The following is a 57671-nucleotide window of genomic DNA, read 5'->3' as shown; positions in this document are numbered from 1 at the left end:
TAAGGTTCTGAGTTCTTTTTCTAAAGACTCAAAACTTTTAATTTCTAATTTATTTTATATTGAACACAAATATGAACGCGGATGAAACAGATTTGCTAAAGCAAAAACGCAGATTAAAACAGATTTTTTATCGCAATAACTTACTACGTAAAACTTATTATTAATAATTCATAACTAATAATTCATAATTGACTAAAGTCCCTGCGCCTGAATGGCTGTAATTACTACGGTGTTTATAATATCATCTACCGTACAACCACGGCTTAAATCGTTTACAGGCTTGTTTAATCCCTGCAACATTGGTCCAATGGCTAATGCTCCGGTTTCTCTTTGTACTGCTTTATAGGTGTTATTTCCGGTATTTAAATCCGGAAAGATAAGCACACTTGCTTGTCCTGCTACTTCAGAATCCGGCATTTTACTTTTTCCTACAGCACGATCGACAGCTGCATCGTATTGTATTGGTCCTTCAATTTTTAAATCAGGACGTTTTCGTTTTACAATTTCTGTTGCAGTTCGAACCTTATCCACTTCATCTCCTTTTCCTGATGCTCCCGAAGAATACGATAACATTGCAATTTTGGGTTCTATGCCAAAAGCGGAGCTTGATTCAGCCGATGAAATTGCAATTTCGGCCAATTGTTCTGCGGTTGGATTTGGATTAATAGCACAGTCTCCAAAAACAGAAACTCTGTCTTCTAAACACATGAAGAATACCGATGAAACTACAGACGAATTTGGTTTTGTTTTAATGAATTGTAAGGCAGGCAAAATAGTATGCTGAGTCGTGTGTGCTGCGCCGGAAACCATTCCGTCAGCATGACCTTTATAAACCATCATGGTACCAAAATACGAAACATCTTCCATCAAATCTCTCGCCATTGTAATGCTTACATTCTTCTCTTTTCGAAGTTCATAATAAGTATTGGCGTAATCCTCATAAAGTTTAGATTCTTTTGGATTGATGATATTTACTTTCGAAAAATCGAATGTAATTCCCAGCTCAGTAACTTTATTTTCGATTTGTTTTTTGTCCCCAATAATCGAAATATCAACTACATCCATATCCAATAATCTCGAAGCAGCAATGATAATTCGATCATCATTTCCTTCCGGCAAAACAATATGTTTGCGATGTTGTTTGGCTCTTTTTACCATATTGTACTGAAACATTTTTGGTGTCATGCCTTCCGGTACAAAAGTGATTAATCTTTCGGACAAAGTCTCAACTTCGACATATTTTTCAAAAGTCGTTATCGAGGTTTCTATTTTATGGGTATTGTTTGCGTAAATTTCTGATCTTATAGAACCAATTTTGTTGGTAATGTGGTATGTTCCTCCATCAACAGCAATAATTGGAACAATTGCCGAAAGTCCTTCAATAAGCTTTAAAATGCTTTCTTCCGGAACTATATTTCCGGTTAGAATAATTCCTGAGATAGTAGGATAATTAGCCGATTCATTAGCCTGCAGAGCTCCTAAAATAATATCCGAACGGTCTCCCGGTGTAATCACCAAGGCATTATCGTGCAAGTGAACCAGGTAATTATGCAATTGCATGGCTCCAACACTAAAATGACCAATTTCATTATTTAAATAGGCATGCCCAAACAATACTTTTGCATCCAGCTGATTGACGATTTCCTGCATCGTTGGATTATTCAAACTGGAAATTAAAGGAATAGTATTGATCAAAACATTAGCCGGTAAACTTTTTTGTAGTCCCTGAGTAACCAATTCTATATTTTCGAATTGAACTTTATTTGCAACAACAGATAAAACCTCAACTTCTTTTACTTTAAAAGAATCGTAAACTAAATACAGGCTGTCTACTAATTCTTCTAACGTTTTGCCAACTCCAGAACCTATGATTATAGTAGGAATACCAAGGTTTTTTGCTATTAAAACATTCAAATCCAGTTCTATCGAAGTTCCTTCTCCTGTAAAACTTGTTCCTTCGACCAAAACGAAATCAAAACGTTCTTCAAGCTTTTTATATTTTTCGATAATTAAATCTAAAACCTCCCCTATTTTGCCTTTATTCTTTTTCTTGATTAGTTTGCTTTTGGTAATTGCATACGCATCTTCAAACTTAATATCAAGATCAAAATACGAAAGAACTGTCTCGATATGATTGTCTTGTTCTCCATCAATAAAATCCTCTACAATTGGTCTAAAATACCCCACTTTGGCCGTTTTACCAATCAAAATGCTCATTAAACCGAGGGTAACAATCGATTTTCCGCTATTTTGGTCGCTTGTGGCTATATATACTGCTTTACTCATAATTTATATTTTGAAACTTATAGTGTTTAAAATTGTATCCTGAACATTAAAACCAACGTCTTCTTTTAAAGTAAATTATCAAAGCGATAACGAGAAAAAACATCGCAACCATCACGCTTTGATATCCATACTTATAGCGTAGTTCAGGCATATTCTCGAAGTTCATACCGTAAACTCCCACAATAAAAGTAAGCGGAATAAATATGGCAGAAATGATCGTTAATGTTTTCATTATCTCATTCATTTTCCGGCTTTGTTCAGAAAAATAAAAGTTCGAAGCACTTTCCAGTGAACTCATATCAGACTCGATCTGTTCTAAAAGTTCTAAACTTTTTTGATGCAGACGAATGAAAAAACTAAAAGTTTCTTTTTCAATTCCATTATAGGTATCATCGTCTTTAATCGTTTTAAGATAATACAATGAATCCCGAAGCGGAATTATGGAACGCTTTAAAAAATTAAAGTTATCACGATGATTTTCAATCTTTTCCAGAATAACAGGATCAGCTCCTTTTTTAGTTAAATTGATCAATTCTTCGATCTTGTCTTCTTCATCTTCAATCGTAATGTAAAAATTTTCCATTACGGCATCCAATAGCAAATAAAGTAGATAATCAACCTTTTTTGTCCGTACGATCCCTGCATGTGTTCGAAGACGTTCGCGAATATGAGCAAAAAAATCACTTCGCTTTTCCTGAAACGAAATCAAAATTCCGTCTTTTAAGATAAAACTAATCTGCTCAACGCTTATATTGTCGGAATATTCAGAAGGTAAAAGCGATTTTATATTAAAAAATAAAATATCCCTTTGCTCCTCTAGCTTTGTTCTTTTGGTAGTGTTTAAAATATCTGCCAATAAAAAATCATCCAGCTTAAAATGCGCACCAATTGTTTTAATTAAATTAATATCATTTAAGCCATGAATATTAAGCCAGTTATTTTTGGTATAATCAATACAGGTATTTAGAGCCAATACCGTAAATTTCTCATATTCAACCACATCTGCATCATCATAAACAAAAAGCTGCATCTCTGTCTGATGCTCTTTTTGCGTGCCTGTATATTCTAAAGTTATATGCTGAAGCTTTCGCCCTTTCTTGTATTTTATCTTTCTCATTCAAAAATGATTTACATAGTAATATTACGAAAAAGAATCTGAATGGGAAATGACAATTGTCATTTTGATAAAAAATTCGTGTAACAGAATTATTTATTTTGTAATCTTTATACTACTTTTTTTAACCCTGACAGGTTTTAAAAACCTGTCGGGGTTAATCCACAACGATAACATAATTCCATAAAAAAACCGAGTCATTTCTGACTCGGTTTTTCCTTATTTATGATCTTCAAAAGATCCCGATAAAAATCGGGATAAGCGATTCACATTCCGATAAATCGGAAGTTCTCTGCTTATTTTACTTCTTCAAATTCAACATCTTCAACATTGTCACCTTGCGATTGCTCTTGTTGTGGAGCTGCTTGTTGACCTTGTTCGCCACCTTGAGCGTACATTGCTTCTGTAGCTGTTTTCCAAGCTGCATTTACATTGTCTAATCCTTTTTGGATTGCTTCAAGATCTTGAGATTGGTGAGCAAATCTTAATTCAGTCAAAGCAAATTCGATAGCTGTTTTTTGATCGTCTGTTAATTTACTTCCCAATTCTTTCAATTGAGTTTCAGTTTGGAAAATAGTACTATCAGCTTCGTTTAATTTCTCAGCTCTTTCTTTAGCTATTTTATCAGATTCAGCGTTAGCTTCAGCATCTTGTTTCATTTTTTCGATTTCTTCAGAAGTTAATCCAGAAGAAGCTTCGATACGGATATCGTGAGATTTTCCAGTTCCTTTATCAGTAGCAGTTACCTTGATGATACCATTAGCATCAATATCAAAAGTAACCTCGATTTGAGGAACTCCTCTTGGTGCTGGTGGAATACCATCTAAGTGGAAACGACCAATAGTTTTGTTATCAGCAGCCATTGCTCTAGCTCCTTGCAATACGTGAAGCTCAACAGATGGTTGAGAATCAGAAGCAGTAGAGAATACTTGTGATTTTTTAGTTGGAATAGTTGTGTTAGACTCAATTAATGTAGTCATAACACCACCCATAGTTTCGATACCTAAAGATAAAGGTGTAACGTCAAGTAACAATACATCTTTTACATCTCCAGATAAAACTCCACCTTGAATAGCTGCTCCAATAGCAACAACTTCATCAGGGTTAACACCTTTAGAGGCTTTTTTACCAAAGAATTTTTCAACTTCGTCAGCAATTCTTGGCATACGAGTAGAACCTCCAACAAGAATAACTTCGTCAATATCAGATGTAGTCAAACCTGCATCTTTTAATGCTTTAGCAACTGGCTCCATAGAACGTTTAACTAATGCATCAGTTAATTGCTCAAATTTAGCTCTTGATAATTTTTTTACTAAGTGTTTTGGTCCAGAAGCAGTAGCTGTAACGTATGGCAAGTTGATTTCAGTTTCTGAAGAAGAAGACAATTCAATTTTTGCTTTCTCTGCAGCTTCTTTCAAACGTTGCAATGACATTGGGTCAAGACGTAAGTCAATACCTTCTTCAGCTAAAAATTCATTAGCCAACCAGTCAATGATTTCATGGTCAAAATCATCTCCACCTAAGTGAGTATCACCATTTGTAGATAATACTTCAAATACACCGTCTCCTAATTCAAGAACAGAGATATCAAAAGTACCTCCACCTAAATCGTAAACAGCAATTTTTTGATCAGTTCCTTTTTTATCTAATCCGTAAGCAAGTGCAGCAGCAGTTGGCTCATTGATGATACGCATAACTTTAAGACCTGCAATTTCTCCAGCTTCTTTCGTAGCTTGACGTTGTGCATCATTAAAGTAAGCAGGAACAGTAATAACCGCTTCAGTTACAGTTTGACCTAAATAGTCTTCAGCAGTTTTTTTCATTTTTTGAAGAGTCATTGCTGACAATTCCTGAGCAGTATATAAACGACCATCAATATCCACACGTGGTGTATTGTTGTCCCCTTTTACTACTTTGTATGAAACTCTTTTTGCTTCGTTTGTTGTCTCAGCAAAAGTGTGTCCCATAAAACGTTTAATAGAAGCAATCGTTTTTGTAGGATTCGTTACCGCTTGTCTTTTTGCAGGATCACCTACTTTAATTTCTCCACCTTCAACAAAAGCGATGATAGATGGCGTTGTTCTTTTTCCTTCTGCGTTAGGAATAACAACTGCTTCGTTACCTTCCATTACAGAAACACAAGAGTTCGTCGTACCTAAGTCAATTCCGATTATTTTACCCATTTTTTATATATTTAATTTTTGATATACATTTTATAACTCAGGTGGCATAAGTCAATCTTTGTGCCAATATAAAAAACCAAAGTAAATTGTCAGTTTTACTGTCGACACATTAAAAACTATCTGACAACATGACATTTTAGAAACCTGACATTCGTGGCATATCAGCACTTTACGTGTCATTATTAGGAGCTGTTTCCTGCTATCCACTATATCTTTTATGTCTGCCGCGGCCGACATAAAAGGATGTCGCTTCTATCAGGGCCAGGGAAATTATTTCCATAAAAAAATCATCTTATTTTGATGCTTTAATGACTTTCAATGCTTTCAACTAAAACCCAAATACTTATATTAGCTTCTTCAAAATTTATTTTAATGGAAAACTACAGTATTATTATTTTTATTCTTGCCATCGTAATTGGTCTTTCCGCATTTGCTGATAAAGTAAAATTACCATACCCAATTCTTTTGGTAATTGTTGGTATTGCCATAGGTTTTATTCCGTCTATGGGCGAAATCGAAATAAATCCTGAAATTATTTTTCTGATATTTCTTCCTCCTTTATTATATGATGCCTCTTTTAATATCTCTCCTAAAGATTTCAAAACCAACATTAATACTATTGGTACTTTGGCCATATCACTGGTTTTTTTAACCACAATTGGTATTGCCGTTGTAGCGCGTTATATAATTCCAGGAATGACCTGGCCATTATCATTTGTACTGGGGTCTATCCTTTCGGCAACTGATGCTGTTGCAGCAATAAGCATTACAAAAGGATTAAAATTATCCCATAAAACCTTAACAATCCTCGAAGGCGAAAGTCTTATCAACGATGCGTCTGCACTTGTTGCCTATCGTTTTGCAGTAGCTGCCGTAATGGGATCTGCTTTTATAATCTGGAAAGCAACCCTGCAATTTGTATTATTACTTGGAGGCGGATTTCTGGTAGGCTTTGTAATGGCAAAAATTTTGTCATTTATACTAACCAGAGTTCATAAAAACATAAATGTAACTATTAGCTTCATGCTATTGATGCCTTTTGTAACCTACCTTATTGCAGAAAATCTACACGTTTCAGGAGTAATTGCAGTTGTTATTTTAGGACTGGCGATTGCGCGTTTCAGCAAAAAAATATTTCCCGAAAGTTTAAAAAATCAATCCAGAAGTCTTTGGGATATTATCATCTTTTTGCTAAACGGATTGATCTTTATCTTAATTGGACTCAACTTTCGTTATATCTTAAAAGATATTGACAACGATATGATCCTGCCTTATATTGGTTACGCAGCCATTATTACCGTTGTGGCTTTATTAATTAGGATGGCAAGGATATTTCTTCAGAAAATAAATCTTCAAAAAGCTTTTCAGAATACCAAAAGAAAACGAAAAGTAAGCGAACACGCTCTTCTTGATTTTAACAATAGTATCATTTTAAGCTGGTCCGGAATGCGCGGAATCGTATCTCTGGCAATTGCTCTTGGATTACCCAAATTGCTTCAGGACGGAACCCCGTTTCCGGAACGAACCGTTATTATTTTTATCTCTGTAGCTGTTGTACTTTTAACTCTTATTGGACAAGGGCTTACATTGCCTTTTATTGTCAAAAAATTGAACACTAAAAAAGTAGAGACAACCCCACTTTTCAAGTGATAAAAAAAGAGCTATACACGACATTATCAGCGGCACTGTAATGATAAAAGTTTAATAAAATAATGTAGAAATAAATATTTCTGAAATTAAAAAATTTATTATGCACGAATAATACTTTATAAATTTGTAACAATCTTTTTGCTTTTTTATTTGTAATTTCGGTTTTCTGAAAAGGATTATTTTTCCGAAAAATAATCCGTGTAAAAAATTCAGAATAAAATTAAAATTACAATACAAAATGGCTTCATTTATTAAAGAATTATCTTTTCGCTGGTCTGATCTTGACCCAAATTTTCACGTTCGTCATAGTGCTTATTACGATTTTGGTGCACAACACCGTATCGAAATTCTCGAAGAACTGGGTTTAACCCTAAAAGTAATGCAAACCCAAAGTTTTGGTCCTGTTTTGTTTAGAGAAGAATGTATTTTCAGAAAAGAATTAAAACTTTCTGATAAAATATTCCTCCATACCAAAACATCAAAAATGAAAGCCGATGCATCGCGTTGGTCAATCATTCATGAGTTTAGAAAAGAAGATGATACCCTTTGTGCTGTTATTACTGTTGATGGTGCCTGGATGGATACAAAATTGCGTAAATTAGCCTCTCCAACTCCTGAAATTGCAATTGAGGCTTTGAGCATTTTCCCAAAAAGTGATGACTTTGTTGGTCTTTAAAATAAAAGCTGATTTTTTATAAATTACGAAATCCAAAAAACACCTATTACAATTGTTGTTATTTGGATTTTTTGTTAAAAATTATGACTTATGATCGATTACTTAAAAGACTTCAGAATTGCTTTTTTTATTGCTATAATTGCCATTGTCACCATTATTCTTGGTGCAATTACAGACAAAGTATTGCGCTATTTTTTGTATCGTAAACTAAGCAATAAAGAATATGATGCAACAGGTTTTAGGTTTCTAAAACATTTGATTATAACCGTAATTTACATTTTAGGCTTTGCTTTTGCCTTAATACAAATTCCTGAATTTAAAATCATTGGACATTCCTTCTTAGCAGGTGCAGGAGTTATATCTCTAGTCGCAGGTTTAGCTTCGCAACAAGCTTTGAGTAATATTGTAAGCGGAATTTTTCTGGTAATTTTTAAGCCTTTCCGAATCAATGATAAAATTACTATCAACAATTTTGTTGGGACAGTCGAAGATATTAATTTGAGACAAGTAGTCCTTAAAGATGCCGAAAACAATAGAATTATAATTCCAAACTCCGTAATTAGCAATCAGATTATTGTCAACACCAATATGCACGATACCAAATGTTGCAAAATAATCGAGATTGGTATTGGTTACAAATCCAATATCGAAAATGCATTAACAATCATGCAAGACGAAATCGCTAAACATCCTTTATTTGTAGATACCAGAACAGCAGAAGATAAAAAGCAAAAAAAGCAATTAGTAACAGCTCGTGTGGTTGCACTTGCAGACTCATCTGTAACTATAAAAGCATGGGCATGGGCAAAAAACTCTACTGATGGTTTTGTAATGTATTGCGACTTATTGCAAAGTATCAAAAAACGTTTTGATGAAGCCAATATCGATATTCCGTATCCACAAAGAGTAGTAACGTTTAAAAACAACAAGAAGGAGTAATAATTTGTCTGTTTTTATTTTCTGATAACTTTAAGATTTTAATTTTTGATTTTAAAATCATTAACTTTAATTTTATAAATGCTCCAAACGAAATTAATTTATTTGTTTTGCCACGAATTTCACAAATTAGCATGAATTAATAGTTAAAAGCATTACGAATAAAAAATTTATGGCAACCTTTTTTTAATAATCTAAAACTGAAATAGTATGTTTACACTCGAACAAATAAAAGAAGCACATGCCAAAGTACAAAGTGGTGCAGATTTTCCAAATTATATACAAGACCTGATTATTTTGGGTGTAAAAGGCTATGACACCTTTGTCAATAATGGTAACGTCGAATATTATGGCGTGAATAATTACACTGTTTCGGCAGACGAAAAATATCCTGAAATTCAGGTTGCCCCTGTTGCCAATAAAGAACGTTTTATCGAATTTTTAGTAATGCATCAGGATGGTCAAACAGATTATTTAACCTTTTGCAGTCATGCCGCTCAATCCGGAATTGCAAAATGGCGTGTTGATATCATCGAAATGACCTGCACCTACTTCGACAAATCGAATAACGAAATACTGATCGAAAAAATCCCGGGTTAATCCAATAAAAAAGTGATGCTGTTTCCCAATAAAAAAAGAAATTTTGTTTTGGTAAAGTTATTTTAATCCCTTTATTTTCTATTTGCTTTTTGGGATTTGCTCAAAGCAAAAAAGGAATTCAAAATTTAAAGTAATTGCTTTTTACACCGCCAAAAAACGATCAGGCGCACATCAGTTTTGTGCATGAAGTCAATTAGTACTGAATGCATTGCTTTGGTTAGGGAATTCTAAAAAACAAAATCAATACGATGCCAAACAAACTATCTCCGATATTAAATCCTGAGGAACTTTTAAAAATAAAAGATTCATCAGAAATTGTTTTAGTCGATGCCAGAGCCGGAATTGATGCCTTCGAAAATTACAAAAACGAACATCTCAAAGGTGCTCGTTATGTCGATTTGAATCGGGATTTGGCAACAGTCGAAACCAATCCTGCAAACGGTGGAAGACATCCCTTACCCTCTTTAGAAAAATTTTCCGGAGTGCTTTCAAAAACAGGAATCTCTCCTTCTGATCACATCATAATTTATGATGATAAAAACGGATCAAATGCCGCAGCGAGGTTTTGGTGGATGTTACGCGCAATTGGTCATGAAAAAGTTCAGGTTTTAAACGGAGGTTTACAAGCAGCAATAAAAGCTGGTTTTCCGGTAAGCTCGGCACCCGAAATTTACGACCCAACGCAGGACTATCCAATTTTAAAATGGTATTTGGGTTTAGCCGATATTAACGAAGTCGAAAAAGCCCGAAACAACGACGAAAATATCGTAATTGATGTACGGGATAAAAATCGTTTTGATGGTCTTACAGAACCCCTGGATTTAATTGCAGGACATATTCCCGGTGCGATAAATGTTCCGTTTAGCGAAAACTTAAATGAAGATGGACGCTACAAATCAGCCGAAGCTTTAAATAAAAAGTACAAAGACATTTTAGCCAATAAAAATTCAGAAAATGTAATTGTACATTGTGGTTCCGGAGTTACCGCTTGCCACACATTACTAGCGATGGATTATGCCGGACTTCCAATTCCAAAACTTTATGTAGGTTCCTGGAGCGAATGGTCCAGAAACGATCGCGAAATGGCAACAAAAGAAATTAAGTAACCTTGGCAAAACAGCTTAAAGCTGTGATTCCTTTAATTTTTTTTGCCACAGATTTCACAGATTAGAATGATTAATCCTTTTTAATCTTTTAATCAGTGGCAGAAAAAAAACAACTAAATACATTTTAAAATGCAGCATTGGGATATACTTTTATCAAATCAGGTCAATAAAAAAGCCTTTATAGAAACTTTGATTTCTGGCGAAGCCCAAGGAGAACTAGCCGTTTTTAACAGCCAAAAAGGAATTCTTTTCTCTGACATTGCCATTGAAAAATTTATCGAAAAAGAATATCAATATGATATTGTAGAAGCTTCTCCTGAATCGCACAGGCAATTAAGAACCTTTTCATCCGGCGAGCGTAAAAAAGAATTTCTGAAATATTGCATCAATCAAAAACCTGACTTTATAATTTTTGATAATCCGTTTGATCATTTAGATCAGGCTTCGCGCGTAATTCTAGCCGAATCATTAAAAGATCTAACAGCTCAAATCGCCATTATCCAAATCGTAAATCGGGTTACCGATGTACTCTATTTTGTACCTAACAAAGCACAAATAAAAGACAACACTTTTGAATTACATCCTATTTCAAAAACCGGAAATCATTTTAAAACCCTAAATGCAGCAGCAATTCCTAAAGCTATCGAGCAGCATTCGTTTCACGAAAGTATAGTAATAAAAATGGAAAATGTATCTGTAAGTTATGAGGATCGCAAAATTGTAGACCGTATTTCCTGGACAATCAAACAAGGAGAATTTTGGCAATTAATTGGTCCCAATGGTTCCGGAAAAAGCACTATTTTATCATTGATAACCGGAGATAATCCAAAAGGATTTGGACAAAATTTATTTTTATTCGGAAGAAAAAAAGGAACCGGAGAAAGCGTTTGGGATATCAAAAAACAAATCGGAATTTTTACAACTTCCATGACAGATCTGTTTCAGAAAGGACATACTTTAGAAGAAATGATTCTGTCCGGTTTTTTCGATTCTATCGGATTATATACAGAACCCACCACTTTGCAAAAACAAACCGTAGCACAATGGCTTGAAGTTATTGAAATGACAAGTCTAAGAAAAAAACGTTTTATCGATCTCTCTATTGGTCAGCAAAGAGTAGCACTTATTGTTCGTGCCGTTTTAAAACATCCGCCCTTATTAATTCTGGACGAACCTGTAGAAGGTCTGGACGACGAAAATGTCGATTTGGTCATACAGCTGATCAATACCATAAGACAAGAAACAAATGTTACTATATTATACGTTTCTCACCGCATAGAAACAGGTCTCGCGCCTACTTCGGTCTTTGAACTTTTGCCTAATCCAACAGGATCAGTCGGCAAAATAAAATACCATTCAGAGCGCAATTAAAAAGACAAAAATGAAAATTAAATATCTCGCATTATTAGCATTCCCACTACTCGTAGTTTCCTGTTGTGGTACAATCTCTACAACAAAAACAGCATACAAAATAAATGAAACCACTACATTAAAATCAGAATGGAAATCAAATCCTAAAGAATGGTTTCTGGAAAAAGATACCTTAAAAGGTCTGGGCGGTCCAATGCATTGGGGCGTAATTGAATCTAAGAAAAACCTCCCTGAGAATTATGAAATTAATTTTAAGGTAAACATGACCAAAGAATCTCTTTTTGAAGTAATGTTGAACATCGACAAAGAAAATTACATCAGGACATACCTGTACCAAATCGATCAGAATATCGTGATCGGGAGAGGTGTATACAATAAAAACAGTGACGAATATGGTAAACGTGGCGGACCAACATTGTTTAAAAAAGAAATGAAACTAGAAAACAACAAATGGTATATCGTAAAAATTAAAATTCTAAACGATCAATTGTTCTTCTCGGTAGATAATCAAACTTTCTTAGAATGTTCTATCGGGAAAGCCAAATTAAGCGACCAAGGCAAATTAGGTTTCTTAACCAACGGCGAAGCAAAAGTTATTGATTTAACCATTAAAACTCTTCAATAAAAATTTATTCCAATTAGAAAAAACATTGCTAATGGTTTCAACCATTCGACGTCATAATCTATCCTGATATGAATCCCGATACGTACCCAAGGTTGAAACCTCGGGCTATAATTGAAATATGTAAAACAAAAAAGCTCCCAAAGGAGCTTTTTTTGTTTATACCAGAAAATCTTTTCTCTATTTTCTTTATTCTTTATTCTATAATCTAAAATCTAATTTCTAAAATTAATTCTCATCATCTTCCATATTATGCGTCTTACCGTAGTTACGCCATTTATCGATACAATCCTGAAAATCCTGAGGAAGTTCAGTATCAAAACGCATCATTTGGCCAGTCGTAGGATGTACAAAACCAAGTGTCTTAGCATGCAAAGCCTGACGTGGCAAAGCTTTAAAACAATTATCAATAAACTGTTTGTATTTTGTAAACGTAGTTCCTTTCAGGATCAAATGCCCACCGTAACGTTCGTCATTAAATAACGGATGCCCAATATGTTTCATGTGCGCACGAATCTGGTGAGTTCTACCCGTTTCTAATCGACACGAAATCAAAGTAACATAACCAAAACGTTCCAAAACTTTGTAATGAGTAACTGCTGGTTTCCCTATTTCAGGATCTGCAAAAACAGCCATTTGCATGCGGTCTTTCAAATGTCTTGCAAGATTTCCTTCGATCGTTCCCTCCTCTTCGGCAACATTTCCCCAAACAAGAGCAATATACTCCCGTTCAGAAGTCTTAGCTTCAAACTGTTTCGCCAAATGCGTCATTGCCGCCTCTGTTTTTGCCACAACCAAAAGTCCAGACGTATCCTTATCGATTCTATGAACCAATCCCGGACGTTCGCTACTGTTCATTGGCAAATTATCAAAATGATGCGCCAAAGCATTCACCAAAGTCCCGGTATAATTACCATGACCCGGATGCACAACCATTCCCGGTTCTTTGTTAATCAACAACAAAGCATCATCCTCGTACACAATATTCAGCGGAAGATCTTCCGGAAGAATATGGTTTTCGTATGGCGGATGCGTTAACATAACCGTTACCACATCAAGTGGTTTTACTTTATAATTTGATTTTACAGGAATATCATTTACAAAAATGTTTCCTTCAGTAGCAGCGTTCTGAATTTTGTTACGCGTGGCATTCTGAATCAAATTCATTAAATACTTGTCAATACGCAAAAACGCCTGACCTTTAGGGACTTCAAATCTAAAATGCTCGAATAATTCGTCTTCCAGATCTAAATTTTCATTATTATTGTTCATCTTTTGGGGTTTCAGTAGTTGGCGCAGCTAAACTGTCTGTCGCCTGACTTTCATCTACATAAGTTGCTTTTCCGTCTCCTAAAACCAAGTCGATTTTAGAAGCTTTAAGCACACGGTCACCTACTTTTAAGTTTCTACCTTTATAACGCATCTCCAAAACCATATCTTTTCCAAGGTTAGGAATATAGGTAATCGTTCCCTGTTCAAGCCCTAGAGCCTTTAGAGTAGGAACCGCTTCACGATACGTTTTCTCAATTAAATCAGGAATTTTAACAGACGAAAATCCTGATGCATTAATTTTAATATATATTTTTCTTCCCACTTTTACTTTCGTTCCCGGCAACGGATCTTGCTCAACAACACTGTATTTAGGGAATTCACTTCGGTAATCAACACTATCCAAAAGCACATAATCTAAGTCTAATTCGTCTAATTTTGCCTCCACCTGCTCTTCAGTCAGTTTAGCCAAATTAGGAACTGCAATTTCATGTCCGTGATCAGTTGTAAAAGTCAGCCAATGCATAAACAAATAACCTAAAACCGCAATGATAGCAGCCGCAATTAAGATTTGTACAAAAAATACCCGGCTTGTTAAATACTTACGTAAACTCATAAATTTATTTTTAGTTGTGGCAAAGATAAAGCTATTTCGTTTCAAAAAAAATGATAATTTTGTTTTAAGTAATATTAGTAATACTCGTAATATTAGTAATACTTATAATACTAGTAATATTACGTTACTAACATTGAAAAAATTTGAAATTTCGATTTTTAGAAGCTGTTTCCTGCTGTCTGCTGTATCTTTTGTTTTTTAAAGAAAAAAACAAAAGGATGCCGCTCCCATCAGGGCTAGTCTTTAGGTTTCATAAGAGTGTCTTCGAACCTATTCTTGGTAAAAACCTAAAATAAAACCAACCTAAAACAAATAAAAACTTTAAAAAAAAATATATAATGAAAAACATAGCCATCATTATGGGCGGATATTCAAGCGAATACAAAATTTCGCTTATCAGCGGAAACGTAGTACACCAATATCTTGACAAAACAAAATACAACGGATTTCGTATTCATATTTTTAAAGAAAAATGGGTTTATGTTGACGAGAATAATGCCGAATTTTCAATTGATAAAAACGATTTTTCTGTAACCGTAAACGATCAAAAAATTACTTTCGACTGTGTTTTCAATGCCATTCACGGAACTCCCGGCGAAGATGGGTTAATGCAGGCTTATTTTCAATTATTAGGAATCCCGCAATCGTCCTGCGATTATTATCAGGCAGCACTTACCTTTAATAAACGTGATTTATTATCGGTTTTAAAACCATACGGAATCAAAACTGCAATCTCCTATTACCTAAACAAAGGCGATGTTATCAATACAGCCGAAATCGTTAAAAAAGTAGGTTTACCCTGTTTTGTAAAACCAAATAAAGCAGGTTCCAGTTTTGGAATCTCTAAAGTAAAGTCTGAAGCCGAATTGCCAATCGCAATTGAAGTGGCTTACAAAGAAGATAACGAAATCATCATAGAAAGTTTCCTTGACGGAACCGAAGTTTCTGTTGGAGTAATAAACTATCAGGGAGAAATCAAGGTTTTGCCAATTACCGAAATTGTATCAGACAATGATTTCTTTGACTACGAAGCCAAATACGAAGGAAAGTCACAAGAAATTACACCCGCAAGAATTTCAGACGAACTAACACAAAAAGTAGGAGAAACGGCTAAGCGTGCTTACGAAGTCCTAAAAATGAAAGGTTTTTCAAGAAGCGAATTCATCATCGTAGACAACGAGCCCTACATGCTCGAGATGAATACAATCCCGGGATTAACAACAGAAAGTTTGATTCCGCAACAAGCACAAGCAGCAGGAATATCTCTTGAAGATTTATTCACTAATGCAATTGAGTTAGCTCTAGCTTAACAAAAAAAAGGTTCTAAGATACTAAGTTGCCAAGGCACTAAGATTTTAGAACCTTCTTTTTTATATAACAATAATTTGTCAGACTGAGCGAAGTCAAAGTATAAAAACCTTTGTTCCTTTGCCACTCTGAACCTCTGAACCTCAATAAAAAAAGATGCGAAAAGCCATATTCCCGGGATCATTTGATCCTATAACACTAGGACACGAAGATATTATCAAAAGAGGAATTTCATTATTTGATGAAATTGTAATCGCCATTGGCGTCAACGCCGAAAAAAAATACATGTTTTCACTCGAAGAAAGAAAACGTTTCATCGAAGAAACCTTCAAAGACGAACCAAAAGTTTCAGTTATTACCTATGAGGGATTAACAATCGATTTGGCAAAAAAACAAAAAGCACATTTTATTTTAAGAGGTTTGCGCAATCCGGCCGATTTCGAATTCGAAAAAGCCATCGCCCACACCAACAGAAAACTGTCTAAAATCGAAACTGTATTTCTATTAACAGCAGCAAGTACTTCATTTATTAGTTCAAGCATTGTTCGTGATGTACTGCGTCATGACGGTGAATATGAAATGCTGGTTCCGGATGCAGTTAGAGTTCAAAAGCCATAGGCTTGAAACATATTGTAAGGATGGATTTTAATCCATTCCGAGTTACGATAAACACCAAAAACATAAACTTGCAAGCGAAACAAATTATAAGTAATTTCGCATTTTTAAATAAACACCAAATAATGAGCATCGAAAGAGAATTAAACAAACGTAGCGGATCTAAATGCGAACTTTGTGGAGCCGAAGAAAACCTAAAAGTATATCAAGTATTACCAACTCAAAAAGGCGGTCTTGACGAAAGTATTTTAGCCTGTAATACGTGTATTGACCAAATTGAAAACCCGGATAATGTAGATTTAAATCACTGGAGATGTCTTAATGACAGCATGTGGAATGAAAACGTGGCGGTACAGGTTGTAGCCTGGAGAATGTTAAGCCGTTTGCGTGCTTCGGGATGGCCACAGGAATTGCTTGATATGATGTACTTAGACGAAGATACTCTGGCATGGGCACAAGCAACCGGCGAAGGCGAAGAAGACGAAAACAAAATTATTCACCGTGACAGCAATGGAGTAATCTTAGAACACGGAGATTCTGTCGTTTTAATCAAAGATCTAAAAGTAAAAGGATCAAGCATGGTTGCCAAACAAGGAACTGCAGTTCGCAATATCCGTTTAGACCATGAAAATGCCGAATATATTGAAGGAAAAGTCGATGGTCAGCAAATTGTAATTATTACACAGTATGTGAAGAAAATATAAGTTTGAGTCACAATTTTCAATTCGTAAAACAGCTGAAAACTGTCATCGAAAACTGTAAACTAAAAAAAGGCTATTCAATATCTTGAATAGCCTTTTTTAATGCTGTATTTTAAACTAATTATTTTTGAAATAATTTGTTGATCTGATCTTTTACAAATGGCTCAGACACGCTGCTTGTAGCAGAAGAAGCTTCTTTAGAAGAAACCATAAACTGAACTGTTGCTTTTTCAGGAATAACACTTCCTGTGTAGTGCAACCAAATATAATTATTAGGTAATTCTAATTTAATATCATATAAAGGATTTGCACTAAAACCATTTACAATAATACTATAAAGACTTGCGTAATCATTATTAACATTTTTAAATGTAAATTTTCTTAAGCTTGAAGATTCATCATCGTTTTGAATACTTGTGTAATAAACAGTATATTCATCTCCAATTTTTTGAATATAATTGTTATTTACTTTTCCTAATTTTTCAACAGGAACAGTTTCAAGAACTTTAATTTGTGCAAAAGAGACAAAACTAAACAACAAAATGGCAATCGTAAAAATTCTTTTCATAATTAATTTGGGGTTTATTATTTACGGGCACAAGAAACGCAGAAAATATGATAAATTAAAGCGTTAGCCGTTAATTTATTAACAATAAATTAAGATCGTTATTTGCAATTATTCCTAACGCTTAAAGAGCAGTAATTAAAATACTGAAATTCAATATTTTAAACTTATCATACCCAAAAAATCAGACCTAAAACTAGCCATTTTCAGCAGTTTTTAAGGCTTAAAAAAGAGCAAAATAACAACTATTTTACTCTAATTTATGTTTCTAAAGCTTGCAAAACGATCAACAAAAGCGAACATTCGACTCAAACAACCTGAAACTTGAAACCTGAATCAAAAAAAATCTACTTCTCCTCCTCTTTCTTTACCACTTTTCGCGCAACTTCAATCTTAAATTTCTTGCCTTTCATTTTCTCCTCTTTAATAAGATGCAACAAGTCTTTTACCTTATTAAACTTTACAGCTGCAAACGAAATAAAATCTTTTACTTCAATCAAGCCTAAATCCCCTTTTTCAAGTTTCCCTTTTTGCGAAAAGAAACCAACAATATCAATTTTATTTAATTTTGTTTTCTTTCCACCACTAATATAAATAGTTTGAAATTCCGGTGGTTTTGGTAAAGTCGTTGCATTTTCGACTTTTAAAACATCCATTCCATAATCGATATAATCGAGTTGTTTTTCGCTTTCATGAACAAGGATATACGCCGTTCCGGAAGCTTGCATACGGGCTGTACGACCATTACGGTGTGTAAATTCATCTTCTTTTAGAGGCAAATGATAATGAATTACGTGTTTCATCTCAGGAATATCCAATCCACGAGCTGCTAAATCAGTTGTGATTAAGTAACTCATACTTCCGTTTCTAAACTGAATCAAAGCACGTTCGCGCTCCTCCTGATCCATTCCGCCATGATAGTAAGTTGAATAAATTCCTTTTTCATTAAGTGTATCACTAATACGTTCTGCCGCATCACGATGGTTACAAAAAATAATAGCCGATTGTGATTTCAAAGAACAAATCAAGTTGAATAAACTCCCTAATTTATCCTTGGCAGGCGAAACAATCATTTTCATCGAAAGATTCGTTTTTTCTTCCTGCTCCGGAATAAAATCTAAAATTGTTGGATTTATTACGCGTGTATATCTTGGAATTTCAATATCTGAGGTTGCAGAAACTAAAACCCGTTTGTTCAATTTTGTCAATTTTCCAATGATATAAGACATTTGCTCATGAAAACCCAATTGCAATGACTTATCAAATTCATCCAGAATTAAAGTCTGAATTTTATCAGTTCTAAAAGTATCCCTGTCAATATGATCTGCAATTCTTCCCGGAGTTCCTATTAAAACAGCTGGCGGATTACTTAAGTTTTTGATTTCAGTATCAATAGAGTGACCTCCGTAACAAATATTTACTTTGTACTGAGTTCCCATTTTTTTCCAAACCTGCTCAATTTGTAAACCTAATTCGCGCGAAGGCACTAAAATTAAACATTGAACCGAAAGAATTTCAGGTTGTAATAATTCTAAAACAGGTAACAAAAAAGCCAATGTTTTTCCTGATCCAGTTGGAGAAAGCAGCAAAACATTATTATCATTTAAAATAGCATCCTGCGCTACTTCTTGCATTTCGTTTAGGCTTTCAATTCCTAAGTTCGAAAGTATGTTATTGGAATGGTGATTTTTATTCATTTTGCAAAAGTAGTCAAAAAAAGTTGTTTCAGGTTTTTCTTGTTTCAGGTTTCAAGTTTATTAACCGCACAAAGAATAGCGCAAAGTTCGCAAAGATTTTGTTTCACGCAGATTTTGCAGATTAAGCAGATTTTTTTATTGAAATTTAATCTGCAAAATCTGCGTGAAACCAATAACCACAAAGTTCATCAACATGAAACCTCAAACCTGAAACTTGAAACAAATAAAAAACTATATTTGATTTCTGTTAAAACCCAAACCATGAAACTTTTTACGCTTTCTATTTTACTTTTTACAATCACACTTTTCGCTCAAAACAATAAAAAATACGATACTTTTTTTGAGAAAGGAAACGGAAATCAATCGGCTTCCTATGAAGAAACTATCAAGTATTATAAACTTTTAGCCAATGATTTTCAAACAATTCAAATTAAGGAAATGGGTTTAACAGATTCGGGAGAACCTTTGCACATGGTGGTTTATAACCCTGACAAGGAATTTGATTTTGAAAAAATACAAAAAAACAAAGCAGTTCTTTTTATCAATAACGGAATCCATGCCGGAGAGCCTGACGGAATCGACGCAACAATGCAGTTCTACAGAGATTTGGCAACAGGAAAGCTAAAAGCACCTAAAAATACCGTTTTGGTTACTATTCCGGTTTATAATATTGGTGGCGCTTTAAACCGAAATTCAACTACGAGAGCCAATCAGGATGGGCCTGAAATTTACGGTTTTAGAGGAAACGCCAGAAACTATGATCTTAATCGTGATCTGATGAAATCTGACACTCGAAATACAAAGAGTTTTATCGAGATTTTCCAGAAAATAAATCCCGATGTTTTTATTGATAATCATGTTAGCAACGGATCAGATTATCAATATAAGCTAACCTACATCATGACGCAACACAACAAACTAGGAACTGTTTTGGGCGATTTTATGAACACCGAAATGATGCCGGCGCTGGTAAAAGATTTACAAAAAAAGAAAATCGAAACCACTCCTTATGTAGATTCTTTTAAGGATACTCCGGACAAAGGTTTTGGGCAGTTTGTAGATAGCCCAAGATATACAACAGGTTATACGTCACTGTTTAACACCATTGGGTTTGTAGTCGAAACACACATGCTTAAAAAGTATGCAGAACGTGTAAAAATGACTTATGAATACACCAGGTCAACACTGGATTTTACAGATGCAAATTACCAGAAAATTAAAGATCTTCGAATAAAAAATCTGGAACAATATCAGCCCAAAAAATCATATACTTTAAAATGGGAACTGGACAGCACCAAAGCGACTACATTTTCGTTTTTAGGATACGAGGCAGGTTATAAAAAAAGTGAAGCCACAACCGGAAATCGCTTGTATTATGACCGAAGCAAACCGTACAAAAAAGACGTTCCGTATATCAAAGAATTCAAATCGACCAAAGAAGTTGTGATTCCGAGTGGTTATGTTATTCCACGTGGTTATTGGAATATTGTTGATCTCTTGAAGAACAACAATATCAGTTATTCGCAACTTAAAAAAGATACGATTATAGAAGTCGAAAGTTATAAAATTGCCAATTTCAAAACGGTCCAAAATCCTTACGAAGGACATTATTTGCACTACAACACCACTATAAATTCTAAAATTGTAAAAATGGCTTTTGCCAAAGGTGATTACTTAGTTTCGACAAACCAAAAAGGGGTAAAATATTTGCTTGAAGCATTTGAGCCCGAAGGTGTAGATTCTTTCTTTAATTGGAATTTTTTCGATCCTGTTTTACAACAAAAAGAACATTACTCTGAATATATTTTTGAAGATACAGCTGCCAAACTGCTAAAAGATAATCCGGATTTAAAAGCCGAATTAGAAAACAAAAAACAAACCGATCCTGAGTTTGCCAAAAATGCCGAAGCGCAGCTCGAATGGATTTACAAACATTCCGTTTATTACGAAAAGGCACATTTGCAATACCCTGTATATCGTGTTTTGTGATTCTAAACAATTAATAAAAGAGTTTACAAAGTTTTTTGATCTTGATTGATTTAAAAAACGATACGATTGCAAAGCTTTACATTTAAGCCTTTGCCAAAGATGACAAGTAAGTAAATAATTTATTTTTAAATACATACACAATAAATGGATACCTCTTTTTATCTTCAGGAATTCCGGAAAGTAGTCGATCAGCTAGATTCAAAATTATTGAACGAAAAATCAATTGAAGTTTCTGTTGGCATTTATTTAGATTCCGTTTTTATAAAATTGTACAAAAAATCCTGGGCAAGTAATTCCGAAGAACCATTAACTGCCCAATCGAGAATCTTCTTTTCAGTTTGGATCCATGATTCTACAATACAAAAACAAAAAATAATGTATAATATTCATGCTTTAAAATTGCGAAACCTAAAAGGGTATTCGATTCAAAGCAGAAAATTTGCTGAAATTTTTAGAGACCATTTCAAAGAATACAAACACAAATGGGAGAACGTAACTGTTAATCACGGTCCGTTAACGTTAATGGAAGGCTGGATAAAACTGGATTTAGAAAATTTGCAAGAAGAAGTTTTAAAACTTGCCATTAACTTTTTGGCCATTGAACATTTGGTCGATGATACGCTTAATCTCTTTAAATTAGAAATATGATAATGAAATACAAACTTTTTCTTGACGATATCAGAGATGTAAATATGGTTTATAAAAAACTAACTAATGATGATTTTGTTATAGTTCGAAATTTTGATGATTTTAAAAAAGTAATAAGTAAAAACGGACTTCCTGAATTGATTAGTTTTGACAATGATTTGGGATTAGATGAAAATGATAATATTGCCGAAGATGGTTATGCTGCTGCGAAATGGTTAGTTTATGAATCCGGGTTTGATCTAGAAAATCTAAAATTTAATGTTCATTCGGCCAATCCTGTTGCATCTCAACAAATTCAAAGCTTACTGGATAATTATATTAGACATTTGAAAAATTTAAACGAATAATTTTTAAACCTAAACGATAAAAATAACCAATATTATGAAGAAATTTTTATTAACTTTTTTGATTTTACTTTTTGCAAATTTATCATTTGGACAAAAAATAATCTCGGGCGAATATGATTTCGGGATGAAACTTTCGTACGATGCATCATCTAATATGCTAACCGGATATTTTGAAGGTTACACCGGTTTAGACGAAGAAACACAAAACCCAAAATTTTCCTGTATTTTTTATATTGAAGGAAAAGTTACTGGCAAAAAATTTGCGATTAAAACCTACTATCCAGAAGATAAAACTAAAGATCTAATTGTAGGAACCATTCAAATCATAGACAACAAAACAATAAAAATAAGCCTTCCTCAAGAGCATGGAGGCTGTTGGAATGTGCAGCATTTTGCCGATAAACCCGAAGAGTTTAGTCTGGACCATAAATCAAACTGGACACAAATTCGCTACATCAACAAAGAAAAAGCATACTTTTATAAAGACCAATCAAATGCCAATCAAACAAAAATATATTTAGTAAAAGGCGACTTTGTTTGTATCGATAAAATTGAAAACGGAAAAGCTTTTTGTACTTATTTTGGAAAGAAAACGACAAAAGGATGGATTAATGTAAGTGAGCTAAATTAAACCTGAAAAACATTCGAGGAGCCAAAACAATAATCGTATTCATAGTACTTTTACCATGCTATGTCAGGAAGGATGTCCTAACAGCTATTAAAAAAGACCTAATTAGGTCTTTTTAATTGTTGGCACACCCAAAATAAGCTCTAAGTACTAAGTTCAGAAAACATCAATTTGTATACACTTTATTCTATACTCTATTCTCTTTCTTCTATACTCTTTCTTCTACACTCTCTAATTCTCTTCTAAGAAACTGTACTCTCCTCTTCAAACAACAATTTAATGTTTTCGTAAGAGTTTTTCAGTGCTTCTTTTATTTGTTCAGGATTCAGCCAGACTACTTTTTCGATTCCTTCTTCGATTTGACCTTGTGGTGTACCTTCAAAATCAGATTGCATTTCGAACCAATGTGTGATTTTAAGTTTATATTTTCCGTTTCTTTTAAAAACGTGATAGGTTTTTTCGAGTTTATTGGTGATTCGGAGCTGACCTACGCCTGTTTCTTCCTCTACTTCGCGCATGGCGGTGTCTTCAATTTCTTCGCCTTTTTCTATTCCGCCCTTTGGTAAGTCCCATTTTCCGTTTCTGAAAATAAATAAAACTTCCCCTTTTTTATTGTATACAAGGCCTCCACCCGCTTTGTTAACAGGAATTTTGGCCTTAAGAGTTTTCATAATCTCCTTTTCATCAGGATAATACAAATAAGCCTTTTGAATTTTATTTTGAAACATTTTGACTATAAGATGCTCAATATCAATACTCTCTAACAAGAATAATTGAAAATCAGTCTCTCTTGAGATTTCATTTGTCAAAAAAAGTGGTTTGTCGTTCACAAAAACTTTATACATTTGTACTATGATTTTTAATAAAGATACTGCCGAAAAAACAGCCGAATTGCTTTTGCAAATAAATGCAATTAAATTGAATCCAGAAAATCCTTTTACATGGGCCTCTGGATGGAAATCTCCTATTTATTGCGATAACAGGTTAATTCTTTCATTTCCAAGCATCCGAAATTATGTTCGTGATGAGTTTACGAAGAATATTGAAAAACAATTTGGAAAACCAGATGTTATTGCCGGTGTTGCCACTGGAGCCATTGGAATTGGGATTCTGGTTGCCGAAAGCCTTGGATTACCATTTGTATATGTGCGTCCGGAAGCTAAAAAACACGGAAGACAAAATCAAGTAGAAGGTTTTTTGCAAAAAGGACAAAATGTTGTTGTCGTAGAAGATTTAATTAGTACCGGAAACAGCAGTTTGATGGCTGTAGAAGCTTTGCGTAACGAAGGGGCTAACATAAAAGGAATGGCAGCAATTTTTACGTATGGTTTTAATGTTGCCGAAGACAACTTTAAAAATGCTAATATCGATTTGTACACGTTAAGTAATTACGAAAACTTATTAGACTTAGCTGTTCAAAAACAATACATTACCGAAGAGCAACAATCGACCCTGCTAGAATGGAACGAAAGTCCATCGACCTGGGGACAGGAGTAATTTTAGATTTTAGATTTTGTAAAAAATCGCTTTGCTCTTTTTTGGAATTTATTCTAATTTTACGGTAAAAAAAACAATAAAAAATAAAAAAATATATGAACTTAGAAAGTCCAAAAGTTACTGTTCAGAAATCAGCTCAAGATTTATTTGATTTATTGACTGATGTTAAGAATTATGAAAAATTAATGCCGGATAATATCGCTAAATTTGAAGTTACTGGCGAGGATGCTTTTATTTTTGGATTAAAAGGTATGCCGGAAATAAAACTAAAAATGAAGGACAAAATTGCACCAAACAAAATTGTTTTGGGAGCTGCAAGTGATAAACTTCCCTTTACTTTAGTTTCAAATATAGATAGTGTTTCTGATACTGAAAGTGCTGTACAATTGCAATTTGAAGGAGAATTTAATGCAATGATGGCAATGATGATCAAAGGACCAATAAGCAAGTTTATTGAAACTTTGGCAACAAATATGACGAAATTATAATTATCAGTGCTAAATTGTTAATTGTTACCTATAAGCTTATAGCCTGATTTTACGATCAGGCTTTTTTTTTGCTTTTCGCCACGAAGGCACCAAGCTACAAAGATCTTTCTAGCATTCTTATAACCATAAATTATGTAATACTGAAGAACGAAGTATTGTATACGCAGTACTAGAAAGTAAATAGCCAGTCTTTATCGAGTTTCCAGCGAAGATTTCTCGTACTTAGAAATAACAAGATTGGGTAAAAATGTCTTCGAGGCAAAACCTTAGAACCTTAGCAACTCAGAACCTCAGAACCTTCCTTCTAATAAAGCATCTGAACCTCTTTGATATCAAATTCTGAAACTGAGTCATCTTCCAGAAGAATCTGTATTTTACCAACCGAAGAAACTCCCTGAATGATTCCCATAAAATTTTGTCCGAAACTTAAGGAATTTAGATTTTTAAAAGGCATCGGAATTCCTTTTCTAAACAATGAATTAAAATACCTGTTCCAAAACGGCGCCGAATTGGTTTCCCAAAACTGTATTTTTTGTTTTATTTCATCAACAATCAAATAGGGCAAAGAATTTTTATCAAATTGAGCATTACAAATCACTGCCAAGGAAGAAGCATTTGGCAAATGTTCAAAATTAGTTTGATTTACATTGAGGCCTATTCCAACAACTGACACAATCCTGCCATCACTTTTTAGGGTATTTTCGATAAGTATGCCACCAACCTTTTTATTGTATGACATAATGTCGTTTGGCCATTTTATACATAAATCAGGAATATTCAACGATTTTAAGGCATCAATTACGCTTAATGAAACTATAACACTGAGATTAAAAACCTGTTCATTACTATATAAAAAATCCTTCACCAAGACACTCATAATTAAGTTTTTACCTGATTCTGACTGCCATTTAGATCCCATTTGCCCCTTGCCTTTTGTCTGATTTTCAGCAGTTACTACAGTAAAATTATCTGGTTCATCCTGACTTGCTAATGATTTAAGGAAATCATTTGTAGAATCTATGGCATCGAGTTTGATTAGTTTCATTAAAGGAATTTAATTAACTTAATTTAATATTTTGTTAAGGTTCAAAAATAATCACAAAATTTGGTAACTTTACAAAATCATATAAAATAATTCATGGCGAAAAAGACAATTAACAATGATGTTCTATTGGCGAACATAATAAAAGGGATTGAAGAAGTAAAAGGAAATGATATCGATATTCTTGACTTAAGAGATATAGACACGGCAGTTTGTGACTATTTTGTCATTTGCAACGGAAACTCAAATACCCAGGTTAACGCCATTGTAAACTCAATTCAAAAAACTGTATCTAAAGATCTAAAAGATAAACCGTGGCACGTAGAAGGAACCGATAATGCAGAATGGGTTCTGATGGATTATGTGCACATTGTTGTACATGTTTTCCAGAAACACATTCGTGAATACTATAATATCGAGAGCCTTTGGGGTGACGCCAAAATAACTACAATCGAAAACAAATACTAAAAGAAACTTTCTCTAATGGCTAAAGATAATAATCCAAACCCGAGTAAATTTAAAATAAGTCCTTGGTTAATATACACCGCAATACTTCTAGTTTTTTTATTTATAAGTTTTGCAACCGGAGGATCTAACTTAAGCGAACCAGCTCAATTAACCTCTTCTAAGTTCAATGTTTTATTAGAAAAAGGCCAGATTGAAAAAGTTATTGTATACAATAAAGCTGAAGCCGAAGTATATTTAAATGCTGCTGCTCTAAAAGACGCAGCAAATAAAAAAGTAGCCAAAGATATTTTTGAAAGACCAAACAAAGGTCCTCACTATACTTTGGAAATTGGTAACGACCAGATTTTTCAAACTAAATTAGAAAAAGCAGTTGGCGAAGGCAAACTGAAAGATTTTAATTTCCTGCAAAAAAACAACTGGAGCGATATTTTAATCAGCTTACTTCCTATCATGATCATTATAGGTGTTTGGATTTTTATTATGCGTAAAATGTCAGGTGGCGCAGGTGGCGGTGGCGGACAAATCTTTAACATTGGAAAATCGAAAGCAAAATTATTTGATGAGAAAACCGATATTAAAACTACTTTTAAAGATGTTGCAGGTTTAGAAGGTGCTAAAGAAGAAATACAAGAAATTGTAGAATTCCTTAAGAACCCTGAAAAGTATACAAATCTGGGAGGTAAAATTCCTAAAGGAGCCTTGTTGGTAGGACCTCCGGGAACTGGTAAAACCTTATTGGCTAAAGCAGTTGCAGGAGAAGCTCAGGTACCTTTCTTCTCTTTATCAGGTTCTGATTTTGTAGAGATGTTTGTAGGTGTTGGTGCATCACGTGTTCGTGACTTATTTAAACAAGCCAAAGAAAAATCTCCTGCTATTATTTTCATCGACGAAATTGATGCTGTTGGTAGAGCAAGAGGAAAAAGCAATATGTCAGGCGGAAACGACGAAAGAGAAAATACACTGAACCAATTACTAACAGAAATGGATGGTTTTGGTACAAACTCTAACGTAATCGTTCTTGCTGCAACAAACAGAGCTGATGTTCTTGATAAAGCTTTAATGCGTGCAGGACGTTTTGACAGACAAATTTTTGTTGACTTACCGGATATTCGCGAAAGAGCTGAGATATTTGCAGTGCACTTAGCGCCTATTAAAAAAGTGGAAGGTCTTGACCTTGATTTCTTAGCAAAACAAACTCCAGGGTTCTCTGGTGCTGATATTGCCAATGTTTGTAACGAAGCTGCTTTAATAGCTGCCCGTAATAACAAAACTGCAGTAGACAGACAAGATTTCTTAGATGCTGTAGACAGAATTATTGGTGGTCTCGAAAAGAAAAATAAAATTATTACTCCAGAAGAGAAAAGAGCAATCGCTATTCACGAAGCTGGTCACGCTACTGTAAGCTGGATGTTAGAACATGCTGCACCACTTATTAAAGTAACTATTGTTCCGCGCGGACAAAGTTTAGGAGCTGCATGGTACTTACCAGAAGAAAGACAAATCGTAAGAACAGATCAAATGTTAGACGAAATGTGTGCTACTATGGGCGGAAGAGCTGCTGAAAAAGTAACTTTTGACAGAATTTCGACTGGTGCATTAAGCGATTTAGAAAAAGTTACACGTCAGGCTCGTGCCATGGTAACAATTTATGGATTGAATGAAAAAATAGGAAATGTTACTTATTATGATTCAACAGGGCAAAGCGAATATAATTTCTCTAAACCATATTCTGATGAAACTGCCAAAGTAATTGACAAAGAAATTTCAGAATTAATTGAAGGTCAATATAAAAGAGCCATTCATATTCTTGAAGAAAACAAAGACAAGCTAAACCAATTAGCGGATATATTAATTGAAAAAGAAGTTATTTTTAAAGATGACTTAGAAACTATTTTCGGAAAACGTACTTTTGATAAAAATTTAGAAGAAGTGGTTTCGTAAATAATTCAATAAATACGTAATATTTTTTAAAATCTTAATTCAAAATAGCCTTTTGAATTAAGATTTTTTTATCTTTGAACGTTTTCAATTAACATGTAAAGTATTTCATATAAAATGAATTTTTTCAAAAAAATATTTGGTTCCAGCGATACCTCTTCTGATGAAGAAAATGAAAGCGAGTACGGAGGAAATCATTCTCCGGACAATCATTTATCTATAGATGAAAGATTCATTTTTAATTTCAAAAAGAACGGTGGTAAATTTTTGTATTGTGAAAACAAGCAAGAAGTAGCAGAACAATTTGAAAACATTTTAGAAGAAAATGACTGGTTCGAAAATGAAGTTTTATGTTACGAGCCTGCTCTTTTCAGTTTATTAGAAGAAAATAAATTAACATACATTTCTCCAAGAAATCCAAAGTTTTTATTGGCGACTTGCGAAAATTTAATTGCAGACGAAGGTTCTATCTTATTTTCATCAAAACAAATCAGACAAGATAAACCAAACGAATTACCTGCAAACATTGTGATTATTGCAACAACAAGTCAATTGCAATTGATTAAAAGTGATGGTTTAAGTGCTATCAAAAGAAAATACGAAAGAGACTACCCTACTAATATTACTACCATAAAATATTTCGAAAAAGCAAAAGAAGAAGATTTTACCCAATACGGAAGTGTTGCCAAGAATTTGTATTTATTGCTCTTAGAAGATCTTTAAGATGAATGAAACACTCAAGAGAACCATTTCTGGTGCTGTTTATATCGCTTTACTACTAACTTCAATTCTGTTTTCTACCGAAAGCTTTATTATCCTTTTTGGTATTTTCCTAATTATTGCGACCTACGAGTTTTCTAACTTAGCAGGAATCAATAAAATATTTTCTATTTTATTCGTTTCCCTTTTTTATTCGACGGTATCTTTGGTTAGCTTCTATAGAAGTGAAACGGAAAACTATATCAATAAATTTTTAAAAGAGAAGATTCAAATTACCATAGACACAGATCAATTATTTACTGTATTACTTGTAATCACTTTAATTGTATCCATAAAATGTATCATTTTTTTATTTGATGATACCCAAATCATAAGCAGATTATCCAAATACATCTATTTGGTTGGATATATCATGTTACCATTTCTTTTTATCACCAAGATCTCTTTTGGAATAAAAGATTATAATCCTAAAATTATTATTGGCTTATTTGTTTTAATCTGGACCAATGATACTTTTGCTTATTTAGTTGGAAAATCTATTGGTAAACATAAACTGTTTGAACGCATTTCTCCTAAAAAAACCATTGAAGGATTTCTTGGCGGAGTTGTTTTTGCTGCTTTTGCAGGTTTTCTTATATCCAAATTGTACATTCAGCCTAATCCGGACTTCAGTAATAAATCTATTTTAATCTGGACGATAATTGCTTTGATTGTAAGCATTTTTGGAACGATTGGAGACTTGATTGAATCAAAGTTTAAACGAATTGCCGGAGTAAAAGACAGCGGAGCCATAATGCCGGGTCATGGAGGTGTATTAGATCGATTAGATAGTGTTATATTTGTAGCACCAATTATATTTTTATTTTATCAAATTTTATATTATGTTTCATAAAGAAGGAGGTCCATCCATTTTACTAGGTACTGCTTTTGCAGTTGCTGTACTTTTAATTGCTGAGAGATTCATTGATATTACCTGGCTAAGAATGCTTGTTCAGATTGCTGGTGTAGTAGTTTTGATTATTATTTTACAATTTTTTAGAAACCCTACAAGAATTGCGATCAGAAACAGCGATCAGATCCTTGCTCCGGTTGATGGGAAAGTAGTAGTTATTGAAGAAGTTTATGAAGGAGAATTTTTTAAGGATAAACGTTTGCAAGTTTCTATCTTTATGTCACCAATAAACGTACACGTAACTCGTTATGCTATGGACGGAATTATAAAATTCAGTAAATACCACCCGGGAAAATTTTTGGTAGCGTGGCATCCAAAAGCAAGTGAAGAAAACGAAAGAACAACTGTTGTAATCGAAAATGAAACTTTTGGACAAATATTATACAGACAAATTGCAGGTGCATTGGCACGCAGAATTGTAAATTATGCTCAGGAAGGTATGCAAGTTGTACAAGGTACTGATGCCGGTTTTATAAAATTTGGTTCAAGAGTAGATTTATTTTTACCTTTAGGTACACCTATTAATGTGGTATTAAACCAAAAAGCAATTGGTGGAAAAACCATCATCGCTACAAAAGCTTAATGATCGAAAAAGATTTAGATACTCGTTTTTTAGAGGCTGTCGAAACTGCTTTAAAAATGACTCAAGCCTCACTGCCGCAAGATGTGCAGCTAAGACTTTATGCCTATTACAAACAGGCAACTTTTGGAACAGCAGTTTATAATCAATCTGAAAATTTTGATTTAAGAGATGCATTCAAAACAAATGCCTGGATGCAAATTAGTCATATATCGATAGATGAAGCTAAACAAAATTATATCGACATCATTAATTCACTAACATTAAAATAACTTACATTATGAAGAAAAACATTGTTCGTTTCAGCATTTTAGCTTCATTTTATCTATTATTTTCTTGTAATGATAACAAGCTAACCGAAGTTGTAGAAGTTCCTTTGCCAACAAAAGAAGAAAAAATAACCATAGGATCGCCAAATGATGTAAAAGCAGATCCCGGTTCTTTTGAAATGACAAAGCTACCTTTTGCATACGATGGTTTAGCCCCTGCAATAAGAACACTTACTTTAGAAACACATTATTCGAAACATTATCTAACATACACGAATAATTTTAATAAAGAAATTGTAAATACGGATTTAGAAAATTTACCTATTGAAGATATTCTGAAAAAATTGGATCTCAACAATGCTAAACTTCGTCAAAATGCTGGCGGATATTATAATCATACACTGTATTTTAATATTCTGACTCCAAAAGAAGTAACTCCAAAAGATACTCTGGCTGGATCTATCAATAAGGAATTTGGTTCTTTCGACAATCTTACAAACCAGTTTAAAGGTCAGGCAACAAAACAATTTGGATCCGGTTGGGTTTGGTTAGTAGTTGACAGATACGGAAAATTACAAGTAACCACTACTGATAATCAGGATAATCCTCTAATGAAAAATGCTTTGATTCCCGGAACACCAATTTTAGGAATCGATTTATGGGAACATGCCTATTACCTCGATTATCAAAACAGAAAAGGAAGCTATATCGATGCTTTTTATCAACACATCAATTGGGAAAAAGTAAACGAAAACTATATTGAAGCATTAAAGAAAGTCAAAAAAGTATAAAATATAAAGAGGCTGTCCGAAAATAATTTTTCTGACAGCCTCTTTGCTTATTTAAAACAATCTTAATTTCAATTGCTCAAATATCTACAACGTTTGCTATAAATATAATGCTCCGCTGGAGCAATTATCTATCCTGTTATCTAAAACTGTCTAATAACAGTAAAAAAGGCTGTCTAAAAACTACTTATCGGATAGCTTCTTTTTTGTCTATACTTTCCGATACCACTCAAATACTCTTCTAAAGTAATCGGAAGCCTTTTGAATATCTTCATTCAGTTATTTGAATCTAAAGCTGCATCGGCACCTATCAAAACGAGAACTGATAAAAATCATTTATTATCAATCTCAATTTCCATACCTTACACGCTGTATAACAGTATTTTAATTTTTATCATAAAGATAAATTCTATTTAGTTTTTTGCGCCAATACAATTCTAAATAAAATAGCTGACGCAATAAAATGGGAGAAATACTCCCGTAGATTTTAAGAATTACTAAAAGAATTATCCTTTGAAAATTACAACCACAATTCGGTATTTTATATTTATAATCATATTCTCTTGTAATAATAAAGAGAATCAAAACTCTTTAAGTACAAGTAATCAGTTTGACAAAACCGAGCAATCAAAAATTAATAATCCCGATTTAAAATCAGTTTGCAATCCTTCTCCATCATCAGATCTAAAATATTCTTTAGAACAATTAGACAATAGCAAAGGATTATCAAACAGCTCGATTAATACCCTATTTCAGGATTCTGAAAACTTACTATGGATTGGATCATGGGATGGACTCAATCGATACGATGGCAATACTTTTAAAATCTTCAGACCTGAGCTTAACAATAAAAACAGTCTGAGCAATCAGGTTATCCTAAAAATCGATGAAGACAATACGGGTCAGATCTGGATTCGAACCATACATGGAATTAACCGTTATGATAAAAAAACAGGTCATTTTGAGCGTTTTTATTTTTCCAGAGAAAATATACCCCCATTATCCGAGTCTGAATTTAATATGGCTCTGGATACTTCAAAAAAAGTTTTTTGCGCCGTAAAAGACTGGGGAATTGGCTATTTTGACGGGATTAATTTTCGATTGTTAAACACCAATAAAGTTTCTAAAAAAGCGGTTAAAAAAATGGAGTTTACCGCAAGTGGCGATTTAATTGTACTATTTGACGATGATAAACTTTACTCTTTATCAATTGAAAAGAAGCAGGATGGTAAACCGTTTATTTCTAAAGTAGCATTAATTTCGGATACTATTCGAACATTTGGAATCGTTTCGAAAGAAAAAATAGGCATAATATCAGTAACCGGAAGCAGCTATTTACATTCTTTGGCAAAGAAAGAAAATATAGCACTCTTAAAAAAAGGCATCGAAAACATTATTGGCAATATTCCGGAAGGTCTTGTTGTTTCAGGCAAATCAGGTTATTCGATTATTGATGCCACAGGTAACACGATCAATCCTAACTGGTTGAAATATTTGAACAACCAAAAAACAACAACCTTAATTCGGGGAAATGAAAATATTCTTTGGGCAGGAACTGATGGTGACGGAATTATTAAAATTTATCCGCTTAAAAAATCGTTTAACCTTATCTCTAAATCTCAGGTTCCGGAACTCGACGGGGCTATTGTAAGATCATTTTTAGAAATCGATAAAAACTCGTTTTGGGTAGGTACAAAAGGAAAAGGTTTGTTTCGTTTCTCCTCTGATTTTTTTATCAACCTCAACAAACCTTTAGAATATAAAAACTATAACGAAAGCAATAGCGCCATTAATAATGCTGTATTCTCCTTATGCAAGGGAAAAGATAACTTAATTTTTATTGGTACAGATGGTGAAGGCATTACCGTTTTTGATTTAAAAAATTCAAAATTAATTAGTTGGGCAAACATTACAGGCAATAAAGATTGTGACTATTTTAAATCAATTTACACTATACATCAGGACGAAGACGGCTATATTTGGTTGGGAACTAATGGTTACGGAATGATTCGTTGTAAGATTGAACGCTCCGGCGAAAAATTACTGCTTACAGATTTTAAAAAATATCTCGCCGGTAATACTAACAAAAATGCTTTGAGCAGTAATATTGTTTTTTCTATACTTCCAAAAAATAAAAATCAGCTCTGGATTGGAACCCGTTTGGGGGGCTTGAATTTATTTGATAAAAAATCCGAACACTTTAGTGTTTATAAAAACAACCCGAATGATTCCAAAAGTTTGTCTAATAATGATATTCTGTGCTTGCAGACTGATGCTAAAAACAGACTCTGGATTGGCACCAGCTTTGGACTTAATTTATTAGAAGATAGTAAAAATAATGGTAATGCTGAATTTAAAAACTTCACGGTTGCAGATGGACTTCCTAATAATACGATTCACGGAATAATTGCTGATAAAAAAAATAACCTCTGGTTGAGTACCAATTTTGGATTATCGAATTTTAACATTCAGGATTTAAAATTCACCAACTATACAAAAAATGAAGGATTGCAAAATAATGAATTTGCTGATGGGGCCTCTTATCAGGATTCAAATTCTGAATTTATTTTTATGGGGGGAATTAAAGGCTTTAACTACTTTCTCCCTCAAAAAATAAAAGAATCTACAACTATTCCAGACCTTTTTATTGATAAAATTAGCGGGCAAAATCAGCCAATTCCATATTATCAGGCATTAGTAATAAAATCAGATACGAACAGTTATCCCTCGATAGTTTTAAATCATAATCAGAACTTCTTTGATATTGAACTCACTGCTTTGACGTATATCAATACTGAAAAATGTCAATATGCATACCAATTAATGAATTTTGATAAAGGGTGGAATGCGATTAATAACCGTCGAATTATTTCTTTTACCAATGTTCCTAAAGGAAACTACTCTTTATGGATAAAATGGTCTAATAGTGATGGCGTATGGAGTAAACCGGTACACGCCATTGATATCAGGATTGAACCCGTATTCTGGCAATCCAGCCTTGCTATGATACTTTATTGCTTATTATTGGCAGCTTTTGTGTTATTTGTGCTCAGCTATTATAAAAAGCGACAATCCCTCTCCCAAAATATTCTTTTTCGACAAAGAGAAAAAGAACTTCATGAAAACAGGCTTACTTTTTTTACAGACATCGCGCATGAATTTCAAACTCCTTTAACGCTAATTGTGGGTCCGGTTCAAAAACTGTCTGAAGCAACAAACCTCAACGATAGAAATCAGAAGTTCATACAAATGATTCAGCGAAACTCTTCGAGATTATTGTTTTTAACGCAGCAATTACTTGAATTTAGAAAAGCAGAATATGATTATCTTGAAGTAAACGTGAAAAAATTTGATTTGGTCAATTTAGTCGAACAAATTGCCGAATTGTTTGATGAATGGGCTTTGGATAAAAATATTGAATATAAACTTAGCATACCTCCTACCTTATCCGGATGGTTTGATAAAGACAAAATTGAAAAAATAGTATTCAATCTAATGTCTAATGCTTTTAAATATACCCTCGTAAACGGAAAAATAAACCTTAAACTTTATATTCAGGAAGATTCAAAAAAATTAAATATAAGTATCACAAATACCGGAAAAGGGATTCCAAAAGAAGAATTAGACTCGTTATTTAATCAATTTTTTTTAGGAAACACAAGTACTAAAGAAACCGATAATAATATGTTCAGAACCGGAATTGGTCTGGCATACGTCAAAAAATTGGTTACTGTTCTAAAAGGCGAAATACAGGTTTTAAGTATTTTAAACAAGGAAACAACCTTTACAATATCCTTACCTTGTAGCAAGGAAGCTTTTAGCGAGAAAGAATTAGATACAGCAACAAGTTCTATTTTAATTTCTCATCATTTAAAGAATATTCTCGAAGAAAGTCCTGTTAAAACCTACGAGATTCCAGATAAAATCGTGTCGCTGGAAGAACTTGCAGACAATAGAAAAGTAATCCTGATCGTCGAGGACGAAAAAGATATTCATGTGCTCCTTAACGAATTGCTTAGCGAAAAATACAAACTTATTCTCGCTTATAATGGTCTGGAAGCTCTAAAAATCATTGATGATATACTCCCCGATATTATTATCAGCGATGTCATGATGCCTTTTATGGATGGTGTTGAACTTTGCAAAAAAATCAAAACTAACCTTAAAACCTGTCATATTCCGTTTATTATGCTAACGGCAAAAGACTCTGTTTTGCATCGAATAGAAGGAATCGAAAGCGGTGCAAACTCTTATATCCCAAAACCTTTTTATCCCGATCATTTATTAATAAGAATACAAAAGTTACTGGAAGAAAAAGAATTGATTTCAAAACATTTTAAACAAGATACTCTGGTCGAAAACCTGCCTGATCTCCCGATAAATAGTGAAGAAAAAGATTTTATAAAAAAGGTAATCGAGCTAATTCGTGTCAATATCGATAATGAAAATCTTCAAAGTTTATTTATCGAAAAAGAATTAGGCATCAGCAACTCACAATTATACAGAAAAACCAAGGAACTATTTGGTTTTACTCCCGGTGACTTAATACGCACCATTCGATTAAAATATGCTGCCGAATTGTTAAGAAAAAATAAATTAACAGTTTCAGAAGTCTGTTATCAATCCGGCTTTAACAACCGCTCCTACTTTTATCGTGAGTTTAAGAAACTTTACGATTTAACCCCCAAAAACTATCAGCTCAAATACAAAACAAAGAGCTAGAAAATCCACAAAATACTGATTACCAACAAACAAAATACAAGTGTACACTTTTGAAGAAATAGTGTACAGGTTTTCGTATACCCACAAGTTAATTTTATAAACGATAATTAATTCAAACGTTATCGTAAAACCACGACATCTGATAAACCTTAAAAATCATGAAAAAAAGCAATCAAATCAATAATTCATTTAACACTCTCTTATGATGAAAAAATATATTTATAAAGTATTCCTACTTGGAGTTATTTTATCAGGAAGCATCTTGCATGCTCAAACTATTAAAGGTCTCGTTCAGGATATTGACGGACCAATGCCGCAAGTTAATATTGCTGTGAAAGGAACTAATAATTATGCCATAACAGATTTTGACGGAAACTATACTATAAACAGTGTAGAATCAAACGCTGTTTTGATCTTTAGCTACATAGGATATCAAACTCAGGAAGTAGCAATAACCGGAAGAAAAGATGTAAATGTTACTTTGATAAGCGACGTAAATACCTTAAACGAAGTTGTTATTGTTGGGTATACAAGCGAAAAAAAATCAGCAATTACAAGTGCCGTCACAACGGTTGATATGACCGAGTTGTCTAAAACAAAAGTGGCAGATGTTGGTCAGGCACTGCAAGGACAAGTTGCCGGTGTATCTGTGAGTTCCAGTTCAGGACAACCAGGCGATGCAATGGAAATTCGTATTAGAGGTGTGGGAACTTTAGGAAACAACGATGTACTTTATGTAATCGACGGTGTCCCAACCCGTGATATCAACTTTCTAAATCAATCTGATGTAAAATCAATGACCGTATTAAAAGATGCTGCGGCAACTGCTATTTATGGCTCGCGCGCTGCTGGTGGAGTTATCCTGATTACGACTAAAAACAGATCAAAAGGCAAAACTAGTATCAATGCCGAATATTATACGGGAGTAAATTATGCTACAAACATTCCTAAGGTATTAAATAGTGATCAATATCTAACCGTTTTAGACAAAGCCTGGCATAATAGTACCGGTAATGATGCAAATGCAACAAGCCCGTACCAAAAAGCAAAAAATGACGGCTCTGTAAACGGAATTCCTTTGGCAAATACGGATTGGTTGGATCAATTATTTACTACAGGACAAACTAAAAATTTTCAACTTTCGGCTAGTGGCGGAAACGAAACTACTCAATACTTAATTTCCGGCGGTTATTTTGCCCAAAAAGGAATCATTGTTGGAGATAATAACAAATACGAGCGTATTAATTTTAGAACTAATGTAAACTCTACTCTTTCAGAACGTTTAAAAGTAGGAACGAATATCCAAATTACAAATAGCGTCAAAGATAAATTATCATCCAGTGGTGATGAAATGGGTGTAATTCGTTTTGCCATGTTCAGACCTTCCATTTTTGGAGTGTATAAAGATGTAAATGACCCAACCTATTCTGCCGCAAACCCTTATACAGACTTGCCTTTTTACCTGAATAATGATCGTGCTAAAGGATGGAGTCATGATTATGACACCGCTATGAATCCAATTGCAATCGCCAACCTTATCGATAACAAACAAAGTGCTTTTAGAGTTTTTGGAAATCTATATGGTGAATATGCCCTTTTGAGCGATAAATCATTAAAATTCAGAAGTAGTTTTGGAGCTGACATGATTTTTACCCATGATAAAAAATTCAGTCAGAATTTTGGTGATGATGACGGAGGATCTCCTCTTGATGCTAATAATGTGCCTCTATATCCCGGACAAGGAAGGATAAACAGACCTTCGACACTTACTGATGATATGGCTCAGGAAACAACTTTTACTTTTAGTAACACTTTAAATTATGTAAAAACACTTAACGAAAAACATAGTATTAATGCGTTATTAGGGACTGAAAACATTATGAATAATCGTGATAATGTAGGAGGTTCCAGAAACAATTACGATAATACTACAGATGCTTTCCGTTATTTAGATTACGGAGGATTAAATGTAAACAACAATTCCAGCGGTACTAACACCAGTTGGTCTTTAGTCTCTTTCTTTGCCTCAGGTAACTATGGTTATGACAATAAATATTATGCTTCAGGAACTATTAGAGCCGATGGTTCTTCTCGTTTTGGACCCAGTAATAAATGGGGATATTTTCCATCAGTTTCCGGAGGATGGGTTATATCTAAAGAGAAATTCATGGAAAAAGCAGATTGGATTTCTAACTTAAAATTAAGAGCGAGCTGGGGACAATCAGGTAATCAGGAAATACCCAATAATACGTATCAAACACTTGTTTCACAGGCAAATGACAATGTAAAAATTATCCGTTACGGAAATCCTGATATTAAATGGGAAACTACCACTCAAACAGATTTTGGTCTGGATTTAAGTATCTTAAAAAATAAATTATCCATTACCACTGATTATTTTGATAAAAGAACCAAAGACATTCTATTGACTGTAGGTTTGCCTGCTACAACTGTAGGAGTTATCGAATCTACCTATGTGAATGCGGGAGTGGTTAGTAATAAAGGATTTGAATTTGGCGCTAATTTCCAAAATAATGACAATGCTTTTAAATATGGCATAAGCGGAAATTTTACCACACTAACCAACAGAGTTGAAGCTTTGCAACAATATATTAAGAATATTGAAGACTTAAAAATGGGTACCAGAACCGTTGTTGGGCAACCTATAAATTCTTATTATGGTTATGTATTTGACGGAATTTATCAAAATTCAGCCGAAATTAATTCTCAATTGTACAGCAATACAAATGGTGCCGTTCCTGGTGATATGAAGTTTAAGGACTTAAATGGTGACGGACAAATAGATGCCAATGATAAAACTTTTATAGGAAATCCTATTCCAAAATTTACTTATGGCCTGGCTTTCAATGGTAGTTATAAAAACTTTGATATATCACTACTTTTTCAAGGTGTAGAGGGTATCGATCGTTATAATAATTCAAGACAAGTTACGACTTACAGTACTAAAATGCCTCTTAACTCTAATACCGAAATACTAAATGCGTGGGACGGCGAAGGAAGTTCGAATACAATACCAAGAGTAACTTTTAATCCTAATGGGGGCGGACAAATGTCAAGTGCTTTTATAGAAGATGCCTCTTATTTAAGATTAAAAAATATTGAGATTGGATATACTTTCAATCCGGAAATAATGGGAAATGCCAACATTCGTATTTATATGTCAGGGCAAAACATATTTACTGTTACTAAATACACCGGTTTTGATCCGGAATCTACTTCTTTGATTGACATGGGAACTTACCCGCAAACTAAATCTTTTATTCTTGGGTTAAAATTAAACTTATAAAAAGACGATCATGAAATATATAAAAATAGCAACCCTTTTAGTAGGGCTTGCAACTATAACAAGTTGTAGCGACGAGTTAACGATAGATCCTGTGGGATTACAAACAGAGGAACAAATAAATGCAACTCCTACTACCAAAGCCGTAGAAAACTCTGTTAGTTCTTCTTATTTAATATTATCCAATACATTGAATATAATGGGAAATTGGGATTGGATCAACGGACTTGTTACTAATAATGATATTATTTTGCAAGATGTAGCATCTGATGATATGTAAAAAACATGGACTTCTAATGCTGATCAGCCTTGGATGGATGAATTGGATAATTTTACGTATACCTCTAGTAATGGTGGATTAAATGGTGCGTGGAAATACAATTATGAAGGGATAAAAAGAGTAAATATCGCTCTGGATTTTCTATTAAATCCAAATATTGAAACTATTACAGGAATAAGTACCGAGAGAAAAAACCAATTATTAGGTGAGGCTTATTTTTTGCGTTCCTTTTACTATTTCACATTAGTGAATAATTTTGGTGATGTACCTTTAATTTTAGTCACTGTAAAAACATATCAGGAAGCATTTGATAAAGCGGTAAGAGCTCCCAAAGCAGAAGTATGGAATCAAATTAATACTGATTTAGCATTAGCAAAAGACTTGTTACCAAATTCAAAATTTATTCCGGATTCTGAAAAATGGAGAGTTACAAAAGGAGCCGTTATTGCCTTACAGGCAAAAGCAGCATTGTACAACCAGAAATGGGCAGAAGTAATTGCAAGTGTAAATGAACTGCAAGGACTTGGATTTTACAGTCTAAACGCAAATTACTTTGACAATTTCAGTACCGAAACAGAATTTAAAGACAATGAAGTTATTTTTTCTTTTGACCATCAAAGCAATGTAATCCCCGCAAGAGGAAATGGTTATTGTGCACTGCTAAATTGGGGATTTTTTGCTCCAACAACCAATTTCTTAAACTCATTTGAACCTAATGATCCCAGAAAAGACTACACGGTAAACGTAGATCAAAAATGGGCAAACAAAATATTAGGAACCATCAATGGGGATAATAAAGGAAACGATCAATCTCCCAGTAATACCGTATTCTTTCGTATGGCTGATGTTTTACTCTGGAAAGCCGAAGCACTAAATGAAACCAGCGACTATCCCGGAGCGATCGCAATAATCAATCAAATACGAACAAGAGCAAGAACTACAATTACAGTATCAGGTACAATCGCTCCAGAGGGAACGTTACCAAACCGACCATCGTCATCAGATAAAAACACCATAAAAGAATGGCTAATATCTGAACGAAGAGCCGAATTAGGTTTCGAGAACCAAAGAATGCTTGACTTAAAAAGATGGGGAATTGCCAAACAAGTAATGACAGCAACAGGCAAAAACTTTCAGGATAAAAATATGTTATATCCCATTCCACAATCAGAAATCGATAAAACCGCAGGTAAACTAACACAGAATCCCGGATATTAATTTAAATAAAAGTTAACTTCTTTTCTTACAAAAGAAAATTGTGTTACCTTTTATTTACAACAACTTAGCACTAAAAAAACATGAAAGATATAGCAAAACGTTTTACAGATAATCCCTTATTATCACCTACAGATATTCCAGCAAGCAGAGAAGGACTTGAAATTACCTGCCTTTTGAATCCGGGCGTATTTCAATACCAAAATAAAACCTGGCTGGTGGTACGCGTTGCAGAACGCCCTAAACAAAAAGACAATATAATTTCTTTTCCAATCTTAACAGAAACCGGTGCTATTAAAATCATTGAGATTCCAAAAAATGATCCTGAATTAATAGCAACAGATGCAAGAGTAATAAACTATAAAGGCGTTGATTATTTAACCACATTATCGCACCTGCGCTTATTGTGCAGCGAAGACGGACACAAGTTTTACGAGCCTGAAAATTATCCCTCTCTGGTTGGCGAGGGTATGCTGGAAACCTTTGGTATAGAAGATTGTCGTGTTGCCCTGATTGCCGGAACCTATTACCTAACCTTTACATCAGTATCTGATAATGGTGTTGGAGTTGGCTTACGTACAACGACCAATTGGAAATATTTTACAAAACACGGTATGATATTACCGGCACACAATAAAGACTGCGCCATTTTTGAAGAAAAGATCAATGGTTTATTCTATGCTTTACATCGACCAAGTAGTGTAGATATTGGCGGTAATTATATCTGGTTGGCCTCTTCTCCGGATGGTATTCATTGGGGAAATCACCACTGTATTATTAAAACCAGAAAAGGACTTTGGGACAGTAAAAGAGTGGGTGCCGGAGCTGCTCCTATAAAAACAGATAAAGGCTGGCTTGAAATCTATCATGGTGCCAATGAACATCATCAGTATTGTTTAGGGGCTTTTTTAATGGACCTGAACGATCCCTCAAAAGTAATCGCAAGAACAGAGCAGCCCATCATGGTTCCTGCCACAAGCTACGAACTAAGTGGTTTTTTTGGAAACGTAGTATTTACAAACGGTCATATCGTTGAACCGGACGGAGACACGCTGACGATTTATTACGGAGCTTCGGATGAATTTGTTTGTGGTGCTCAATTTTCAATTAAAGAGATTCTTTTACTTTTAAAAAATAACTAATGTTTAAAAAACTTATATCAGAAATTGATCATTTTAAAAGTCAAACCCATAATTTTCGCATCCTTATTTTTACAAACCTTGTTTATGCACTTGTATTACCGGTGATCGACATTTTTGTCGCGGCATACATTATGAGAAACTCCAATGATACCTCTAAAGTTGTTATTTACCAATTGGCTATTTATACCGGGATTCCGCTTACTTTTTTATTAAACGGTTTTTTGTTGAAACACTTCAATATCCGAAAACTATATTCTATCGGCATGATGCTTAGCGGTGTTTCGATGATTATCATGATGTCATTAAAAACCTTGGATTTAACCGGAATTGGTATTGCCGGGATCACCATGGGGCTTTCGTTTGGTTTGTATTGGTCGAATAGAGATTATCTTGCTTTGGCAATTACTAATGATGATAATCGTAATTATTATTACGGATTAGAGACTTTTATCTATACCATAATTGCCATTGCAATACCGGCAACTATTGGCTGGTTTATTCAATCCAAAACTGGCGATGACCAAAAACATGAAGCATACGTGATTATTACCGGGATTGTTTTTCTGATTACAATTATCGCTTCGATAGTTTGTTTTAGAGGCAAATTCGAAAACCCTGTTCAAAAACAGTATATCTTTTTCAAATTTCATCCGCTTTGGTACAAACTATTATCATTGGCAACCTTTAAGGGTTTAGCACAAGGGTTTCTGGTAACAGCTCCGGCAATGCTTATTTTTAAAATACTGGGACAAGAAGGTGCCTTAGGACAAGCCCAATCGATAGGAGCAATTTTGGCTGCCATTATCATTTATTTTATAGGTCGATTTTCTAAACCTTCAGACAGAATCAAAACCTTCTCTGTTGGCTTAATTTTGTTTGCTCTGGGAGCCTGCCTAAACGGATTATTGTTTGACAAAACTGGCGTAATACTCTTTTTGTTATTACTGCTTATCGCAAAACCTTTAATGGATCTTGCCTACTTCCCCATTCAGCTTAAAGTAATAGATATTGTATCCCGTATCGAAAAAAGAGGCGAGTTTGCTTATATCCTAAATCATGAAGCAGGACTTTATATTGGCAGACTTTTGGGAGCCGGAACTTTCTTAACATTATACTATGCCGTTTCTGAAGATTTTGCTTTAAGATACGCCATTGGCATCATTGCCTTGCTACAACTATGTTCCATTTTTATCAGCAAAAAAATCATCAGGCAAGGACTGGAACTTTCTCCGGAAATAGAAATCGATCCAAAAGTTTTGGACGAAGTGGCAGTAAAATTACTTTAACACATTGCAAAAATCTATGTCTCTATGTGTTAAAATTAGTTACGTTCAGCGGTTACCTAAAAATAAAAATTCAATAACTATGAATACGTTTATAAAAATTACAACTTCGTTCCTGTTCCTGTTTAGTTTAAATGCAACAGCACAAGTAAAACAACAAAACATTCTTCGTGTAGACCAAATGCCCAATCTGCCGCAACCTTTAAAAATTATCGATTATAAAAAACTGGCAATAGACTTTGATAAAACCGTTTATGATTTTAATGCCAAAGGCAAATACTGGCCAATGGTATGGATGGATGATACTAAAAAGAATTTCCCAGAGACCGTAGTCGGATTATATACAGCTGTAGGCGATGTTCGACAAGGTCCTGATCATAATAGCGGAATGTTTCATGAAGCGCTTGCCACAATGGGAGCTACGTTAGGAGCTACATTGGTAGGTATTGACAAAAACCAACCCAAGCTGAACTATGTAGGAATGCTTAAAAATTACTTCAACAAAGAAACGAACTGGAATATTATGATGAATAATACCTGTCCGGAAGTAGCTTTATTAGGCGGTGGTTATGGACGTGATTGGTGGTATGATGTATATCCTAATCTGCTGTTTTATGCTGTTTATGATAAATACCCTAATGAACCCGGATTTACAGAAATTGCCAGAAGCATTGCCGATAAATTTTATGAAGCCGATGTGATCTTAAACGGAAATTATGAATATTCTTATTTCGATTATAATAAAATGACACCCATGACCAACCATATCTGTGCGCAACCTGATGCAGCAGCGGGACATGCCTGGGTATTGTATATGGCGTATAAAAAATTTGGAGACGCTAAGTATTTAAAAGGAGCAAAAAGTGCATTAGCTGCATTAGAATCACAATCAAAAAATCCTACTTATGAAGTTTTAATGCCGTTTGGGGCCTATTTAGCGGCAAGAATCAATGCCGAAGAAAGCGCTAAATACAACACAAACAAAATGCTCGACTGGACATTTGACGGCACACCTATTTGTCGTGAAGGCTGGGGTGCATTAGTGGGTAACTGGAACGGTATAGATATATCAGGAACATTTGGCAGTACAGTAGATCATGGTGGTTACGGCTTTCTGATGAATACCTATGATGCCGCCTGGCCATTAGTACCAATGGTAAGATACGATCAGTCGTATGCAACCGCAATTGGAAAATGGATGCTGAATGCAGCAAATGCTTCTCGTTTTTTCTATCCTCAATATATGCCGAATGAGCATGAAACCATTCCTGAACTTGCCCAAGTGACAAAAGGAGTAATCGCTTACGAAGGTATCATTAAACAATCCAGTTATAAAGAATATGAACACTTAAAAGGTCCTGTAGCACAAGGCGACGGTCCGCTTTGGGTATTGGGAGAAAATCCTAAAGAATCACAGTTTAGTGTTTACGGAAGTGGACACGTAGGCATTTTTGGTAGTATCATCCGTGCGACAAATGTTATCGGAATATTGCAACTGGATTTATTGGCAACCGATTTTTTTAGTGACAAAGCCTATCCATCATACCTGTATTATAACCCTTATACAACAAATAAAACGGTTACTATAAAAACTGAAAAAGGTAAAAAAGTCGATTTATACAATACTGTTTCCGGAACTTTTGTAGCAAGAAATGTTACTTCATCTGCTAAAATAAATATTGGTGCTTTAAACTCAGCTGTAATTGTTTGTGTCCCTTCTAATGGAAAAGTGACTTATGAAGGTCAAAAAATGCTAGTCGATGGTGTTGTGGTTGATTATAAATCGTCAGAGAAAAAATAGTTTATTGTTAATTCTCGCGCAAAGACGTAGAGCCGCTAAGTCAAGTTTTACAAGCTATTTTCTTTGCGGCTCTGCGTCTTTGCACGAATAATCAATGTCATTTCTAAGTAAAATAACTTAACCCGAAAATAATGTTATGAAGCCCTATATATTAAATTGTATATTTTTTTTTCTAGTAATACTAAACGCAAACCCAACTTTTGCTCAAAAAACAGCAATTGATCAAAAATGGTGGAAAGAATCTGTTTTTTATCAAATCTATATGCCCAGTTATGCAGATAGCAACGGCGATGGATATGGCGATTTTAAAGGAATGACTCAAAAATTAGAGTATCTCAAAGAGCTGGGTATAAAAGGTATTTGGCTTACTCCTTTTCTCAAATCTCCGAAAGTAGATAACGGTTACGATGTTGCCGATTATTATGAAGTTGATCCTACGTACGGAAATAAAGCTGACTTTGATACTTTCCTGAATGAAGCACACAAACGAGACATTAAAATCATAATAGATATGGTTTTTAATCATACTTCTACAGATAGCAAATGGTTTCAGGAATCCAGAAAATCAAAAGACAATCCGTATCGCGATTATTATATATGGAAAGATAAACCTAACAATTGGGAATCTTTTTTTGGAGGGACTGCCTGGGAAAAAGACAATCTAACCAATCAATATTACTATCATAAGTTTGATAAAAGAATGGCCGATCTTAATTGGTCGAATCCAAAAGTAGTTGCAGAGATCCAGAATGTATTGCGTTTTTGGCTTGATGCCGGAGTGGATGGTTTTAGATTGGATGTAATCAATTTTTTGAATACAAACGGAATCACAAAAGATAATCCAACAAAAAACGGGGAGCAAGATCACATAAACGATATTGATCAGGAAGGTGTAAAAAATGCCATGCGCATTATAAAATCTACTGTAAGCGAATATGATAATCGTTTTATTGTGGGAGAAATAGGAAGTGATAAAATCGAAGTTCTCAAACAATACCAATCGCAGGATTTATTAGATGTTGTTTTTAATTTCAACTTTGGCAGTATCAAAGAATTTTCGACCCAACGTATATTTGATGAGTTGCAAAGCATGGAGAAAAACATGAGCAACTACCCTACGCTATTTTTTGGCAGTCATGATATGCCCAGAGTGATCGACAGATTGGCAAATGGAAATCAGGATAAAGCCACGGCACTTGCTGCTTTGATACTAACCGCAAAAGGAGTTCCGTTTGTATATTATGGCGAAGAAATTGGTATGCACAATATTATCGCACAAAATATTGACGAAATGGTCGATATACAAGGAAGAACCCACTATCAATTAGCACTTGCAGAAGGCAAAAATAACAACGAAGCACTTCTTGAGGGAAATGAGCACAATCGCGATAAATCACGTAGCCCGATGCAATGGAATCCAGATTCGTTTGCCGGATTTTCTAAAGAAAAAACCTGGATAAAAATTAATCCGGATTATAAGAAAAATAATGTTGCGGTTTTGACACCTCAAAAAAACTCAATACTAAACAATTACAAAAAACTTATCGCTTTAAGAAATAAGGAAAAAGTTTTACAATACGGAATTTATCAAAATCTTGAATCTTCAAAAGATCAAATTTCATTTACAAGATCTTTCGAAGGAGAAAAAATTATGGTTATAATCAACTTTGGTTTAAAAAAGGAAGTGCAAATACCTATAAATGCTAAAATTCTTATGGGAAGTAAAACCCTAAAATCAAACAGCTTTATTGTTTATAAAAATTGAGTTCTTATATCTTAAACCCGACAGTCCCGAAGCCCAATGTAGTTAAGTTATGATTTTTTTTAAGACAATAATATTTCAAAAACTGCGTAAAGACGCCACTTTTTTGAGTATTAAACTTATTGAATAGACTCTAGCTTCAGCTGGAGAAACCTATTACACAAACAATAAGGCTTTAGCCAAACAACTCATTTTGGCTAAAGCCAATCTGATTGATTTTATATAAACTCCAGCTAAAGCTGGAGTCTCAAAAAATTGTGTTTAAGCTTTGCGTTTTTATGAGAATAGTTTTGTTTTCTAAAAGTTTAACTTAATGACATTGACCGAAGCGTAGTGATTGAAAAGCTTTCGAGTTCAAACACACTTTTTAAATTATTTATTTAAAACTATTTTACTTCATAAATAAATGATTCCGAAGGCGCAATTTCAACGATAACAGTTCCTTCTCCATTCTTTACAACCAAAACATTTTTCTTATTAGAATACAATTGATCCGTAAGTACATATTCACCATCTTTTAAATTCCATTTTAGAATAACATCAGATGGAATCTTCAAATTAAACGTACTTGTTTTTTCAGAAGAAAAATTCGAAACAATAATTAATTTTTGATTTTCGGACCAACGAACATAAGAATAAAGCAATTCATCATAACCGGCATTATTCTGACGGTTTATAGTTTGAATCTCCTGAAACTGCCCCATTAAAGCAGGACTATTAATAGAAAAATTAAGCAATCGTTTATAGAAATCACGAAGGTTTTTTTCAGATTCAGAAAGTTGTCCGCCATCAAATTTTCCACCATTCATCCAGCGTTGGTGATTAGGAACTCCAATATAATCAAAAATCGAAGTTCTGGAATGCGTTCCAAAACCTGCATTTTCGTTTCCGGCCTCGCCCACTTCCTGACCAAAATAAACCATTGTTGGCGAAGTACTAATTGTGGCAGAAACCACCAGTAAAGGTTTTCCTCTTTCCGGAGTTCCTGCAAATTCAGGACTTGCTAAACGCTGTTCATCGTGATTGTCTAAAAAATGGAGCATATTGTGTTCAATATCAGACATTCTTTTTTGAATATTAGACAATTCGTCAGGATTCGATTTTCCGCGAATTACATCTTTCAGCTTATCATACGTTTCAACTTTATCATACAAATAATCCATTTTTCCTAAATGAATATAATTGCGATATTCATTCGGGTTGTATACTTCTGCCAATAAAAAAGCATTTGGATTTTTCATCTTGATAGCAGAGTTCATATAACTCCAAAACTCATACGGAACCATTTCTGCCATATCATAACGAAAACCGTCAACACCTTTATCAATCCAATACAAAGCGATAGATTTAAACTTCTTCCAGGAATCCGGTACATCTTTATCCTGCCAAAAAGCAAAATGATCGACATGCGATTTCTGATCGAATCCTGCCGGAAGCTCAGGAAAATCTTTAGAACCATCCGGACGAATTCCGTAATTTACTTTTACCGTTTCATACCAGTCATTTTGATCTGGTTTTACTTTACGAGAACCATTTCCGGTCCATTTTGCAGGATTTTCATCAAATACGCCATCGACAAGCGGATTTTTTTCTCCGTTTAACGGAATATCATTATCGGGGATTTCAAAATGGTTGTTTGGTATATAATAAAAATTATTGTTTTTACTGTATTCAACTTTTACATTATCATTGGCTCCAAAATCACGAACACCTGCGGGATTATTTTTCCCTTCATATTTTCGGGCAATATGATTGGGTACAATGTCAATAATCAATTTTAAACCTGCTTTATGCGTACGTGCAATCAACTCTTCGAATTCTTGTAATCTGTTTGCCGGATTCACCGCCAAATCAGGATTTACATTATAATAATCTTTTACTGCATAAGGCGATCCAGCTCTGCCTTTTACCACTTCGGGATCATCATCAGAAATTCCGTAAGCCTTATAATCCCTAACCAAAGCATGATGCGGAACACCGGTATACCAAATATAAGTAACACCTAAATCCTTAATCTCATGAAGTGCTTTATCTGTAAAATCATTAAATTTACCTACACCATTTTCTTCAATTGTACCCCAGGGTTTGTTCGTTGTTTTTTTATTTCCAAACAAACGGGTAAAAACCTGATACACTACAATTTTCTTATCCGTTGCGACTTCTTCTTTAGCTGTATTCATTTTTAAATCTTTGGTTTTACATGCCGAAAATAGCATGGTTGCAGCCATTCCTGCAACAAAAACTTTTTTATTTATCATAATTCGTTCTATAAACTAATTCGTTTCTGAATTTCTAAATTTAGCTTTATTTTTAAATGGAAAAGGGAACAAAATATATTTTTGCTCTTATTTTAGTTTAAAAATCAAACTACAACGAAAGAGTATTAGATTTTGTTGATAATTAATATAAGGCTCAAAGTCGCAAAAATGCAAAAGAACAAAGATTAAATGTTTGCAAACCTTTGCTAATCTAAACTGAAAAGAAATAATCCATCAATAAATTATTAAAAATTCGAAGATTTTATAAAACCTCTGAACCATTGTCACTTTGAACCTTTGCGCCTAAAAAGAAACAATTAAATTAATCACAATATAAACAAAGGTTGTAACCTTTTTCATAAATTTGACAAAAATTTAATCCATTGAAGAAAGCACTATTTTTCATATCCTATTGTTTGCTTTTATTAAGCGTACAATTCATTTTTGCACAAGCACCAAAGCCAAAAGTAATTAATATTGAAAATTCAGATTTAGTAGAAATCAATCAGGACTTGGTACCAGATGGGGTTTTACTAACCGGAAATGTAAAAGTAAATCATGACGGTGTTGTCTTAACCTGCAACAAAGCATACTTTTTTCAGAAAGAAAACTACCTTAAAGCGTTTGGAAATGTACAATTAGTGCAAGGCGATACTTTGTTTCTAAACAGTAAATATGCTGAATATAGTGGGAATCAAAAAAAGGCTTTCGCGACCGGAGATGCTGTTATGAGTTCTCCAGATGCTACTTTACGCACAGATACTATAAATTTTGATCGAAATGTACAACAGGTTTTTTACAATACAAAAGGTACAATCGTTAACAAAGAAAATACTTTGGTGAGTAAATCAGGAAGGTATTTTGTTGCCGAAAAGAAATTTCAATTCCTGACTGAAGTTACCATTACAAACCCAAAATATGTTATAAAATCAAATCATTTAGATTATTACAGCAATTCAGGGCATACTTATTTATTTGGTCCATCGACAATAACAAGTCAGGCTAATTATATTTATACGGAAAAAGGATTTTATGACACGAAGAAAAACCTCGCTCATTTTTTAAGAAAATCATACATCAAATATGATGATCGACGTATAGAAGGGGATAGTTTATATTACAATCGAAATATTGAATTTGCATCGGCAACCCGAAATGTAAAAATTACAGACTCCATAAATCGCGGAATCGTAAAAGGACATTATGCTGAAATTTACAAACTAAAAGATTCGATGTTTGTAACAAAAAGAGCTGTAGCGATAAACTTGGTCGAAAAAGATTCTGTTTACATTCACGGACAAAAACTAATGGTTACCGGAAAAGAAGGCGAACGTATTTTAAGAGCGTATAAAAATGTCCGATTTTATAAAGTAGACATGAGCGGAAAATGCGATTCGATACATTCGAACTCTAAAACGGCTTTGACAAAATTAATTGGAAATCCAATTTTGTGGAATGGCGAGAATCAAATTACAGGAGATGTCATGCATTTAATTGGCGATAATAACACCAAAAAATTAGACTCATTAAAAGTCCTCAACAATACCTTTATCGTCTCTAGGGATACCCTTGGCACCGGATTTAATCAGGTCAAGGGGCTCAATTTGTTTGGAAAATTTCTGGATGGAAAGCTTCATGATGTTGATGTCATCAAGAATACCGAAGTCATTTACTATATGCGAAATGATGCCAACGAACTTATTGGAATCAATAAAAATGTAAGTAGTAAAATCAATCTGATTCTAGAAAATAATGCCGTAGAAACCATTACTTTTTTTAATAAAGTAGATGGTGAAATTTTTCCGGAAGCAGATTTACCCGAAAATGCCCGTAAGCTAAAAGGCCTGCGCTGGCGTGGGGACGAAAGAATAAAATCGAAAGATGATATTTTTTCTGCCGAAGACAATGAACTTAATGATAAATTAGTTCAGGAAGGAAAAGACGAAGAAGCTAAAGACAAAGACACTCCGATGAAAATCAGGAAAGAAACCTTAGATTACGACAAGAAGAAACCCGCTGTAAAAGGTGCTGCAAAAACTAGTACTAAAACTAAAAAGTAGTTTTTTAGTCGCAGTCAAGGTTTTCAGTTTACAAAATTTAGTCTCAGTCTCAGTTTTCAGTCTCAAAGCTTTGCGGTCTTTGCATTTTTAATATAAACTTGATTAAAACTTTGTACCCTTTGCGGTAAAATCCAGTCGTTGTTACCGTTTTTAGTATCAAAATTTAAGATGTTTTCATTTTAATAATGTAAGCTTGATTAAAACTTTGCGATCTTTGCACAAATCTTTCCGATCTTTGCGGTTAAAATTCAGTCACAATATTCAGTCACAGTTTTCAGACTGAGACCAAAAACTGTGACTGAGACCAATCTTAGTACCTTTGTCACTTTGAACCTTTAAAAAAAATGAATCCAGATTTTATTAAATACCAGGCACAAACATCTCCTTATCCTTTAGGAATGGAGGTTTCGCATGCAATTGGTTCCTATATTTACGATACAAACGATAAAAAATATTTAGATTTTGTTGCAGGTGTTTCCGCTTGTACCCTTGGGCATCAACACGCGAGAGTCAATCAGGCTATAAAAGATCAGTTGGATAAATATTCGCACGTTATGGTTTATGGGGAATATTCGCAAAGCCCGGCCGTACAATATTGCAAACTATTAGCTTCACTCCTGCCAGAATCATTAAACAAAACCTATTTAGTAAACTCAGGCACAGAAGCTATCGAAGGCGCATTAAAATTAGCCAAACGAAGTACAGGTCGTAGTCAGCTTATTTCATGTCATAACGCTTATCACGGTAACACAATGGGCTCGATGAGTGTTATGGGATTTGAAGAACGCAAACAAGCCTTTAGACCCTTGCTTCCGGATGTTGATTTTATTACCTTTAACAACGAAGAAGATTTACAAAAAATAACCACCAGAACTGCTGCAATACTTTTAGAAACCATACAAGGGGGAGCAGGATTTATCCAGCCGGAGAATAATTATTTACAAAAAGTGCGCAAACGTTGTGATGAAGTTGGCGCCATGATGATTGTAGACGAAATTCAGCCTGGATTTGGGAGAACCGGAAAACTATTTGGTTTTCAGAACTATGACGTAGTTCCGGATATAGTAGTTATGGGAAAAGGAATGGGTGGCGGAATGCCGGTGGGAGCTTTTACGGCTTCGGCAGAAAAAATGGACCTATTGACCGAAAACCCAAAATTAGGGCATATAACCACTTTTGGGGGACACCCTGTCATTGCGTCAGCCTGTTTAGCTACTTTGCAGGAATTAACTGAAACAAACCTGATGCAAGAAGCCTTAAACAAAGAAAAACTCTTTAGATCGCTTTTGGTACATCCTTTGATAAAGGAAGTTAGAGGAAAAGGATTAATGCTTGCCGCCATGACTGAAACTGCCGAAATAACCAATCAGGTAATTTTAAACTGTCAGGACAAAGGGCTTATTTTATTCTGGTTGCTCTTTGAAGGATGCGCAATACGAATAACACCACCGTTGACCATTTCTGAACAGGAAATAAAAGAAGGTTGTGCCATAATAATCGAAGTTATGGATGAAATCATGAAAAATAAAAGATTAGTTACTAAAACAGCATAAAAAATATTTCCATATTGTTAATTAAATTGTTCACAACAATTAATTTTCATTCCTCACAACAATAATATGGTTGCCTAAATTTATAACAGGCTAATTTCAAATAAAGACAGTATGCAATTAAGCAACGAAGAAGAAGATTATAACCTATCCCTATCCAAATTTGAGTCAATGTTAAAAACAAACAAAGTACTCTTTTTTGATTCTGAAGAATTTGAAGAAATTATTCTTCATTATTTAGACATAGGCAAGGCTAATTTAGCAAAAAAAGCCTTAAAACTTGCATTAGATCAACACCCAAAATCTACAGGCTTAAAATTAGTACAAGTAGAAATGTTGGTTTACGACGACAAACTAGAAATCGCTGAGAAGCTCTTGAATGAGTTATATGCAATTGAACCTAACAATGAGGAAATTTATATCCAGAAAGCCAATATTTGTTCTAAAAGAGATCAACACGAAAAAGCGGTAGAGTTGCTTAAAATTGCTTTGCAATATACAGATGATTATGCTGACGTGTATAACTTAATTGGAATGGAATATCTTTTTATGGATAACCTCGAGTTGGCAAAAGACAGTTTTATTAAATGTCTCGAAGAAGATCTAGAAGATCAGTCTGCCTTGTATAACGTGGTGTATTGCTTTGAATTTCTAGATCAAAACCAGGAAGCTATCTTATACCTAAACGATTATATCAATAAAAACCCATATAGCGAAATTGCCTGGCATCAGCTTGGTCGTTTGCATTATGGTGTAAAAGAATACGAAAATGCAATTCGTGCTTTTGACTATGCAACCCTGATCGACGATGAGTTTTTGGGTGCATTTATGGAAAAAGCAAAAGCGTATGAGCGTCTTAAAAAATACGCCGAAGCTATCGAAAGTTACAACCGAACCATCGAGTTAGACGATGCTACCTCTTATGCCCTGTTGCGTATCGGAAAATGTTACGAAAAACTCGGGAATTCGGCAAAAGCATTACAATATTACAATCAAACCGTGCATGAAGATCCGCTTTTAGACAAAGGATGGATCGCCATTACGGACTTTCATGTGCGCCAGAAAAACTTTCAAAAAGCATTATTTTTTGTCAATAAAGCATTAGCAATCGACAATCAAAATCGTTTGTACTGGAAACGTTATGCAACGATCAACAAACAAATGAACTTTTTTGAAGAAGCTGAATTTGGCTATAGAAAAGCAGTAGAATTTGGAGATTATGCCTTAGATACCTGGTTGTTTTGGGTAGATATCCTTCAGTTTTTAGGCGAGTTCGAAAGTGCTATTCAGACTTTATTGCAAGCAACTGAATATTTTCCTGAAGAAAACGAAGTCGAATATCGTTTGGCAGGACTATATTTCATGATTCAGGACAATACCAAAGCAAAATTTCATTTGAGCAATGGTTTGCGTTTAAACTTTGAGAACTACATTTTAATCGAAGATTTATTTTCGGTAGTATGGTCAAAAAAAATGGTGAAAAATTATATAGAAAAACATAGAAAAGAATAATGATTGATATTTTAAGAAGACGTTTTGGTTTGTTAGGCCGCAACATTAGCTACTCTTTTTCTAAAGGATATTTTACAGAAAAATTTAGTGATGAAATCTTTGCCGGCAACAGCTACGAAAATTTTGATATTGCTGACATTAATTATTTTACTGAATTAGTAAAAAATAATCCGGATCTAAAAGGACTAAATGTTACCATTCCGTACAAAGAGCAAGTCATTCCATTCTTAGATAAACTATCCAGAAAAGCCTCTTTAATTGGTGCTGTAAACACGATTAAATTTACCAAAAACGGAAAATTAAAAGGGTACAATACTGATTATTATGGTTTCAAAAAATCACTGGAACCTTTATTAGAACCACATCATAAAAAAGCACTTATTTTAGGCACAGGCGGCGCATCAAAAGGTGTTGCTTTTGCTCTGGATGAATTAGGCATTTTGTATACTTTTGTTTCCAGAGAAGCAAAGGAAAACATCATCGATTATAATTTGATAAATGCTACAACTTTCGATAATTTTCAAATCATAATCAACTGTACACCCGTAGGAACAAGTCCAAATATTGAAGCTTGCCCTGATCTTCCGTACGAGTTTTTTACAGACAAACATATCGCATACGACTTAATTTACAATCCCGCAGAAACACAGTTTCTTAAAAATGCAAAAGAAAAAGGAGCAGTAATTAAAAACGGATATGATATGCTTATTTTTCAGGCAGAGAAAGCCTGGAAAATCTGGAATAAATAAATTACCAAATCCACACATCCTATAACTTACCTGTTATCCATCTCTTTAGAATTGGATAATACTACTCCTGTGTTACAACCTTAAATTTAGAACGCTGATATAATTTCTGAGTTTAAACAAAATATATAATAAGAAATTTACATCATTAAATTCACAAAATGTAGTATTTTATTTATTTTTTATTGTTATAAATGTAAAATCTACAATTCATTTTCATAGATTTGTTTTTTAATGACAAGCCATGAAAAATACACTCTTTTTAATCGTGCTTAATACCTTCTTTTGCTACTCTGTTTATTCTCAAGGTAGTCAGTATGAAGAAAACCCTTTTAAGGAAGCCCGTATCAATTATTTTAAACAAACTATTTTAGTATTTAATGAATACCTTGATACGGATAACGGTTCCTTTAATACTACTGATATCAGGTTGATAATGCCTATTGGAGATAAATCATGGAATATCCGGGCAGATTTGCTTTTGGTATCAACTAATACAGCAGGTTTAAATAAAACCGGACCTGGAGATTTTTCGTTTGGCGCAACTTATATCCCCTATATAAATAAAAAAAGAGGAATAGCGATCAGAACCCGCATCATTACAAATTCTGCAAACGATCCTAAACTGGGCAGTGGCAAATGGATTGTTGTACCAGCCTTATTTTATGGGCAGTTTATAGGTTCTAACAGGCGTTTTTTGTGGTTTTCTTCTCTCGAACATCAATCGAGCTTTGCAGGTTCTGCCAATAGAAATACAATAAACACCAGTATATTCGAAAATTTGGTCATACATTACTTTGGAAAAAACTGGATTGGTTCTGATGTTGCTTTTCGATACAACACAACATTAAATAGTTTTCAGAATAATGCTTATCTGGAACTAGGCCGTAAAATAACCCCTTCGAACCTCGCTTACATCCATCCAAGTGTAGCATTTGGAGGAAAAAAAGCCTATAATTATGGACTGGAAGCCGGAATACTAATATTATTTTAAATTTGAAGTAAAACTAAAATTTTGAGTTTATGATATTGATTTAATTTCATTTTTCTAAAAATTTTATCAATCTACAATTTAAATTTACTTCAAAAAAAACAGAAAAAAACTTCCATCACAATCGTAAATTGAAACAATAAATAAGAATTTAACGGTAAAAAACACTATAAACAAGGGATTTATTTTGTATTTAGAAACACCTTTACTATCTTTCGCTCTGTTTAAAATAAAAACCTTATACATTTAAAATGTTAGAAGAAAAGAATGATAACCTGCAAGAAGCAGACGGAAAATTAGAAATCGAAATTAGCGATTCTACACAAGATAATGCGACTGAAACATCAGAGCCGGAAACAGCTGCTGAAAATTCGACTACAGTTATTGAAACTGAAGCAGAAAATACAGCCGAAGCGACAGATGACAATCATCAGACAGCATTAGACGCCATAACGAATTCGAATGCCGAAGAAAGTGAAGATGAAACGCTAAAAGAGCGTCATGACATTCCTATGCAGGATTATGATACTTTCTCTCTTGATGCACTTGTTGATGAGCTAAAAAAACTGATCAATACAGATAAAGTAATGTCTGTAAAAGATCATATCGAAGAAATTAAAAAGTCTTTTTTATTACAATACAATCACCTTATAGAGGAGAAAAAAGAAGAATTTAACGCTTCTAACCAAGATCCAAATGAGGAATTTGAATATCATTCTCCGCTTAAATCTAAATTTGACGAATATTATACTGTTTTTAGAGAAAAAAGAAATGCGCATTTTAAGCATTTGCAAACCAATCTAAAATCTAATTTAGACAACAGACTTGCGATTGTTGAAGAGTTAAAAGAACTTATCAATCCGCAGGAAAACATCAAAGACACTCTTAAACATTTTAATGACTTAAGAGAAAGATGGAAAAATGCCGGAGCAATCCCAAAAGACAAATACAATCACGTTTGGAATAATTACCATTTTCACGTAGAGAATTTTTACGATTATTTACACTTAGATCGTGAAGCCAGAGATCTGGATTTTAAATACAATCTGGAGCAAAAGCAAAAAATAATTGCTCGTGTCGAAGAGTTGGCAAACGAAACTGACATTAGTAAAGCATTTCGCGAATTACAAGATTTGCACAGAATCTGGAAAGAAGATATTGGACCTGTTTCTAAAGAGCACCGTGATACAATCTGGAATAAATTTAGCGAACTGACTAAAAAAATACATGATAAAAGAGAGGTTTTGTTTGAGAGCCAAAGAGCAAACGAACACAATAATCTTGAAGTCAAAAAAGAGATTATTGCAAAAATCGAAGTTTTAGGAACTGAAAAAGTAAACTCGCACTCGCAATGGCTCGTACAAATTCAGAAAGTA

General features: G+C 34.0%; 47 protein-coding genes (1 of these 47 running past the window's edge). 37 read left to right on the top strand and 10 right to left on the bottom strand.

Annotated elements, in window-relative coordinates; all coding sequences use genetic code 11:
- Positions 1–192 precede the first annotated feature (192 nt).
- From pta to dnaK, 3 genes are all read right to left on the bottom strand, one after another.
- A complete protein-coding gene (gene pta, locus B0A64_RS10995) occupies positions 193–2286 on the bottom strand; it encodes a phosphate acetyltransferase (RefSeq protein ID WP_089479563.1) in 2094 nt (697 codons plus the stop codon).
- Positions 2287–2332: 46 nt separating this feature from the next.
- Entirely contained in the window at positions 2333–3403 is a 1071-nt protein-coding gene (gene corA / locus B0A64_RS10990; protein WP_089479562.1) for a magnesium/cobalt transporter CorA, read from the bottom strand.
- Between the two features lie 293 nt (positions 3404–3696).
- Complete coding sequence (gene dnaK / locus B0A64_RS10985) at positions 3697–5583, bottom strand: molecular chaperone DnaK (RefSeq protein ID WP_089479561.1); 1887 nt, start codon at positions 5581–5583, stop codon at positions 3697–3699.
- 372 nt (positions 5584–5955) lie between these two features.
- Here dnaK and B0A64_RS10980 point away from each other — a divergent pair, with 372 nt between their 5' ends.
- From B0A64_RS10980 to B0A64_RS10950, 7 genes are all read left to right on the top strand, one after another.
- Positions 5956–7233 (top strand): Na+/H+ antiporter, encoded by a 1278-nt coding sequence (locus B0A64_RS10980; RefSeq protein ID WP_089479609.1) that lies wholly within the window; start codon positions 5956–5958, stop codon positions 7231–7233.
- Positions 7234–7471: 238 nt separating this feature from the next.
- A complete protein-coding gene (locus tag B0A64_RS10975) occupies positions 7472–7909 on the top strand; it encodes an acyl-CoA thioesterase (RefSeq protein ID WP_089479560.1) in 438 nt (145 codons plus the stop codon).
- Positions 7910–7999: 90 nt separating this feature from the next.
- Entirely contained in the window at positions 8000–8848 is an 849-nt protein-coding gene (locus B0A64_RS10970; RefSeq protein ID WP_089479559.1) for a mechanosensitive ion channel family protein, read from the top strand.
- A gap of 207 nt (positions 8849–9055) precedes the next feature.
- A complete protein-coding gene (locus B0A64_RS10965; RefSeq protein ID WP_089479558.1) occupies positions 9056–9445 on the top strand; it encodes a DUF1398 domain-containing protein in 390 nt (129 codons plus the stop codon).
- A gap of 248 nt (positions 9446–9693) precedes the next feature.
- On the top strand, positions 9694–10551 hold the full coding sequence (locus tag B0A64_RS10960) for a sulfurtransferase (RefSeq protein ID WP_089479557.1): 858 nt from the start codon (positions 9694–9696) through the stop codon (positions 10549–10551).
- 129 nt (positions 10552–10680) lie between these two features.
- Positions 10681–11922 (top strand): ATP-binding cassette domain-containing protein, encoded by a 1242-nt coding sequence (locus B0A64_RS10955; RefSeq protein ID WP_089479556.1) that lies wholly within the window; start codon positions 10681–10683, stop codon positions 11920–11922.
- 10 nt (positions 11923–11932) lie between these two features.
- Positions 11933–12547: a hypothetical protein gene (locus B0A64_RS10950; protein WP_089479555.1), complete on the top strand. Its 615-nt coding sequence runs from the start codon at positions 11933–11935 to the stop codon at positions 12545–12547.
- A 225-nt stretch (positions 12548–12772) separates the two neighbouring features.
- Here the strand turns inward: B0A64_RS10950 and B0A64_RS10945 are convergent, their stop codons facing one another.
- Together B0A64_RS10945 and B0A64_RS10940 are read right to left on the bottom strand one after the other, a co-directional pair.
- Positions 12773–13816, bottom strand: coding sequence for an RluA family pseudouridine synthase (locus B0A64_RS10945; RefSeq protein WP_089479554.1), 1044 nt, complete (start codon positions 13814–13816; stop codon positions 12773–12775).
- On the bottom strand, positions 13806–14429 hold the full coding sequence (locus B0A64_RS10940) for a PASTA domain-containing protein (RefSeq protein WP_089479553.1): 624 nt from the start codon (positions 14427–14429) through the stop codon (positions 13806–13808). Before B0A64_RS10940 ends, B0A64_RS10945 begins: the two co-directional genes overlap by 11 nt.
- 338 nt (positions 14430–14767) lie before the next feature.
- Between B0A64_RS10940 and B0A64_RS10935 the strand changes: the two genes are divergently transcribed.
- The 3 genes from B0A64_RS10935 to B0A64_RS10925 all read left to right on the top strand — a co-directional run bounded on the left by B0A64_RS10935 (position 14768) and on the right by B0A64_RS10925 (position 17056).
- Positions 14768–15739, top strand: a complete 972-nt coding sequence (locus B0A64_RS10935; protein ID WP_089479552.1) for a D-alanine--D-alanine ligase — start codon at positions 14768–14770, stop codon at positions 15737–15739.
- 154 nt (positions 15740–15893) lie between these two features.
- Entirely contained in the window at positions 15894–16355 is a 462-nt protein-coding gene (coaD, locus tag B0A64_RS10930; RefSeq protein WP_089479551.1) for a pantetheine-phosphate adenylyltransferase, read from the top strand.
- 122 nt (positions 16356–16477) lie between these two features.
- Positions 16478–17056 carry a PhnA domain-containing protein gene (locus tag B0A64_RS10925; RefSeq protein WP_089479550.1) on the top strand — a complete coding sequence of 193 codons (579 nt, stop codon included), beginning with the start codon at positions 16478–16480 and terminating at the stop codon, positions 17054–17056.
- A gap of 118 nt (positions 17057–17174) precedes the next feature.
- Here the strand turns inward: B0A64_RS10925 and B0A64_RS10920 are convergent, their stop codons facing one another.
- Together B0A64_RS10920 and B0A64_RS10915 are read right to left on the bottom strand one after the other, a co-directional pair.
- Entirely contained in the window at positions 17175–17621 is a 447-nt protein-coding gene (locus B0A64_RS10920; RefSeq protein WP_089479549.1) for a hypothetical protein, read from the bottom strand.
- 344 nt (positions 17622–17965) lie between these two features.
- Positions 17966–19315, bottom strand: coding sequence for a DEAD/DEAH box helicase (locus B0A64_RS10915; protein WP_089479548.1), 1350 nt, complete (start codon positions 19313–19315; stop codon positions 17966–17968).
- A 261-nt stretch (positions 19316–19576) separates the two neighbouring features.
- Here B0A64_RS10915 and B0A64_RS10910 point away from each other — a divergent pair, with 261 nt between their 5' ends.
- From B0A64_RS10910 to B0A64_RS10895, 4 genes are all read left to right on the top strand, one after another.
- Positions 19577–21304, top strand: a complete 1728-nt coding sequence (locus tag B0A64_RS10910) for a M14 family metallopeptidase (RefSeq protein WP_089479608.1) — start codon at positions 19577–19579, stop codon at positions 21302–21304.
- A 144-nt stretch (positions 21305–21448) separates the two neighbouring features.
- The gene (locus B0A64_RS10905; protein WP_089479547.1) at positions 21449–21952 is read left to right on the top strand and encodes a hypothetical protein; all 504 of its coding nucleotides are present in this window, start codon (positions 21449–21451) and stop codon (positions 21950–21952) included.
- Positions 21953–21954: 2 nt separating this feature from the next.
- The gene (locus B0A64_RS10900) at positions 21955–22299 is read left to right on the top strand and encodes a cyclic-phosphate processing receiver domain-containing protein (RefSeq protein ID WP_089479546.1); all 345 of its coding nucleotides are present in this window, start codon (positions 21955–21957) and stop codon (positions 22297–22299) included.
- A gap of 34 nt (positions 22300–22333) precedes the next feature.
- Positions 22334–22930 carry a hypothetical protein gene (locus tag B0A64_RS10895; protein ID WP_089479545.1) on the top strand — a complete coding sequence of 199 codons (597 nt, stop codon included), beginning with the start codon at positions 22334–22336 and terminating at the stop codon, positions 22928–22930.
- Positions 22931–23169: 239 nt separating this feature from the next.
- Here the strand turns inward: B0A64_RS10895 and B0A64_RS10890 are convergent, their stop codons facing one another.
- Positions 23170–23772: an NUDIX hydrolase gene (locus tag B0A64_RS10890; protein ID WP_089479544.1), complete on the bottom strand. Its 603-nt coding sequence runs from the start codon at positions 23770–23772 to the stop codon at positions 23170–23172.
- A gap of 7 nt (positions 23773–23779) precedes the next feature.
- Here B0A64_RS10890 and pyrE point away from each other — a divergent pair, with 7 nt between their 5' ends.
- Together pyrE and B0A64_RS10880 are read left to right on the top strand one after the other, a co-directional pair.
- Entirely contained in the window at positions 23780–24424 is a 645-nt protein-coding gene (pyrE, locus tag B0A64_RS10885) for an orotate phosphoribosyltransferase (RefSeq protein WP_089479543.1), read from the top strand.
- 95 nt (positions 24425–24519) lie between these two features.
- Positions 24520–24912, top strand: coding sequence for an orotate phosphoribosyltransferase (locus B0A64_RS10880; protein ID WP_089479542.1), 393 nt, complete (start codon positions 24520–24522; stop codon positions 24910–24912).
- 304 nt (positions 24913–25216) lie between these two features.
- Here the strand turns inward: B0A64_RS10880 and B0A64_RS10875 are convergent, their stop codons facing one another.
- Entirely contained in the window at positions 25217–25957 is a 741-nt protein-coding gene (locus B0A64_RS10875) for a biotin--[acetyl-CoA-carboxylase] ligase (protein ID WP_089479541.1), read from the bottom strand.
- A gap of 93 nt (positions 25958–26050) precedes the next feature.
- Here B0A64_RS10875 and rsfS point away from each other — a divergent pair, with 93 nt between their 5' ends.
- The 15 genes from rsfS to B0A64_RS10805 all read left to right on the top strand — a co-directional run bounded on the left by rsfS (position 26051) and on the right by B0A64_RS10805 (position 47181).
- A complete protein-coding gene (gene rsfS, locus B0A64_RS10870) occupies positions 26051–26422 on the top strand; it encodes a ribosome silencing factor (protein WP_055098058.1) in 372 nt (123 codons plus the stop codon).
- Between the two features lie 15 nt (positions 26423–26437).
- Positions 26438–28363, top strand: a complete 1926-nt coding sequence (gene ftsH, locus B0A64_RS10865) for an ATP-dependent zinc metalloprotease FtsH (protein ID WP_089479540.1) — start codon at positions 26438–26440, stop codon at positions 28361–28363.
- Between the two features lie 114 nt (positions 28364–28477).
- A complete protein-coding gene (locus tag B0A64_RS10860; RefSeq protein WP_089479539.1) occupies positions 28478–29083 on the top strand; it encodes a lactate utilization protein B/C in 606 nt (201 codons plus the stop codon).
- Position 29084: 1 nt separating this feature from the next.
- On the top strand, positions 29085–29972 hold the full coding sequence (locus tag B0A64_RS10855) for a phosphatidate cytidylyltransferase (RefSeq protein WP_089479538.1): 888 nt from the start codon (positions 29085–29087) through the stop codon (positions 29970–29972).
- The gene (locus B0A64_RS10850) at positions 29962–30615 is read left to right on the top strand and encodes a phosphatidylserine decarboxylase family protein (protein WP_089479537.1); all 654 of its coding nucleotides are present in this window, start codon (positions 29962–29964) and stop codon (positions 30613–30615) included. The genes B0A64_RS10855 and B0A64_RS10850 overlap by 11 nt, the downstream gene beginning before the upstream one ends.
- Complete coding sequence (locus B0A64_RS10845; protein WP_089479536.1) at positions 30615–30884, top strand: acyl-CoA-binding protein; 270 nt, start codon at positions 30615–30617, stop codon at positions 30882–30884. The genes B0A64_RS10850 and B0A64_RS10845 overlap by 1 nt, the downstream gene beginning before the upstream one ends.
- 8 nt (positions 30885–30892) lie before the next feature.
- Positions 30893–31672 (top strand): superoxide dismutase, encoded by a 780-nt coding sequence (locus tag B0A64_RS10840; protein ID WP_089479535.1) that lies wholly within the window; start codon positions 30893–30895, stop codon positions 31670–31672.
- 510 nt (positions 31673–32182) lie between these two features.
- Positions 32183–36391: a hybrid sensor histidine kinase/response regulator transcription factor gene (locus tag B0A64_RS10835; RefSeq protein ID WP_244285395.1), complete on the top strand. Its 4209-nt coding sequence runs from the start codon at positions 32183–32185 to the stop codon at positions 36389–36391.
- 202 nt (positions 36392–36593) lie between these two features.
- Positions 36594–39698, top strand: a complete 3105-nt coding sequence (locus tag B0A64_RS10830) for a SusC/RagA family TonB-linked outer membrane protein (RefSeq protein WP_089479534.1) — start codon at positions 36594–36596, stop codon at positions 39696–39698.
- A gap of 10 nt (positions 39699–39708) precedes the next feature.
- Entirely contained in the window at positions 39709–39975 is a 267-nt protein-coding gene (locus B0A64_RS25520) for a hypothetical protein (RefSeq protein WP_244285394.1), read from the top strand.
- Between the two features lie 33 nt (positions 39976–40008).
- On the top strand, positions 40009–41193 hold the full coding sequence (locus B0A64_RS10825; RefSeq protein ID WP_244285393.1) for a RagB/SusD family nutrient uptake outer membrane protein: 1185 nt from the start codon (positions 40009–40011) through the stop codon (positions 41191–41193).
- 80 nt (positions 41194–41273) lie between these two features.
- On the top strand, positions 41274–42332 hold the full coding sequence (locus tag B0A64_RS10820; RefSeq protein ID WP_089479533.1) for a glycoside hydrolase family 130 protein: 1059 nt from the start codon (positions 41274–41276) through the stop codon (positions 42330–42332).
- A complete protein-coding gene (locus tag B0A64_RS10815; RefSeq protein WP_089479532.1) occupies positions 42332–43618 on the top strand; it encodes an MFS transporter in 1287 nt (428 codons plus the stop codon). Before B0A64_RS10820 ends, B0A64_RS10815 begins: the two co-directional genes overlap by 1 nt.
- 79 nt (positions 43619–43697) lie before the next feature.
- Positions 43698–45416 carry a glycoside hydrolase family protein gene (locus tag B0A64_RS10810; protein ID WP_089479531.1) on the top strand — a complete coding sequence of 573 codons (1719 nt, stop codon included), beginning with the start codon at positions 43698–43700 and terminating at the stop codon, positions 45414–45416.
- A gap of 136 nt (positions 45417–45552) precedes the next feature.
- Positions 45553–47181 (top strand): alpha-glucosidase, encoded by a 1629-nt coding sequence (locus B0A64_RS10805; RefSeq protein ID WP_089479530.1) that lies wholly within the window; start codon positions 45553–45555, stop codon positions 47179–47181.
- Between the two features lie 383 nt (positions 47182–47564).
- Here the strand turns inward: B0A64_RS10805 and B0A64_RS10800 are convergent, their stop codons facing one another.
- Positions 47565–49436 carry an alpha-amylase family protein gene (locus B0A64_RS10800; protein WP_089479529.1) on the bottom strand — a complete coding sequence of 624 codons (1872 nt, stop codon included), beginning with the start codon at positions 49434–49436 and terminating at the stop codon, positions 47565–47567.
- A gap of 383 nt (positions 49437–49819) precedes the next feature.
- Here B0A64_RS10800 and B0A64_RS10795 point away from each other — a divergent pair, with 383 nt between their 5' ends.
- The 6 genes from B0A64_RS10795 to B0A64_RS10770 all read left to right on the top strand — a co-directional run.
- Positions 49820–51496: an OstA-like protein gene (locus B0A64_RS10795; RefSeq protein ID WP_244285392.1), complete on the top strand. Its 1677-nt coding sequence runs from the start codon at positions 49820–49822 to the stop codon at positions 51494–51496.
- Between the two features lie 344 nt (positions 51497–51840).
- Positions 51841–53049, top strand: coding sequence for an aspartate aminotransferase family protein (locus tag B0A64_RS10790; RefSeq protein ID WP_089479527.1), 1209 nt, complete (start codon positions 51841–51843; stop codon positions 53047–53049).
- 111 nt (positions 53050–53160) lie between these two features.
- Complete coding sequence (locus B0A64_RS10785) at positions 53161–54558, top strand: tetratricopeptide repeat protein (RefSeq protein ID WP_089479526.1); 1398 nt, start codon at positions 53161–53163, stop codon at positions 54556–54558.
- Positions 54558–55307 (top strand): shikimate dehydrogenase family protein, encoded by a 750-nt coding sequence (locus B0A64_RS10780; protein WP_089479525.1) that lies wholly within the window; start codon positions 54558–54560, stop codon positions 55305–55307. The genes B0A64_RS10785 and B0A64_RS10780 overlap by 1 nt, the downstream gene beginning before the upstream one ends.
- Before the next feature lie 241 nt (positions 55308–55548).
- Positions 55549–56298: a lipid A phosphoethanolamine transferase gene (locus B0A64_RS10775; RefSeq protein ID WP_089479524.1), complete on the top strand. Its 750-nt coding sequence runs from the start codon at positions 55549–55551 to the stop codon at positions 56296–56298.
- Positions 56299–56546: 248 nt separating this feature from the next.
- A protein-coding gene (locus tag B0A64_RS10770; protein WP_089479523.1) for a DUF349 domain-containing protein crosses the window boundary here: on the top strand, positions 56547–57671 show its 5' portion. Its footprint extends 867 nt past the window's final position; only the first 1125 of its 1992 coding nucleotides appear in the window; the start codon lies at positions 56547–56549; the stop codon falls past the right edge of the window.

Origin of the sequence: Flavobacterium araucananum, from assembly GCF_002222055.1 — a bacterium.
Classification (GTDB): Bacteria; Bacteroidota; Bacteroidia; order Flavobacteriales; family Flavobacteriaceae; genus Flavobacterium; species Flavobacterium araucananum.
Note: the sequence above shows the minus strand (reverse complement) of the source record. Positions and strands in the feature narration are given on the sequence as shown.

Coding starts and splice junctions, on each gene's coding strand:
- B0A64_RS10775 (WP_089479524.1), top strand. CDS start 55,549: ATGAAAAATACACTCTTTTTAATCGTGCTTAATACCTTCTTTTGCTAC.
- B0A64_RS10880 (WP_089479542.1), top strand. CDS start 24,520: ATGAACTTAGAAAGTCCAAAAGTTACTGTTCAGAAATCAGCTCAAGAT.
- B0A64_RS10805 (WP_089479530.1), top strand. CDS start 45,553: ATGAAGCCCTATATATTAAATTGTATATTTTTTTTTCTAGTAATACTA.
- B0A64_RS10860 (WP_089479539.1), top strand. CDS start 28,478: ATGAATTTTTTCAAAAAAATATTTGGTTCCAGCGATACCTCTTCTGAT.
- coaD (WP_089479551.1), top strand. CDS start 15,894: ATGCGAAAAGCCATATTCCCGGGATCATTTGATCCTATAACACTAGGA.
- rsfS (WP_055098058.1), top strand. CDS start 26,051: ATGGCGAAAAAGACAATTAACAATGATGTTCTATTGGCGAACATAATA.
- dnaK (WP_089479561.1), bottom strand. CDS start 5,583: ATGGGTAAAATAATCGGAATTGACTTAGGTACGACGAACTCTTGTGTT.
- B0A64_RS10945 (WP_089479554.1), bottom strand. CDS start 13,816: ATGAACAATAATAATGAAAATTTAGATCTGGAAGACGAATTATTCGAG.
- B0A64_RS10855 (WP_089479538.1), top strand. CDS start 29,085: ATGAATGAAACACTCAAGAGAACCATTTCTGGTGCTGTTTATATCGCT.
- pyrE (WP_089479543.1), top strand. CDS start 23,780: ATGATTTTTAATAAAGATACTGCCGAAAAAACAGCCGAATTGCTTTTG.
- B0A64_RS25520 (WP_244285394.1), top strand. CDS start 39,709: ATGAAATATATAAAAATAGCAACCCTTTTAGTAGGGCTTGCAACTATA.
- B0A64_RS10975 (WP_089479560.1), top strand. CDS start 7,472: ATGGCTTCATTTATTAAAGAATTATCTTTTCGCTGGTCTGATCTTGAC.
- B0A64_RS10850 (WP_089479537.1), top strand. CDS start 29,962: ATGTTTCATAAAGAAGGAGGTCCATCCATTTTACTAGGTACTGCTTTT.
- B0A64_RS10955 (WP_089479556.1), top strand. CDS start 10,681: ATGCAGCATTGGGATATACTTTTATCAAATCAGGTCAATAAAAAAGCC.
- B0A64_RS10960 (WP_089479557.1), top strand. CDS start 9,694: ATGCCAAACAAACTATCTCCGATATTAAATCCTGAGGAACTTTTAAAA.
- B0A64_RS10840 (WP_089479535.1), top strand. CDS start 30,893: ATGAAGAAAAACATTGTTCGTTTCAGCATTTTAGCTTCATTTTATCTA.
- B0A64_RS10830 (WP_089479534.1), top strand. CDS start 36,594: ATGATGAAAAAATATATTTATAAAGTATTCCTACTTGGAGTTATTTTA.
- B0A64_RS10920 (WP_089479549.1), bottom strand. CDS start 17,621: ATGAAAAGAATTTTTACGATTGCCATTTTGTTGTTTAGTTTTGTCTCT.
- B0A64_RS10900 (WP_089479546.1), top strand. CDS start 21,955: ATGAAATACAAACTTTTTCTTGACGATATCAGAGATGTAAATATGGTT.
- B0A64_RS10815 (WP_089479532.1), top strand. CDS start 42,332: ATGTTTAAAAAACTTATATCAGAAATTGATCATTTTAAAAGTCAAACC.
- B0A64_RS10800 (WP_089479529.1), bottom strand. CDS start 49,436: ATGATAAATAAAAAAGTTTTTGTTGCAGGAATGGCTGCAACCATGCTA.
- B0A64_RS10875 (WP_089479541.1), bottom strand. CDS start 25,957: ATGAAACTAATCAAACTCGATGCCATAGATTCTACAAATGATTTCCTT.
- pta (WP_089479563.1), bottom strand. CDS start 2,286: ATGAGTAAAGCAGTATATATAGCCACAAGCGACCAAAATAGCGGAAAA.
- B0A64_RS10980 (WP_089479609.1), top strand. CDS start 5,956: ATGGAAAACTACAGTATTATTATTTTTATTCTTGCCATCGTAATTGGT.
- B0A64_RS10785 (WP_089479526.1), top strand. CDS start 53,161: ATGCAATTAAGCAACGAAGAAGAAGATTATAACCTATCCCTATCCAAA.
- corA (WP_089479562.1), bottom strand. CDS start 3,403: ATGAGAAAGATAAAATACAAGAAAGGGCGAAAGCTTCAGCATATAACT.
- B0A64_RS10810 (WP_089479531.1), top strand. CDS start 43,698: ATGAATACGTTTATAAAAATTACAACTTCGTTCCTGTTCCTGTTTAGT.
- B0A64_RS10970 (WP_089479559.1), top strand. CDS start 8,000: ATGATCGATTACTTAAAAGACTTCAGAATTGCTTTTTTTATTGCTATA.
- B0A64_RS10820 (WP_089479533.1), top strand. CDS start 41,274: ATGAAAGATATAGCAAAACGTTTTACAGATAATCCCTTATTATCACCT.
- B0A64_RS10895 (WP_089479545.1), top strand. CDS start 22,334: ATGAAGAAATTTTTATTAACTTTTTTGATTTTACTTTTTGCAAATTTA.
- ftsH (WP_089479540.1), top strand. CDS start 26,438: ATGGCTAAAGATAATAATCCAAACCCGAGTAAATTTAAAATAAGTCCT.
- B0A64_RS10915 (WP_089479548.1), bottom strand. CDS start 19,315: ATGAATAAAAATCACCATTCCAATAACATACTTTCGAACTTAGGAATT.
- B0A64_RS10910 (WP_089479608.1), top strand. CDS start 19,577: ATGAAACTTTTTACGCTTTCTATTTTACTTTTTACAATCACACTTTTC.
- B0A64_RS10780 (WP_089479525.1), top strand. CDS start 54,558: ATGATTGATATTTTAAGAAGACGTTTTGGTTTGTTAGGCCGCAACATT.
- B0A64_RS10940 (WP_089479553.1), bottom strand. CDS start 14,429: ATGAGTTTACGTAAGTATTTAACAAGCCGGGTATTTTTTGTACAAATC.
- B0A64_RS10905 (WP_089479547.1), top strand. CDS start 21,449: ATGGATACCTCTTTTTATCTTCAGGAATTCCGGAAAGTAGTCGATCAG.
- B0A64_RS10935 (WP_089479552.1), top strand. CDS start 14,768: ATGAAAAACATAGCCATCATTATGGGCGGATATTCAAGCGAATACAAA.
- B0A64_RS10925 (WP_089479550.1), top strand. CDS start 16,478: ATGAGCATCGAAAGAGAATTAAACAAACGTAGCGGATCTAAATGCGAA.
- B0A64_RS10790 (WP_089479527.1), top strand. CDS start 51,841: ATGAATCCAGATTTTATTAAATACCAGGCACAAACATCTCCTTATCCT.
- B0A64_RS10845 (WP_089479536.1), top strand. CDS start 30,615: ATGATCGAAAAAGATTTAGATACTCGTTTTTTAGAGGCTGTCGAAACT.
- B0A64_RS10965 (WP_089479558.1), top strand. CDS start 9,056: ATGTTTACACTCGAACAAATAAAAGAAGCACATGCCAAAGTACAAAGT.
- B0A64_RS10825 (WP_244285393.1), top strand. CDS start 40,009: ATGGATGAATTGGATAATTTTACGTATACCTCTAGTAATGGTGGATTA.
- B0A64_RS10950 (WP_089479555.1), top strand. CDS start 11,933: ATGAAAATTAAATATCTCGCATTATTAGCATTCCCACTACTCGTAGTT.
- B0A64_RS10890 (WP_089479544.1), bottom strand. CDS start 23,772: ATGTATAAAGTTTTTGTGAACGACAAACCACTTTTTTTGACAAATGAA.